59 protein-coding genes and 3 pseudogenes (2 of these 62 running past the window's edge) are annotated in these 57,671 nt (G+C 49.9%); 43 read left to right on the top strand and 19 right to left on the bottom strand.

The genetic code is table 11. The features are described from left to right. The 11 genes and pseudogenes from E3U44_RS19105 to E3U44_RS19055 form a co-directional block, all read left to right on the top strand. A protein-coding gene (locus E3U44_RS19105) for a hypothetical protein (RefSeq protein ID WP_134356093.1) crosses the window boundary here: on the top strand, positions 1-148 show its final stretch. It extends 485 nt beyond the left edge of the window; 148 of the gene's 633 nt are visible here — the last part of the coding sequence; its start codon lies off the left edge, out of view; the stop codon is at positions 146-148. A 124-nt stretch (positions 149-272) separates the two neighbouring features. Beyond that, on the top strand, positions 273-578 hold the full coding sequence (locus tag E3U44_RS19100) for a thermonuclease family protein (protein ID WP_134356092.1): 306 nt from the start codon (positions 273-275) through the stop codon (positions 576-578). Positions 579-1,422: 844 nt separating this feature from the next. Next, the gene (locus tag E3U44_RS19095; RefSeq protein WP_134356091.1) at positions 1,423-1,854 is read left to right on the top strand and encodes a metal ABC transporter ATP-binding protein; all 432 of its coding nucleotides are present in this window, start codon (positions 1,423-1,425) and stop codon (positions 1,852-1,854) included. Between the two features lie 250 nt (positions 1,855-2,104). After that, positions 2,105-4,216 (top strand): S8 family serine peptidase, encoded by a 2,112-nt coding sequence (locus E3U44_RS19090; RefSeq protein WP_134356090.1) that lies wholly within the window; start codon positions 2,105-2,107, stop codon positions 4,214-4,216. Positions 4,217-4,525: 309 nt separating this feature from the next. Further along, a pseudogene (locus E3U44_RS19085) lies at positions 4,526-4,627 on the top strand (excalibur calcium-binding domain-containing protein); the annotation flags it as partial. A gap of 79 nt (positions 4,628-4,706) precedes the next feature. Next, a complete protein-coding gene (locus E3U44_RS19080; RefSeq protein WP_134356088.1) occupies positions 4,707-5,198 on the top strand; it encodes a hypothetical protein in 492 nt (163 codons plus the stop codon). Further along, positions 5,191-5,757 (top strand): ImmA/IrrE family metallo-endopeptidase, encoded by a 567-nt coding sequence (locus E3U44_RS19075; RefSeq protein ID WP_134356087.1) that lies wholly within the window; start codon positions 5,191-5,193, stop codon positions 5,755-5,757. The genes E3U44_RS19080 and E3U44_RS19075 overlap by 8 nt, the downstream gene beginning before the upstream one ends. A 1,276-nt stretch (positions 5,758-7,033) precedes the next feature. Continuing rightward, positions 7,034-8,239 (top strand): tyrosine-type recombinase/integrase, encoded by a 1,206-nt coding sequence (locus E3U44_RS19070; protein ID WP_134356104.1) that lies wholly within the window; start codon positions 7,034-7,036, stop codon positions 8,237-8,239. 346 nt (positions 8,240-8,585) lie between these two features. Then, a complete protein-coding gene (locus tag E3U44_RS19475; RefSeq protein WP_166804972.1) occupies positions 8,586-8,816 on the top strand; it encodes a helix-turn-helix transcriptional regulator in 231 nt (76 codons plus the stop codon). 152 nt (positions 8,817-8,968) lie between these two features. After that, positions 8,969-11,386, top strand: coding sequence for a DUF3987 domain-containing protein (locus E3U44_RS19060; protein ID WP_166804971.1), 2,418 nt, complete (start codon positions 8,969-8,971; stop codon positions 11,384-11,386). Between the two features lie 589 nt (positions 11,387-11,975). After that, positions 11,976-12,389: a DUF5681 domain-containing protein gene (locus E3U44_RS19055; protein WP_134356101.1), complete on the top strand. Its 414-nt coding sequence runs from the start codon at positions 11,976-11,978 to the stop codon at positions 12,387-12,389. Positions 12,390-12,778: 389 nt separating this feature from the next. On the opposite strand, the gene E3U44_RS19050 is transcribed toward E3U44_RS19055, so the two are convergent. After that, the gene (locus E3U44_RS19050; RefSeq protein WP_134356100.1) at positions 12,779-13,648 is read right to left on the bottom strand and encodes a hypothetical protein; all 870 of its coding nucleotides are present in this window, start codon (positions 13,646-13,648) and stop codon (positions 12,779-12,781) included. Between the two features lie 18 nt (positions 13,649-13,666). Next, on the bottom strand, positions 13,667-14,884 hold the full coding sequence (locus E3U44_RS19045; protein ID WP_134356099.1) for a DNA adenine methylase: 1,218 nt from the start codon (positions 14,882-14,884) through the stop codon (positions 13,667-13,669). Positions 14,885-15,459: 575 nt separating this feature from the next. Here E3U44_RS19045 and E3U44_RS19040 point away from each other — a divergent pair. The 12 genes and pseudogenes from E3U44_RS19040 to E3U44_RS18985 all read left to right on the top strand — a co-directional run bounded on the left by E3U44_RS19040 (position 15,460) and on the right by E3U44_RS18985 (position 23,821). Then, entirely contained in the window at positions 15,460-15,708 is a 249-nt protein-coding gene (locus tag E3U44_RS19040) for a CV_2116 domain-containing protein (protein ID WP_134356098.1), read from the top strand. Positions 15,709-15,840: 132 nt separating this feature from the next. Then, positions 15,841-16,188, top strand: coding sequence for a hypothetical protein (locus tag E3U44_RS19035; RefSeq protein WP_134356097.1), 348 nt, complete (start codon positions 15,841-15,843; stop codon positions 16,186-16,188). A gap of 87 nt (positions 16,189-16,275) precedes the next feature. Next, positions 16,276-16,599: a hypothetical protein gene (locus tag E3U44_RS19030; protein WP_134356096.1), complete on the top strand. Its 324-nt coding sequence runs from the start codon at positions 16,276-16,278 to the stop codon at positions 16,597-16,599. A 172-nt stretch (positions 16,600-16,771) separates the two neighbouring features. Further along, complete coding sequence (locus E3U44_RS19025; RefSeq protein WP_134359595.1) at positions 16,772-17,011, top strand: thermonuclease family protein; 240 nt, start codon at positions 16,772-16,774, stop codon at positions 17,009-17,011. Continuing rightward, positions 16,998-17,513, top strand: coding sequence for a hypothetical protein (locus E3U44_RS19020; protein WP_134359594.1), 516 nt, complete (start codon positions 16,998-17,000; stop codon positions 17,511-17,513). Before E3U44_RS19025 ends, E3U44_RS19020 begins: the two co-directional genes overlap by 14 nt. Before the next feature lie 65 nt (positions 17,514-17,578). Further along, a complete protein-coding gene (locus tag E3U44_RS19015; RefSeq protein ID WP_134356093.1) occupies positions 17,579-18,211 on the top strand; it encodes a hypothetical protein in 633 nt (210 codons plus the stop codon). 125 nt (positions 18,212-18,336) lie between these two features. Beyond that, entirely contained in the window at positions 18,337-18,642 is a 306-nt protein-coding gene (locus tag E3U44_RS19010; RefSeq protein ID WP_134356092.1) for a thermonuclease family protein, read from the top strand. Positions 18,643-19,486: 844 nt separating this feature from the next. After that, positions 19,487-19,918 carry a metal ABC transporter ATP-binding protein gene (locus tag E3U44_RS19005; RefSeq protein WP_134356091.1) on the top strand — a complete coding sequence of 144 codons (432 nt, stop codon included), beginning with the start codon at positions 19,487-19,489 and terminating at the stop codon, positions 19,916-19,918. 250 nt (positions 19,919-20,168) lie between these two features. Further along, entirely contained in the window at positions 20,169-22,280 is a 2,112-nt protein-coding gene (locus E3U44_RS19000; protein ID WP_134356090.1) for a S8 family serine peptidase, read from the top strand. Between the two features lie 309 nt (positions 22,281-22,589). Then, positions 22,590-22,691: pseudogene (locus E3U44_RS18995) on the top strand (excalibur calcium-binding domain-containing protein); the annotation flags it as partial. A 79-nt stretch (positions 22,692-22,770) separates the two neighbouring features. Then, the gene (locus tag E3U44_RS18990; RefSeq protein ID WP_134356088.1) at positions 22,771-23,262 is read left to right on the top strand and encodes a hypothetical protein; all 492 of its coding nucleotides are present in this window, start codon (positions 22,771-22,773) and stop codon (positions 23,260-23,262) included. After that, positions 23,255-23,821 (top strand): ImmA/IrrE family metallo-endopeptidase, encoded by a 567-nt coding sequence (locus E3U44_RS18985; protein ID WP_134356087.1) that lies wholly within the window; start codon positions 23,255-23,257, stop codon positions 23,819-23,821. Before E3U44_RS18990 ends, E3U44_RS18985 begins: the two co-directional genes overlap by 8 nt. 1,141 nt (positions 23,822-24,962) lie before the next feature. Here E3U44_RS18985 and E3U44_RS18980 read toward each other — a convergent pair. Next, positions 24,963-26,609, bottom strand: a complete 1,647-nt coding sequence (locus tag E3U44_RS18980; RefSeq protein WP_134359593.1) for a fatty acid--CoA ligase — start codon at positions 26,607-26,609, stop codon at positions 24,963-24,965. A 57-nt stretch (positions 26,610-26,666) separates the two neighbouring features. Between E3U44_RS18980 and E3U44_RS20765 the strand changes: the two are divergent. The 6 genes and pseudogenes from E3U44_RS20765 to E3U44_RS18950 form a co-directional block, all read left to right on the top strand. Further along, a pseudogene (locus tag E3U44_RS20765) lies at positions 26,667-26,852 on the top strand (transposase); the annotation flags it as partial. Next, complete coding sequence (locus E3U44_RS18970; protein WP_134359592.1) at positions 26,842-27,021, top strand: hypothetical protein; 180 nt, start codon at positions 26,842-26,844, stop codon at positions 27,019-27,021. The pseudogene E3U44_RS20765 and the gene E3U44_RS18970, both read left to right, overlap by 11 nt. Positions 27,022-27,356: 335 nt before the next feature. Then, positions 27,357-28,070 (top strand): SPW repeat protein, encoded by a 714-nt coding sequence (locus E3U44_RS18965; protein ID WP_166805133.1) that lies wholly within the window; start codon positions 27,357-27,359, stop codon positions 28,068-28,070. A gap of 643 nt (positions 28,071-28,713) precedes the next feature. Then, positions 28,714-30,006 carry a (Fe-S)-binding protein gene (locus tag E3U44_RS18960; RefSeq protein WP_134359590.1) on the top strand — a complete coding sequence of 431 codons (1,293 nt, stop codon included), beginning with the start codon at positions 28,714-28,716 and terminating at the stop codon, positions 30,004-30,006. A 132-nt stretch (positions 30,007-30,138) separates the two neighbouring features. Then, entirely contained in the window at positions 30,139-30,786 is a 648-nt protein-coding gene (gene coq7 / locus E3U44_RS18955) for a 2-polyprenyl-3-methyl-6-methoxy-1,4-benzoquinone monooxygenase (RefSeq protein ID WP_134359589.1), read from the top strand. A gap of 76 nt (positions 30,787-30,862) precedes the next feature. Beyond that, entirely contained in the window at positions 30,863-31,756 is an 894-nt protein-coding gene (locus tag E3U44_RS18950) for a LysM peptidoglycan-binding domain-containing protein (protein WP_134359588.1), read from the top strand. Positions 31,757-31,848: 92 nt separating this feature from the next. On the opposite strand, the gene ccmI is transcribed toward E3U44_RS18950, so the two are convergent. The 9 genes from ccmI to ccmA form a co-directional block, all read right to left on the bottom strand. Further along, a complete protein-coding gene (gene ccmI / locus E3U44_RS18945) occupies positions 31,849-33,114 on the bottom strand; it encodes a c-type cytochrome biogenesis protein CcmI (RefSeq protein ID WP_134359587.1) in 1,266 nt (421 codons plus the stop codon). Further along, a complete protein-coding gene (locus E3U44_RS18940; RefSeq protein WP_134359586.1) occupies positions 33,111-33,569 on the bottom strand; it encodes a cytochrome c-type biogenesis protein in 459 nt (152 codons plus the stop codon). The genes ccmI and E3U44_RS18940 overlap by 4 nt, the downstream gene beginning before the upstream one ends. A gap of 1 nt (position 33,570) precedes the next feature. Next, on the bottom strand, positions 33,571-34,104 hold the full coding sequence (locus E3U44_RS18935) for a DsbE family thiol:disulfide interchange protein (protein WP_134359585.1): 534 nt from the start codon (positions 34,102-34,104) through the stop codon (positions 33,571-33,573). Next, complete coding sequence (locus E3U44_RS18930) at positions 34,104-36,089, bottom strand: heme lyase CcmF/NrfE family subunit (RefSeq protein ID WP_134359584.1); 1,986 nt, start codon at positions 36,087-36,089, stop codon at positions 34,104-34,106. Before E3U44_RS18930 ends, E3U44_RS18935 begins: the two co-directional genes overlap by 1 nt. Then, positions 36,086-36,529, bottom strand: a complete 444-nt coding sequence (gene ccmE / locus E3U44_RS18925; protein ID WP_134359583.1) for a cytochrome c maturation protein CcmE — start codon at positions 36,527-36,529, stop codon at positions 36,086-36,088. The genes E3U44_RS18930 and ccmE overlap by 4 nt, the downstream gene beginning before the upstream one ends. Beyond that, entirely contained in the window at positions 36,526-36,657 is a 132-nt protein-coding gene (gene ccmD, locus E3U44_RS18920) for a heme exporter protein CcmD (RefSeq protein ID WP_240761664.1), read from the bottom strand. The genes ccmE and ccmD overlap by 4 nt, the downstream gene beginning before the upstream one ends. Positions 36,658-36,911: 254 nt before the next feature. After that, complete coding sequence (locus tag E3U44_RS18915; protein ID WP_134359581.1) at positions 36,912-37,664, bottom strand: heme ABC transporter permease; 753 nt, start codon at positions 37,662-37,664, stop codon at positions 36,912-36,914. 9 nt (positions 37,665-37,673) lie between these two features. Next, positions 37,674-38,378 (bottom strand): heme exporter protein CcmB, encoded by a 705-nt coding sequence (gene ccmB / locus E3U44_RS18910; RefSeq protein ID WP_134359580.1) that lies wholly within the window; start codon positions 38,376-38,378, stop codon positions 37,674-37,676. A gap of 8 nt (positions 38,379-38,386) precedes the next feature. Next, positions 38,387-39,037, bottom strand: coding sequence for a cytochrome c biogenesis heme-transporting ATPase CcmA (gene ccmA, locus E3U44_RS18905; protein WP_134359579.1), 651 nt, complete (start codon positions 39,035-39,037; stop codon positions 38,387-38,389). 365 nt (positions 39,038-39,402) lie between these two features. Between ccmA and E3U44_RS18900 the strand changes: the two genes are divergently transcribed. Next, positions 39,403-40,944 carry a DUF2868 domain-containing protein gene (locus E3U44_RS18900; RefSeq protein ID WP_134359578.1) on the top strand — a complete coding sequence of 514 codons (1,542 nt, stop codon included), beginning with the start codon at positions 39,403-39,405 and terminating at the stop codon, positions 40,942-40,944. Positions 40,945-40,946: 2 nt separating this feature from the next. Next, positions 40,947-42,350 carry a DUF3482 domain-containing protein gene (locus E3U44_RS18895; protein WP_134359577.1) on the top strand — a complete coding sequence of 468 codons (1,404 nt, stop codon included), beginning with the start codon at positions 40,947-40,949 and terminating at the stop codon, positions 42,348-42,350. Between the two features lie 67 nt (positions 42,351-42,417). On the opposite strand, the gene speD is transcribed toward E3U44_RS18895, so the two are convergent. From speD to E3U44_RS18880, 3 genes are all read right to left on the bottom strand, one after another. Continuing rightward, complete coding sequence (speD, locus tag E3U44_RS18890; RefSeq protein ID WP_134359576.1) at positions 42,418-43,230, bottom strand: adenosylmethionine decarboxylase; 813 nt, start codon at positions 43,228-43,230, stop codon at positions 42,418-42,420. A gap of 81 nt (positions 43,231-43,311) precedes the next feature. Further along, entirely contained in the window at positions 43,312-43,710 is a 399-nt protein-coding gene (locus tag E3U44_RS18885) for a VOC family protein (RefSeq protein WP_134359575.1), read from the bottom strand. A 115-nt stretch (positions 43,711-43,825) separates the two neighbouring features. Next, the gene (locus E3U44_RS18880) at positions 43,826-44,245 is read right to left on the bottom strand and encodes an OsmC family protein (protein WP_134359925.1); all 420 of its coding nucleotides are present in this window, start codon (positions 44,243-44,245) and stop codon (positions 43,826-43,828) included. 115 nt (positions 44,246-44,360) lie between these two features. Between E3U44_RS18880 and crp the strand changes: the two genes are divergently transcribed. After that, positions 44,361-45,011, top strand: coding sequence for a cAMP-activated global transcriptional regulator CRP (gene crp, locus E3U44_RS18875; protein WP_134359574.1), 651 nt, complete (start codon positions 44,361-44,363; stop codon positions 45,009-45,011). A gap of 57 nt (positions 45,012-45,068) precedes the next feature. On the opposite strand, the gene E3U44_RS18870 is transcribed toward crp, so the two are convergent. Together E3U44_RS18870 and E3U44_RS18865 are read right to left on the bottom strand one after the other, a co-directional pair. Then, on the bottom strand, positions 45,069-46,838 hold the full coding sequence (locus E3U44_RS18870; protein ID WP_134359573.1) for an SLC13 family permease: 1,770 nt from the start codon (positions 46,836-46,838) through the stop codon (positions 45,069-45,071). Positions 46,839-47,035: 197 nt separating this feature from the next. Then, positions 47,036-47,224 (bottom strand): CPXCG motif-containing cysteine-rich protein, encoded by a 189-nt coding sequence (locus E3U44_RS18865; protein ID WP_134359572.1) that lies wholly within the window; start codon positions 47,222-47,224, stop codon positions 47,036-47,038. Between the two features lie 133 nt (positions 47,225-47,357). Here E3U44_RS18865 and E3U44_RS18860 point away from each other — a divergent pair, with 133 nt between their 5' ends. The 5 genes from E3U44_RS18860 to dcd all read left to right on the top strand — a co-directional run bounded on the left by E3U44_RS18860 (position 47,358) and on the right by dcd (position 50,555). Further along, positions 47,358-48,056 (top strand): TIGR04283 family arsenosugar biosynthesis glycosyltransferase, encoded by a 699-nt coding sequence (locus E3U44_RS18860; RefSeq protein ID WP_134359571.1) that lies wholly within the window; start codon positions 47,358-47,360, stop codon positions 48,054-48,056. 50 nt (positions 48,057-48,106) lie between these two features. Then, complete coding sequence (locus tag E3U44_RS18855; protein WP_134359570.1) at positions 48,107-48,745, top strand: TIGR04282 family arsenosugar biosynthesis glycosyltransferase; 639 nt, start codon at positions 48,107-48,109, stop codon at positions 48,743-48,745. A 364-nt stretch (positions 48,746-49,109) separates the two neighbouring features. After that, a complete protein-coding gene (locus E3U44_RS18850; protein ID WP_134359569.1) occupies positions 49,110-49,502 on the top strand; it encodes a hypothetical protein in 393 nt (130 codons plus the stop codon). A gap of 11 nt (positions 49,503-49,513) precedes the next feature. After that, entirely contained in the window at positions 49,514-49,849 is a 336-nt protein-coding gene (gene yajC / locus E3U44_RS18845) for a preprotein translocase subunit YajC (protein ID WP_134359568.1), read from the top strand. A gap of 139 nt (positions 49,850-49,988) precedes the next feature. Continuing rightward, positions 49,989-50,555, top strand: coding sequence for a dCTP deaminase (gene dcd, locus E3U44_RS18840; protein ID WP_134359567.1), 567 nt, complete (start codon positions 49,989-49,991; stop codon positions 50,553-50,555). Here the strand turns inward: dcd and purN are convergent. Together purN and purM are read right to left on the bottom strand one after the other, a co-directional pair. Beyond that, positions 50,536-51,168, bottom strand: a complete 633-nt coding sequence (purN, locus tag E3U44_RS18835) for a phosphoribosylglycinamide formyltransferase (protein ID WP_134359566.1) — start codon at positions 51,166-51,168, stop codon at positions 50,536-50,538. The two genes, dcd and purN, sit on opposite strands and share 20 nt — an antisense overlap. Continuing rightward, a complete protein-coding gene (gene purM / locus E3U44_RS18830) occupies positions 51,165-52,241 on the bottom strand; it encodes a phosphoribosylformylglycinamidine cyclo-ligase (protein WP_134359565.1) in 1,077 nt (358 codons plus the stop codon). The genes purN and purM overlap by 4 nt, the downstream gene beginning before the upstream one ends. 154 nt (positions 52,242-52,395) lie before the next feature. Here purM and E3U44_RS18825 point away from each other — a divergent pair, with 154 nt between their 5' ends. The 6 genes in view from E3U44_RS18825 to E3U44_RS18800 are tightly spaced (at most 51 nt apart) and all read left to right on the top strand, a layout consistent with a single transcriptional unit that may run on beyond the window. Beyond that, on the top strand, positions 52,396-53,454 hold the full coding sequence (locus E3U44_RS18825; RefSeq protein WP_134359564.1) for a DUF2066 domain-containing protein: 1,059 nt from the start codon (positions 52,396-52,398) through the stop codon (positions 53,452-53,454). A 15-nt stretch (positions 53,455-53,469) separates the two neighbouring features. Further along, a complete protein-coding gene (locus E3U44_RS18820; protein WP_134359563.1) occupies positions 53,470-54,075 on the top strand; it encodes a CDP-alcohol phosphatidyltransferase family protein in 606 nt (201 codons plus the stop codon). Positions 54,076-54,087: 12 nt separating this feature from the next. Beyond that, positions 54,088-54,795 carry a DnaA regulatory inactivator Hda gene (gene hda, locus E3U44_RS18815; protein WP_134359562.1) on the top strand — a complete coding sequence of 236 codons (708 nt, stop codon included), beginning with the start codon at positions 54,088-54,090 and terminating at the stop codon, positions 54,793-54,795. Between the two features lie 18 nt (positions 54,796-54,813). After that, positions 54,814-55,860 (top strand): hypothetical protein, encoded by a 1,047-nt coding sequence (locus E3U44_RS18810; protein ID WP_134359561.1) that lies wholly within the window; start codon positions 54,814-54,816, stop codon positions 55,858-55,860. 51 nt (positions 55,861-55,911) lie between these two features. Next, on the top strand, positions 55,912-57,642 hold the full coding sequence (gene recJ / locus E3U44_RS18805; RefSeq protein ID WP_134359560.1) for a single-stranded-DNA-specific exonuclease RecJ: 1,731 nt from the start codon (positions 55,912-55,914) through the stop codon (positions 57,640-57,642). A 5-nt stretch (positions 57,643-57,647) separates the two neighbouring features. Further along, positions 57,648-57,671: the beginning of an NAD(+) kinase gene (locus tag E3U44_RS18800; RefSeq protein ID WP_134359559.1), read on the top strand. Its footprint extends 858 nt past the window's final position; only the first 24 of its 882 coding nucleotides appear in the window; its start codon is at positions 57,648-57,650; its stop codon lies off the right edge, out of view.

Raw genomic sequence — 57,671 nt, 5'->3', positions numbered from 1 at the left:
TGTTACTTTCAGTGAGTCGACGTTCAATGGTAATCCGGTGCCTGATCTTGATTTCGAATTGTTATACCAAGCTCTTATCAATATCTTTGAAAACATCAAAAAGAGATCAATCGAAGCAAATGCATGGTATTGGGAACAGAATGCCTAAAAACGTTATGAACTCGGACATCAAAAAGCGCCGCTCGTTACTCGCTCTGTTTTTTGCTGCCAGTGATGCGCGCCATGAGGTCCCATGAAGAAAGCACTAGCCTTGTTTCTATTTCTCCTCCTTATTGCCCCCCGCCAAAGAGCAAGTTAAAGTCCGACTAGCCGAGATCGACACACCCGAGAAGGGGCAACCCTATGGCAGCCGGGCAAAGCAGGCTCTCTCTAATTTGCTATTCGGCAAACAAGCGCGGGTAGTGGTGGAGACTGTAGATCGCTATGGGCGTACCGTGGGTCATGTATTTGTCAATGGCGTGGATGTCAACCGGGAAATGGTGCGCCAGGGCGCGGCTTGGGTCTACAGGGACTATCTACGGGACCGAACCCTATTGGACATAGAGAAAGCCGCCAGGGAGGCGCACAGGGGTTTGTGAGCGCTTCCAGAGGCGAGGCATAACAAACGGGATAGGATAAAGAAAGCGGCGGCACAGTGTGGGCCTAAGCGGTATTGCAAGCAGATGGCTAGCTGTGCCGAGGCGATGAGTTATCTAGCTTGTGATGTAACAATGCTGAACGGAAATTGGGGTGCAGGGCTTTCCGCAGGGCGAGCGGGGGCGAATTTTTACAGTTTCCTTAGTCTTAGCCTGGGAATGATTCATGGTGATGCGCCCTTGCAGGGAGGCAGCCATGAAGCTGGGAGCTAAACATCCCCCCTAGGCTTATTGGCCCTTACTCTAGACCACCCCAGCACCGGTATTAGGGAAACCACCGGCACTGACGAATTCCATGCAATTACAACCGCCATAGCATAGACCTGGTGCTTGTTTCTCTCGAACTATCGGGTCTTTCCTCAACGCACTTGACCGCCTCTCTGTGTGCTCTGCCCGCTAAGAAACCCATGCTGGTAAGAATATCCCATGGCGATTGGTTTCTTTGCAGCTGCCAGAGCACCACTACTTCCTATTCTGATAGGACCAGTAGCCCATAGGAAGTCTTTCCTAAAGATTTTGCAAGCGGCGCCGTAAAACCTTATACCCGATAGCAAAATACAGGAATACCGTAAGGTGGCCTTGCCAGCGGAACCCCTCCCTTGATCTTCAACTATGCAGGCGAGCCCCTTACTATTGGCATTGAAGCTGGCACTCTCTGGGGCTCTAGCGGCAATGGTTGTAACGCGCATTGAAAGTGCAAGTAGCTGAACTTCGTCTGGCTATGACCCACTCGATCGCCACCGCTTCAGTTTCGTGAGGGACATTCATTCACCAAAAGAGGAAAAAAATGAAGAAAGTACTTCTTGGGTCTGCTCTAGCAGTAATGATTGTGGGGTGTGCCTCAAGTCCTGACAAAATCCAAACCTCTTACGTGTCACCGATGCAATACAAAAACTATGACTGTGACCAGATAGCGGGTGAGTTGGGACGTATCTCACATCGCGCCAATGAACTGCATGGCAACCTTAAGAAAACAGCAGATAACGATAAAGCCCAGATGGCACTTGGGATGGTTGTTTTTTGGCCAGCGCTGTTTTTCTTGGAGGGGGGTGATGGACCAGAGGCGGCTGAATATGGTCGGCTAAAGGGAGAGAGAGACGCCCTAGAAAAGGCCGCAATCCAGAAAAAGTGCGATGCATTCATTACTCCAAAGCCCGCAATTCCCATCAAAGAAGCAGCAGACGGCAATAAACAACAGGTATCTGGCGTTGAAGAGTAGCAGTGCGCCTAAAATCCGGTAACCGGGAACTCTCTAACCCCAGTTTCCCAACGGCCTGCATGTGGTCTTTGTCCTTCGAAATTTAAAAATGAAGAAAGCAAATGTTGCTCCAAAATTGGCAGCAGCATTTTACTGCCAATCATCACGCTTTGCTCAGCACAAAGGCGACTTTTCTCTGGGGAAGATTCAGCCCTTTTTCTAACCGCAAACTTTTAGGATAACCAATTAATAACCTTTGTAAGAGGGAGGAATGTTAGTCTCTAAAATTGGAATGTATGTATGGGCTTGGACTTTTCTCGGCCTTGTTCTATGCGCGCATAGCGTTGCTGGAGAAATTCTGGAAGAGAGGCCGGCCAAACTGAGCGCCTCGATATTGTCCCCGCTGATCGAAGGCCTATTGCTAGAGAAAACAACCCTTCCTTTCACTCTCAATCAGCGAGTTTCCACGGCAAGAGAAGCGGTGGCTAAGCAGGCTGAATACCAGTCTTCAGAATCGAATAGATTTCGTTTGGAACCCACGCCCCCGCCGGCGGTGATCGTGGAAGGAATCATCGTCCGCTTTAAATCTCCTCAAATCCAAGCACTCGCCCGGGCTAATTTGCCGCCTCCTAAAGAGGTGATTGCCGAACTGGAATCGGCTTTGGGTGAAGCACTGGTGTTCCACGGAGCGATGGTCAATGAGGCCCACGTGTTCCGCTTTTTAGCGCCCAAGGAGAGCGAGACGGTTTTCTCTCTCCTCCAGCGTGTAGAGCGATTTTCCGGTATCGAGTGGATCGAGGCGGATACACGCATGGAAGCCCAGTCGCTATCCAATGACCCCTTCTTCCACCACCAGTGGAATCTGGAAGGTGAAAAGGAAGGTTTTTTAGGCGGAATCGAGGCGATTCGTGCCTGGGAGATCACCCGCGGCTCCGCCGATACGATTGTGGCGGTGGTGGACAGTGGAATAAGACCTCACCCGGAATTCGCCGCGCGCTTGTTGCCAGGGTATGACTTTGTCTCTGAACCCGGCAGCGCGAATGATGGGGATGGTATGGATAGCGATGCCACGGACCCAGGGAACTGGCGCGTGGAGGGTGAGTGCGGGGGTCAAGCTGCAAGAGATAGCTCCTGGCACGGGACTCATGTGGCGGGGATCATTGCGGCGCGCGGTGACAATGGCTTCGGTATGGCCGGAGTGGATTGGCATACCCGAATTCTCCCCGTGCGGGTACTAGGGAGATGTGGTGGAACTGCGAGCGATATTGCCAACGGGATGGCGTGGGCGGCGGGTCTTCCAGTGCCCGGCGCTCCCCCCAATCTCCATCCCGCCCAGGTGATTAATCTCAGCCTAGGGGGAAATGGACCTTGCCCGCGATCACATCAGGAAATCATCAATAAAATCCTAGGGAAGGGCGTACTTGTGGTGGTGGCCGCCGGCAACAAGAGTGATGATATTAGATATTATTATCCCGCTAATTGCGAGGGCGTGCTTACCGTTATTGCCACGAATCATAAAGGGGAACTCGCTTCATATACCAATCTGGATTTTACTGGCGCGGGAATTGCCGCCCCCGGCGGAGATATCTCCTGGTATGGCCACTTAGAAGCTGGAATCCTCTCTACCATGGATAATGGCGCCGCCACTCCTCAGGGGTTCGACTATGCATGGAGTGAAGGCACCAGCATGGCAGCCCCCCATATCTCTGGAATCGCCTCGCTGATGCTCTCCGTGAATCCGCATTTAGTGGGAGCAGAACTCAATGCCGTGCTTCAATTTGCTAGTAAGCCTTTTCCCGCTGGGAACGCGTGCGCGACCTATGGGTTCTGTGGTATAGGAATCGCGGATGGGCATGGGTCTGTAGTCCTTGCCAATGTGCTCAATCGTTACCGCCTCGTCTATGAATTCTACAATGTCGATCTTAATCATTACTTTCTAACAGGCTCTAAAGAAGATGCGGCGATTGTCAACCAAGGCGGGGCGGGACCGGGTTGGTACGATACTCAGCGCTATTTCTATGCGTGGTCGGGACCAGAAGAAGGGGCGCTGCCCGTCTGCCGGTTTTATACCCAGGGGGCAAATTCCCACTTTTATACGGCGAACTGGGAAGACTGCGCTTATCTTCGTTCCCTCAATCCCGACAATGTGTTGGCCCCTGATCAATGGACTTATGAAGGGATTGCCTTCTATGCCAAACTGCCCACTGACGGCGTCTGCCCGGGCGACTCTGCTCCCATTTACCAAGTCTATAACAATCGCTGGATGCATAATGATTCCAACCACCGTTTTGTCAGTTCACTTCGGGAATACGGTGCCATGATCTCACGAGGTTGGGTGGGAGAGGGGATTGCCTTCTGTGCTGCTTCTGTGAGTGGAGATTAGAAAATTAGTTAGGGGTCAACGAGGTCCCCAAATAATTGATTGGGGAAAAAGGTTCTCGAAGCCGCTACTGGACTTCTAACCCCCAGTCCCCACATCACCGAGGCATGCGGGTCCATACTGAGCGGCTCACGAATCTATCTGGGTCTACAGGCAATGAATCCCTATGAAGGTGAACCAAGGAGAGCGGCCTATAGGAGCTTGTAGGCGCATTCAGAGACGCAGAGGGTGCCATGATGGGAATGGAGGCGGGATAAGCGGACCAGGGCCAAGCAGGCGGCTTCTGAATGTGGACCTAAGAGGTATTGTGGTCATATGGATAGCTGTACGGAGGCTTTGAGGTATTTGGCTTGTGGGCTGTCTAGGCTTGATGGCGATGGGGATGGAGTGCCTTGTGAGGTGCTTTGTCGGTAGTTCCTTAGGGTTTCACGGCTTACCTTTAAATTCATGGGGCTTCCTATTCGACTCCTCATCGAAGAATGGAGAACTCTAATTGTTGAAAAAAGTGTGTAAAATTATAGCGGTGCTGCTGGCTGGGTTTATCGGCGGTGCAATTGCACCTTGGTTCTTGGGATGGCTCAAAAATGCTACTGTACAAAGCCCATCCAATGCAATCGCGATTGCGAATACTTACATAGTCTTCACTACAATTATATTTGTTGGCATCACCGTAGTTCTTGCAATAGCAGGATATGTATTTATGCAGCAGTTCTCAGCTTCAAAAGAGTCTCTAGAGAAGCAAATAACTGAGGAATTACAAGAAAAAATTCAATCGGATGAGGGCTGCGGGATAAAATTAGCTAATTCCATTTTAGAGAATCCGGATGTTAAACGGCACTTAAAGATAAAGCTAATATCTAAAGTGGAGCAACTTATTCAGGAACGTATAGAGGACAATCAAGTAACAGCGACAAAAATTGATCGAACAGGTGCAGCTACTAAGCAATTAGCTAGTCAGCTAAAAGGGAAGGAAAACGATGATTAACGAGGAAAAAAGGCTTTATTCTAATGCGTCTGAGCTTTTATTTTACCTTGCCAAGGAGAAGGCCTTTGAAGTTAAAGCACCAATTGATGTTGACAGAATCGCAAAGGAGCTAGGTATTCTGGTAGAGTTAGATTTTTCCCTCGACTCAAGGAATATCGTAGGGGAGATTTTCTTTAAAGATGAGACACCTATTGTAAAAATCAATCCTCTACAGAATTCGTATTCCCCTAGAAGAAGGTTTACTTTGGCGCATGAGATTGGACACTACTGCCTTCATAGTGCTAAATCTAAACAAGGTTTTACTGATTCAAAGAAAGCAATGAGCAGAAGCGAGTCATATTGGGATTCTTATGAATCCGAGGCAAATAACTTCGCTGCACAGCTCTTAATGCCCCAAGATCTTATCCTGGAAGAGGGGGAGAAATTAATCGAATCTATAAAAAAGACCTGTGAAGAAAAAGCCCTTCTGACCACATTTGTTGAGGGTATGGCAGATAAGTTTGAAGTATCAAGCAAAGCGATGGAGTACCGCCTAAGGAAACTACGCATTATTGAGTAATTCAATATTGTATATAGCCAGAGAATCCTGTCCAGGTTTTTATTCCACCTGGCGTACAGGCCCTTCTTAGATTATCTGCCAAATAGCCAATTACCCACTACTACCTTGACTTACCAGAAATTCCTGCGAGCCATCTTGCAAGCGCAATAACAGAGCGGAGTTCCCCCTGATAGGGATATTCCTTATAGAACACCATCAAGCAGGAGATACACTCAAATATTAAGAGTTTCACTCACACCGCCGGCCACGAGGCGGAAATTTCGTGGCGCATACCAACATTCGCACTCTAGCCCGGCTCTCCCACCGGGCTATTTTTTTGTCTCATGCGCTTAAATGTGACCTATATCACACTTTGGGCAAGTGAATTTGCACATACCCAAGCAAAAGCTATTTTTAATGATAGGTGTGCGTTAAAGAGTTGTGCTCTCTTCTCATTAACCGCACCTGCTCTTAATACGGGCATAAGTAAGTAAGTGCCGGGCACGTAGCTCCTTTGCTGCGTGCCCTTTTCCTTTATGGGGCAAGCATATTACCGCCTAGTGAGATGAGCAGACAGGAAAAATCCCACGAGTAGAGAGATTACCCCCTGGCGTTTCGCGGCGATGGTGGCTAAGCAGTTAGCCCTGGGTGCGGGGGTGAATTTTCGGAGTCCCTAAAAAAGGCTCCCCTGTGTAGGTGGGGAATGAATTAAGATATAAGCGAGGCTATAAAAAGGGCAAACCGGCTAAGTTTTTGCGGCCCATCATCATACACGCGGGATTGATTACTTTTATAACTTATAAACATGGGTAATTGCTTTAGTCCGTAAAAAGGCTACAGTTTTTGGCTCCCTAAAGGGGGCTTTTGGCACTTTTGGCACTATCTCACTGTAGGTGTTTAGAAAAAATAATTTTTGGAGCCTCTAACAGGGGAATTTTGCGGTACCTATAAAAAACGGAGGCAGTGGAGGTTGTAAAAGAGCCGAAAACCGCATTGAGCCCTTGAAATGCTACCCTATTTGCTACCCAAAGCTTTTTTTGGGTGGATAAATGTATAATAAGCCTTTGATACGTAATAATTATACGATCATCATTTCCCTTGACCGGCGAACATTAGAACTTGCAAATAAAAGAAAACCTAAGCAGCAAAATGCAAGCCCAATATCCCCCAAAAATACTCATATAAGTATCTATTGTATTTGTATTTATAGCCTTTTATTTCTTTGCAACTCATTGCACCTTGTCTTTGCATTCTATTGCGGCCATAATGCTACCCTATTGAAACCCGAGGGTAGCAAATGCGCTTTACCGACTCTGCTATAAAGAAACTCAAACCCAAAGAAAGCCGCTTTGAAGTCTTTGAGGATGGGCGGCCAGGGTTCGGCTTGCGTGTGACCCCCAAGGGCAAAAAGTCATGGTTTTGGCTGTATCGCCACAATGGACGGCCCAGGCGGGTCACCTTTGGCAGCTACCCGGAAGTGGACTTGTACACGGCGCACTTAAAGCATGCCGAGGCTCAGCAATTGCTCTCCCAAGGGTTGGACCCTGGCGATTTGGAAACCGCACGCAAACAGCAAGAACGCCATGCTATTACGGTAAACACACTCGCTAAGGAATACCTGATCCGGCATGCCAAACCGAATAAGCGAAGCTGGGAAGCTGACGAACGAATGTTGAACAAGGACGTGCTACCCGCCTGGGGGAGGATTAAAGCTAAAGGCATTACCCGCCGTGATGTGGTTTTGCTGTTAGACGGGATACAGGACCGGAGTGCACCAGTGGCCGCCAATCGGACCCTATCCTTAATTAAAAGGCTGTTTAATTTTGGCGTTGAGCGGGCCATGCTGGATGTCTCCCCCGCCGCCGGGATACGTCCGCCAGCAAAGGAAACCCCAAGGGACCGGGTACTCTCCGAGGATGAAATTAAGGCGTTTTGGACGGGGCTTGAGAAAACCCATATGGCTGAACGGATTCAGTTAGCCCTCAAGTTTCAGCTACTCACCGCCCAGCGTAAAGGCGAAATACTTTCAGCAATATGGGACCAATTTGACTTTAACCAGGCAGTTTGGACTATCCCCGGTAGCATTGCCAAAAACGGACGGACCCACACCGTACATTTAAGTCCCCAAGCCCTTGAGATAGCCCAGCGGCTTCATTTCCTTGGCGGGGATTACCTGCTACCCGGTAAAAAAGGCGATAGGCCCATGACGGGGCGGAACATAGATAAGGAATTACGTCTCGCGTTGCCTACCCTGGGGACTAACCATTTTACCAGCCACGATTTAAGGCGTACGGCAGCCAGCCACATGACGGGGATAGGAATACCTAGGCTTGTCGTATCCAAAATACTCAACCACACAGACCGGGGGGACATTACCGCTATCTACGATCGCCACGACTATAACGCTGAGAAGCGGCAAGCATTGGAGGCTTGGGGGCGGAAGGTGGACCAAATTGTTTATGGTGGGGAGTGTGCCGAGGTGGTGGTGCTAAAAAAATATTAACTGTATTAATATTTTTGTTAACGAAAACAAATGCTTATTGCAAGCAATATTAAAACGTGGTACTGTATTGGATAACCCTGCGGGGTCCTATAAAGGGAAACCCCGCACCGCGCCAACGGTAACGGGGTTTTTGTTTTTTACAATCGGCCTTCAGCAAGGCATTTAAAACATGGTCGTAGTTAGTGCAAGTAACTCGACATTTTTACCCAGCCTAATTATTGGGCTAAGGGTCGTTAACTTAGGGTTAACAAGACAAAGTGTACCAGTTAGTAAAACTAACACACAACCCTTGGTTGCTACCCCGCCTTGCTGTTGGCCTCCTAAACATAGGAGTAAGAGCCAACAAATGTCTAACAAGAAATTAACTTATTGTGGTCTTGACTGCGAGATCGATCCTGCTCGTAAGGTTCTCCTTGCCCCTGAACTACGCAAAGCCATCGGCGGCATTCATGAATCAACGCTATGGCGTTGGATGAAGCAAGGCAAAGTCCCCTCCCCCATTATCCTCCCCAGCGGAAAGAAAGCTTGGCTTGTCGATGAAGTTGACGCTTGGCTGAAAAGCCTACCGCGTGGCTAAGGGGGTGCTCAATGAAATACCAAAACTTAAGCCCGGAAACGGGGCGAGAAGGTTGCGTCTCTAGAAATGGAAAAGCCCCACTGGGGGGAGGGGCTTCTGATGGGGCAAAACTGGAAAAGATTAACCCCTATTATACCCTAGCCCCCCATGACTTGAAAGCGCACGCCCTACTATATGCTGAATGGGGATGGCGGGTTTTTCCTGTCCATACTCCAATAAAAGGCGGGGGTTGTTCGTGCAGAAATCCTAAATGTGAAAACGTCGGCAAACACCCGCGCACTAGGAACGGGCTGAAAGACGCCACCACAGACCCCCAGGTTATTGAGGGCTGGTGGTGCAAATGGCCCGGTGCCAATATCGGGATTGCCACAGGGAAAGGGTCGGGGATTGTCGTTATAGACATAGACAGGAAGGAAGGCATTGATGGAGAAGAAGCTATTGGGGATAGACAACTCCCTGACACCGTGGAGCAAACCACAGGTTCCGGTGGGCGGCATTTAATTTATATCAGGCCGAAAACGGATAAGAAATACAGAACCTATACCAATATTCTCAAACCAACCCCAGGGGTAGATAGCCGGGCCGATGGGGGCTATATCGTGGCCCCTCCATCCCTGCATGAGTCATGGCGGCGCTATGAATGGGAGGCGAGTTCAGACCCTACCGAGGGAGTTTTGCCCGTAGACCCGCCAGAGTGGTTTATTGAACTCATAGAGGAAAAGCCGCACCTCCACTCAGTGGAGGACTTGCCCGAGCCTAGCGGGGAATTTCCTCTAAACATTAAAGAGATGCTTGAGGCAATACCGGCTGATAATTATGACACATGGATAGGGGTAGGCATGGCCCTCCATAGGATAGATTCTAGGAATGGATTCCGCCTCTGGGATGAATGGAGTGCCAAATCTGATAAGTATAAAGGGACAAGCGAGATCGTAGAGAAATGGACCTCTTTCAAACGCAACGGTAATGGTAGCCCGCCTGTTGATATAGGGACTGTCAGGAGGCTTGCCGAGGAGCATGGATGGGTGGACCCAGCTAGAGGGCATGGGGCAGAGGTAGCTGAGGCTTTAAAGAGTGGTACGGCTGAAGACTGGCCGGACCCTCAGCAATTAAAGATAGAGCACCCCGCCATTGAATACCCAATAGACGCGCTACCCGCCAGGGTTAAAGAAGCCGTTATCGAGGTGCAACAGTTTGTTAAGGCACCCGTCCCCATGGTGGCGTCTTCCGCCATATCGGCGCTATCTCTGGCCGCTCAAGCCCATGTTGATGTTAGGAGAGCATCAAAGCTTGATGGTCCTACCAGCCTTTTTATGCTGGTGATCGCTGATAGCGGAGAGAGAAAATCGAGTTGCGATAAATATTTCCTGGACCCTATCAAAAATTGGGAAAAGCAGAAGGAAGAGCAAGCAAAGCCTTTGCTCAGCGACTACAGGGCCGAGCAAGCGGCCTGGGAAGCCGAGTATAGCGGCGTTAAGGACAAAATCAAAAGGCTGGCAAAGGAGGGCAAGAGTACAGAGAAGGAAAGAGAAAGGCTGAAAGAGCTAGACCACAACAGGCCAGAGGAACACAGAACCCCCAGGCTGGTTTACGAAGACTTTACACCAGAGGGGTTGAAGTGGGACTTAGCCACGAAATGGCCTTCGGCTGGGATTATGTCGTCCGAGGCGGGGATTGTGCTTGGCTCTCATGGCATGGGCAAGGATTCCATCATGCGAAGCTTGGCCACACTAAACAAATTGTGGGACGGGACAGCAATGCCCATAAGCAGACGTACAAGCGAATGCTTTATCGTGAGAGGGGCAAGGGTGTCGGCTTATTTGCAGATACAAAAATCAGTTTTAGAACGGTTCTTTGAGCAATCGGGGGGGTTGGCTAGGGGGACTGGTTTTATGGCCCGTTTCTTAATTTCCTGGCCAAGGTCCACCCAGGGGACTCGTTTTTTTACGGACCCCAACGAGGATTGGCCAGCCCTTGACAGCTTCAAAGATAGGATCGCGGAAATTCTAGACGCACCCACGCTAATGGATAAAAACTGGGAGCTAACCCCTAATATGCTCGACCTATCGCCGGGGGCAAAAGATGCTTGGGTTGAATTTCACGATGAGATTGAAAGCGAGCTAAAAGCCGGGGGCCAGCTCGAAGACATTAAAGACGTGGCAAGCAAAATTGCTGAAAACGCGGCCAGGATGGCGGCCCTGTTCCATGTTTTTGATGGCGTTGGAGGCCCCATAAGCGCCCATTCTTTCGATTCGGCCAGTCGCATAACCCTGTGGCACCTGGGTGAAAGTCTCCGGTTCTTCAACGAGGTTGCCCCACCAGAGGGGAGGGAGAACGCCGAAAAAATCGAGGACTGGTTGCTTTCGTATTGCGAGCAGCATAGAACTACAAGGGCTCCTACCAAGCTTATCCAGCAGTATGCCCCCGGTAAGCTGAGAGAAAAGGCAAAGCTTGACGCGGCCATAGATGAGCTTGCAGCACTGAATAGGGTAAGAAGAGTTCAGGAAGGCAGAAAGAAGTTCATCGAGGTAAACCCCAAGCTGTTGGGGCGTGTTGTTTACAGTTCATGACCTTCTACTCCCTGCTATTCTTGCTATTTTTGCTACCGTTGGGCTCTAGCCCGTGGGGGGCGGGGCTCCGACGGTAGTAGCTCCTTGCTATTCTTCTGCTAGCGTTTGCTATTTTTCCGCTGCCGTTTCCAAAAATAGCAGAACGGTAGCAGAAGAATAGCAGACGGTAGCAAACGCCCGCTACCGCTGAAATCCCCATGGGACAAGGGCTACAGGCGTTCGGTAGCAAGAATAGCAAAAATAGTAACCCCCTAACCCTAGGAAAATGTATATGAGCCTATTTGACAAGATTCACAGCCTGCCCAAAAGAAGGCCGCTTGCTACCGTTATCCCCATAGAGGAAGGCAGGAAGAACAAGCGCCCATGGTGGGACAACCGTATTACCTGCCAGGAATGCATATACCTAGCAAAGAGTAACGGCCTATGCCTGAACGCCGAGAAAGCCGGGGCGGTGCCGAGGCGTTACTACCCGGTGCCGGATATTCCTAGGCGGTGTGAGGGGTTTAGGGGGCAGTTGTAGAACTGGCGAGCGGTTTAAACCAAGGAATTAGTTTAATGTCTACTGATATTTACAGAAGGAGATCAACTGATGAGTTTTAAGCCTGGGAAAAGCGGCAATCCAGCAGGGAGACCGAAAGGGACCAAAGACAAGCGGACTGAGTTTAGGGAGCTGTTGCGCCCCCATGCGCCGGATTTAATTAAGAAGGCGGTAGAGATGGCTTTAGAGGGGGATGCCACTGCGTTAAAGTTGTGCCTAGATAAACTAATCCCTAACCTCAGACCCCAGGCAGAGCCGGTATCCATTCAGTTTAATGGCGAGTCATTACTTGAGAAAGGCCAAGAGATTTTAAAGGCAGTCAGTAAGGGGGAGATCACGCCAGAGGAAGGGAATCACCTGCTAGCCTCCTTGGCGAACTATGGAGGGCTTGTTGGCAAGGAGCAGTCTTTAAAAAGGCATCGCGATTACCAGTCGTTTGATGCCATGTTTAAAGGAGGCATATAGATACCCTAAAAAGCCCAAATGTGGCGCGCCAGCATCGGTAGAGATTTGGTGAAACGCATTCAACTACAATGAATGGTGCTGGGGTTTATGTAAATATCCCCTGTTCTCCATCTCTAGAGGTTTCAGATTCTAGACCGGACGAGTAGCCAATTCTTTATGTCCACAAAATTTATATAAGTACCCGCCTACCCTAAATTTCTACAACTTCATGCACCAAAACCGGATGGGCAGCCATTTTTTTGCATCCGCAAAATTAAGTAGGGGGTATATCTTATACCTGTAGTCAGTTATGGGGAGGCTATGTATATGTAGCTGTTATTCCTGAGTTAAAATTCCATAGGTGCAAAGGCAGGGTAAAGTTAAGTTAGCACTAGGAGAAAATTTCTCTTCTACTGTTGATTATTTCGTTCAAATTTCCTTCTCAAATCTTCAACACTAATTAGTTTTTTTCGACTCCTGTGGATCATCCGATGGCAGTTTGAGCAGAGGGGAGAAACTTTTGTAACGGCTTCACTTAGCTTCTGTTGGAGATTTTCACCCTCAGTCATGAAAATAGGATATTTATGATGAATTTCTATGAAATTCCGACCAAGTTCACCGTATTTTTCTAAGAAATCAAACCTGCAGACTTGGCATTTAATATGTCCATTTTGCGAGTAATAATTTACGGCATAATCTCGAAGTTGTTTTGATCGTTCATAAGTGCTGCTTTCAGTGATTTTCTTTTTACCTTCCCTAATCAGGACATTTTCGTCAAATAATTTTAGATGCGAGACTTGGCTATTTTTATTTGATTTTGCTCTAGCTGTAACAGCTTGGTTAGTAATTCCAGCGCCCTCACTGCCTCTTTTATTCACTATTTTAAGTAGCCTGCGCACCTCTTCTGTAGCAAATTGCTTAAGTCCGGTGACTATATCATCCCCAGTAAAATCGTTTTCGAATAGGTAGGTAAGCAATTCCACATTATCTTTAACAATGCATTGGCCTTTGGGAGTGATGGTCCATAAGCCCGATTTACCCCCACCCATAGACTGGTAAACTGCTAACCCATCAAGTACATTGTGAGATTTCAGGTTTCTCACTTTCTGTGAAAAGTGAGTATCCTTACGATTTTTCAGTTGTCGAGCATCTTTGTCTATGGGTTTAAGGATCTCAGTAAGACTCTCAATGAGGGTTGTTGTGTCTGTTGTGTAATTTTCTGAATTAGACATGAGCCATAGGGCAGGTAGGATCAAATCCTTTTCTGAGCGATCTGGCATAGTCTATCCACACTATTATCATAGCTTGTAATTGGTTATCATTAAATGCTTTGTCTCGCGTATGTTGCGTTCTTTTATAGTCCACATATACTTTTTATCAAAGGCTTGTATATTAAGATCTTTCTTTTCATAGAGAGAAATAATAAAATCAGTTGCTTTGATAACTAACATGAAGTTTGCCTGGCAGTGATTAATTAAATAATTAGCCAAACGCTTTTGATCACTTTTATCAAAAATGTTTTTGTCATAGTCGCTGAAGTCCGTATCGTAAGGTGGATCTAGAAAAATAAAATCGCCTTTCTTAGGTCTAAATTTTTCAAGAAACTCCTCGAAATCCATGTTTTCGAAAACAGCTTTCTCTAGCTTTTCTAGAAGTGACCGCTGACGTAAACGATTTACTTTTAATTTTATATCTTTTCTGTTGTAGGAAATTCCACCATAGGGAACATTAAATTGGCCGGATTTATTAAATCTGAACATTGCAGCATAAGCGTATTCTCTTATAAAGAAGAAAATCGCTGCAAACTTTGCTTCGCTAATGTTGTGTTTGCATGGGTAATTGTATAGGTATCGCATATGCATATAAAATGCAGATTTTATTGCACCCTCTAAATTGCTCTGTAAGTCTTTTTGTGATAGTTCCCCCTGCTTTGCTTCTAGTTTTTTCATGCGCTGCATCTTATTGAAGAGGTTTGACTCAATCTCGCCAATTAGATGCTGTATGTCATAATTAAATGCATTGCTGAATATGCTGTTGAACTCTTCAGAATTCTGAATAATAAATTCAACGAGGCGATTTTTAAGGTCATGGTTATTTAAGTAGTTATGTTTATACTGAAGATAAATACGGATAAGATCACCGGAATAACATACTGTTACCTCTTCAATATTTTTCCAATAGCGATTAATCGCCTCTAGCATCGAATAAAAATCTTCGTTTGAAGTAGCCACCTGCCGGTAAAAAGCAATTAAATCAGTACAGAAATCGTTGAGATAAGCGGGAACTTTACTTGAAAGCGAAAAAAATACCGCACCCCCTCCAACAAATGGCTCGAAAAAACGACCAATTCTTTGCGGCATTCGAGGCAATATAAGGCTAAGCTCCGCCGTTTTACCCCCAGGCCACTTCAATAAGGGGGAGAATCGCTCCTTTAGAATATAATTTCCATAACTTGGGCGAGATCGAGAGTCGCCAAGGCCAAATACTTCAAATAAATCAGGCTGTCCCAATGACATGCGTGCTCTAAGCCGAGAATTTAATGAATAAGAATTCTAGTAATAGATTAGATTTTGACGTGCCCCCATGCTTTACGCAAGACTTGGAGCTGCTATTGATTTGTGGTACCTCGGTACTCACCTTGGAGACACTCTCCTCTTACTCCAGAACTTAGGTTGCTGGCCTTTAGTCTCACCCATCTAAGCACGGGAACACATGCCACCACCGGGAAAGAGGGGGAAGAGTGTCTGGCCTGGGCTTCAGCTTACGGAATAGATACGAGCCTGGTGGGTGAGGCCTGAGCTTCTACCTTAAAGCCATAAAGTTTCATTTTTTCAAAGACTTAAATGCATTTTCTGTGCCGGTATAGTGGCAGCGCTGCTCCTTTCTGCAGCGCTTAATATACAGGTTTTTGGTAAGATGCCGAAACAACTCAAAACCGAGCTATTGCCATAGTTGTTTCGTACTGGGCATGCGAAGGATATTACTGACATTTTTTCGGAATAACTGGAGGCACATAACAGCCGCCTCGATCACGGCTTACCCTGGAATGCAGCGGAATGGTAAGCCGCGGCGTTAGATTGAAGGAGGATACATGCTTGCTACCATCTACAAAGGATTTGAATTGTCTCCTTCTCCATACCAGTTGCGGGAGACGGGAGAATGGACGGTGAGAGTAATGATCACAAAGCACCACGATAGCCGCGACGAGTCACTAGTGAAGCCGTTCTCTGCCAGCAACGCATTCAAGGAAAGAAAAGATGCGGAGAGCCATGCTATCCAGTTTGGCAAGGAAATTATTGATGGAAAACATCTAAATCTTTCAGTCGATGATCTCCTCTAGGCCGAATCAATCTAACATTCGGCTCCAGCCTGATCTGCAAAATTGGGTCAGCTCTTGGTTTTTTTCTTGCGCATGGCGTGCCGCTTTTGCGGGCGGTTGAGCCGAGCAGGCATCGGAGTTGAAAGAAAATAAATGGCTTGGAATCCACATAAAGCACGCGAATGTCTGGACGGATCTGCGCTCGTATCGTTTATCGACGAGCGAGACAAGCTATCGGCATTCAGGCTTCGCTCTGGTCGCGAGATCGCTCTTCTCGAAGAGAATGAAAGGAAGGTTTCTGTGTACCTGAGCTGCATTCCGCAGCACATGCCTGATGTTGTGCCGGACGGCACATATACTCCAACGGCATCAAAAATAGGAAGGCATTCCAATCTTGAGCTAATCACAAAGACTTTGGGCTTCAATCATCACGCGTTTAAGGTAACCATACTTTCACAAGATGGTTTGGAGCGTCTTCTGGCCTGGTACCAGTATGCATAACAACGCACTCCAGCCAACGTCTATGTCGGCGCTTCGCGCCGCCAGAGCTGCGGCTGAGTTTCATCATTGAGCCTGAAGGAAAAAACTATGCAGGTAATAGCGTGGAGTAACGGAAGCCACAAAAAATCAGGCGCTGGCTATGGTGTAAAGCTGTCCATTGAGGATCGAGACCGCTATTTTGAGCGTGGCTGGCAATCAGTGAAGCTCACGCTGGAAGATGGGGCTGAAATAGAGGTAAATGTTGGCAAGAAGTCCTTTTGGAGCGGAACTTGTAGAGAGCTTATTCACAGCCAGATAGGGAAGTGGTTGTTGGAAGTTGATTTGGCCCCTTGGCCCAAAGGCAATCCACCGAAATTGGAGTTAAGGCCACTTGGAAAGGCTTACTTCAAATTGCAACGTCTCGGCTCATAGCTATGTAAGCGGGGGCATTTAACCCCTAGTCCCCACACTACCGCGACATGCGGGTCCGCACCAAGCAGTTCACGAAGCTGTCTAGGTTTACAAGCAATATTTGCGGGATAACCCTCTTTTACTATATCCGCTATGGTTTGCCCTGGCGGGGTTTTCTTTTGTCTGAGGTACCATGAAAAAAATAATAGTGTTTTTGTGTCTATTTCTCCCCCTTACCGCCCTAGCCGACTACCATGGCCGCGTGGTGGGCATATCCGATGGCGATACCCTAACCCTACTGACATCCGTAAAAGAGCAGATTAAAGTCCGATTATCTGGAGCCGACACACCAGAGGGGGGACAGCCGTACTCTCGCCTCCTCGATGGGAATTGTTTAGTCCAATCAAATGACGTGGGACATGATTACGTATGAAGATATTCGGTCCTTATCCGCGCCAGAGCGGTTCTTTACATATGCTGAGGCATATCTGGGAGCGGCCAATGCCATGTGCCAGCAGATGGTACAGGACCCTGCTTCGGGAAAATGGTCAAACGCGGCGGTGGTCTTAATGCTTGCGGCGCATGCCGTCGAACTGTTTCTAAAGGGAGCTATTCTCGCGCGGGAACCCTCAACATATCTTGGGAACCGAGGCCACAATCTTCATGAGCTTGCAGCAGACTACCGGTCACACTTTCCTGAGCCTTCGTTCAACTGGGATATTCCCTTTCAGGGGGAATTTCCCGTGGGGTTTTCTGAGGCAGAAATAGACGCCTTCAGAAAGGAAATACCAGCTCCTAGCATTCTATATCGCTATCCTGTCCAGAAGGGTGGGGATGAGTGGCAGGGCCTCTATGGGTTCGAGGCGAATTCGTTCCTCTTATTGCTAATCGAGTTGAAACATGACTTCATCCGAATCAAGACGCAACTTACCTAATAAACCGATGAAACCAACGCCGGAAAGCACTGCGGCTTATCGGTAGCGTTAGGCGGAGTTCCTACTTGGACAATAATACAAAGGCATTCATGATTCAGGCTTACTTCGATGACCTTGAGGCTCGAATAAAGTTTTTGCCTCGCCTTAGAGAGGAGGGACACCCCGATGAGGCGCTCATGCTTTGCTGTTGCTATATTGAGGCTCTCGGAAGCCGGAAACACCATCAATCGAGTCGGAAATTAAAAAATTACGCAAGAATTCTCGAAGAAGACAGCGGCAACCTATTATTTTCATTGGTGCATCCGAAGCGGCTTCGTCTCGTGATCCAGAATGCCAAACCTTTCAAGGTCGATTTATCCAAAATCGAGCCTCTGATCGATCAATTTGGAAATGAGTTGCAACCCCAGCAAGTGGTTCGTGACAAGCTTAGTGGCAATCTATCTGATAGGCAGGAATCTTGGCTACAGGAGAATCTCTTCAAAGGGACAATCGCCGCCATTTCGTACGAAAGGGTGCGAAGTGAGCTTGTGCACGACATTTCCGCTGGTACTGTTACTTTCAGTGAGTCGACGTTCAATGGTAATCCGGTGCCTGATCTTGATTTCGAATTGTTATACCAAGCTCTTATCAATATCTTTGAAAACATCAAAAAGAGATCAATCGAAGCAAATGCATGGTATTGGGAACAGAATGCCTAAAAACGTTATGAACTCGGACATCAAAAAGCGCCGCTCGTTACTCGCTCTGTTTTTTTGCTGCCAGTGATGCGCGCCATGAGGTCCCATGAAGAAAGCACTAGCCTTGTTTCTATTTCTCCTCCTTATTGCCCCCCGCCAAAGAGCAAGTTAAAGTCCGACTAGCCGAGATCGACACACCCGAGAAGGGGCAACCCTATGGCAGCCGGGCAAAGCAGGCTCTCTCTAATTTGCTATTCGGCAAACAAGCGCGGGTAGTGGTGGAGACTGTAGATCGCTATGGGCGTACCGTGGGTCATGTATTTGTCAATGGCGTGGATGTCAACCGGGAAATGGTGCGCCAGGGCGCGGCTTGGGTCTACAGGGACTATCTACGGGACCGAACCCTATTGGACATAGAGAAAGCCGCCAGGGAGGCGCACAGGGGTTTGTGAGCGCTTCCAGAGGCGAGGCATAACAAACGGGATAGGATAAAGAAAGCGGCGGCACAGTGTGGGCCTAAGCGGTATTGCAAGCAGATGGCTAGCTGTGCCGAGGCGATGAGTTATCTAGCTTGTGATGTAACAATGCTGAACGGAAATTGGGGTGCAGGGCTTTCCGCAGGGCGAGCGGGGGCGAATTTTTACAGTTTCCTTAGTCTTAGCCTGGGAATGATTCATGGTGATGCGCCCTTGCAGGGAGGCAGCCATGAAGCTGGGAGCTAAACATCCCCCCTAGGCTTATTGGCCCTTACTCTAGACCACCCCAGCACCGGTATTAGGGAAACCACCGGCACTGACGAATTCCATGCAATTACAACCGCCATAGCATAGACCTGGTGCTTGTTTCTCTCGAACTATCGGGTCTTTCCTCAACGCACTTGACCGCCTCTCTGTGTGCTCTGCCCGCTAAGAAACCCATGCTGGTAAGAATATCCCATGGCGATTGGTTTCTTTGCAGCTGCCAGAGCACCACTACTTCCTATTCTGATAGGACCAGTAGCCCATAGGAAGTCTTTCCTAAAGATTTTGCAAGCGGCGCCGTAAAACCTTATACCCGATAGCAAAATACAGGAATACCGTAAGGTGGCCTTGCCAGCGGAACCCCTCCCTTGATCTTCAACTATGCAGGCGAGCCCCTTACTATTGGCATTGAAGCTGGCACTCTCTGGGGCTCTAGCGGCAATGGTTGTAACGCGCATTGAAAGTGCAAGTAGCTGAACTTCGTCTGGCTATGACCCACTCGATCGCCACCGCTTCAGTTTCGTGAGGGACATTCATTCACCAAAAGAGGAAAAAAATGAAGAAAGTACTTCTTGGGTCTGCTCTAGCAGTAATGATTGTGGGGTGTGCCTCAAGTCCTGACAAAATCCAAACCTCTTACGTGTCACCGATGCAATACAAAAACTATGACTGTGACCAGATAGCGGGTGAGTTGGGACGTATCTCACATCGCGCCAATGAACTGCATGGCAACCTTAAGAAAACAGCAGATAACGATAAAGCCCAGATGGCACTTGGGATGGTTGTTTTTTGGCCAGCGCTGTTTTTCTTGGAGGGGGGTGATGGACCAGAGGCGGCTGAATATGGTCGGCTAAAGGGAGAGAGAGACGCCCTAGAAAAGGCCGCAATCCAGAAAAAGTGCGATGCATTCATTACTCCAAAGCCCGCAATTCCCATCAAAGAAGCAGCAGACGGCAATAAACAACAGGTATCTGGCGTTGAAGAGTAGCAGTGCGCCTAAAATCCGGTAACCGGGAACTCTCTAACCCCAGTTTCCCAACGGCCTGCATGTGGTCTTTGTCCTTCGAAATTTAAAAATGAAGAAAGCAAATGTTGCTCCAAAATTGGCAGCAGCATTTTACTGCCAATCATCACGCTTTGCTCAGCACAAAGGCGACTTTTCTCTGGGGAAGATTCAGCCCTTTTTCTAACCGCAAACTTTTAGGATAACCAATTAATAACCTTTGTAAGAGGGAGGAATGTTAGTCTCTAAAATTGGAATGTATGTATGGGCTTGGACTTTTCTCGGCCTTGTTCTATGCGCGCATAGCGTTGCTGGAGAAATTCTGGAAGAGAGGCCGGCCAAACTGAGCGCCTCGATATTGTCCCCGCTGATCGAAGGCCTATTGCTAGAGAAAACAACCCTTCCTTTCACTCTCAATCAGCGAGTTTCCACGGCAAGAGAAGCGGTGGCTAAGCAGGCTGAATACCAGTCTTCAGAATCGAATAGATTTCGTTTGGAACCCACGCCCCCGCCGGCGGTGATCGTGGAAGGAATCATCGTCCGCTTTAAATCTCCTCAAATCCAAGCACTCGCCCGGGCTAATTTGCCGCCTCCTAAAGAGGTGATTGCCGAACTGGAATCGGCTTTGGGTGAAGCACTGGTGTTCCACGGAGCGATGGTCAATGAGGCCCACGTGTTCCGCTTTTTAGCGCCCAAGGAGAGCGAGACGGTTTTCTCTCTCCTCCAGCGTGTAGAGCGATTTTCCGGTATCGAGTGGATCGAGGCGGATACACGCATGGAAGCCCAGTCGCTATCCAATGACCCCTTCTTCCACCACCAGTGGAATCTGGAAGGTGAAAAGGAAGGTTTTTTAGGCGGAATCGAGGCGATTCGTGCCTGGGAGATCACCCGCGGCTCCGCCGATACGATTGTGGCGGTGGTGGACAGTGGAATAAGACCTCACCCGGAATTCGCCGCGCGCTTGTTGCCAGGGTATGACTTTGTCTCTGAACCCGGCAGCGCGAATGATGGGGATGGTATGGATAGCGATGCCACGGACCCAGGGAACTGGCGCGTGGAGGGTGAGTGCGGGGGTCAAGCTGCAAGAGATAGCTCCTGGCACGGGACTCATGTGGCGGGGATCATTGCGGCGCGCGGTGACAATGGCTTCGGTATGGCCGGAGTGGATTGGCATACCCGAATTCTCCCCGTGCGGGTACTAGGGAGATGTGGTGGAACTGCGAGCGATATTGCCAACGGGATGGCGTGGGCGGCGGGTCTTCCAGTGCCCGGCGCTCCCCCCAATCTCCATCCCGCCCAGGTGATTAATCTCAGCCTAGGGGGAAATGGACCTTGCCCGCGATCACATCAGGAAATCATCAATAAAATCCTAGGGAAGGGCGTACTTGTGGTGGTGGCCGCCGGCAACAAGAGTGATGATATTAGATATTATTATCCCGCTAATTGCGAGGGCGTGCTTACCGTTATTGCCACGAATCATAAAGGGGAACTCGCTTCATATACCAATCTGGATTTTACTGGCGCGGGAATTGCCGCCCCCGGCGGAGATATCTCCTGGTATGGCCACTTAGAAGCTGGAATCCTCTCTACCATGGATAATGGCGCCGCCACTCCTCAGGGGTTCGACTATGCATGGAGTGAAGGCACCAGCATGGCAGCCCCCCATATCTCTGGAATCGCCTCGCTGATGCTCTCCGTGAATCCGCATTTAGTGGGAGCAGAACTCAATGCCGTGCTTCAATTTGCTAGTAAGCCTTTTCCCGCTGGGAACGCGTGCGCGACCTATGGGTTCTGTGGTATAGGAATCGCGGATGGGCATGGGTCTGTAGTCCTTGCCAATGTGCTCAATCGTTACCGCCTCGTCTATGAATTCTACAATGTCGATCTTAATCATTACTTTCTAACAGGCTCTAAAGAAGATGCGGCGATTGTCAACCAAGGCGGGGCGGGACCGGGTTGGTACGATACTCAGCGCTATTTCTATGCGTGGTCGGGACCAGAAGAAGGGGCGCTGCCCGTCTGCCGGTTTTATACCCAGGGGGCAAATTCCCACTTTTATACGGCGAACTGGGAAGACTGCGCTTATCTTCGTTCCCTCAATCCCGACAATGTGTTGGCCCCTGATCAATGGACTTATGAAGGGATTGCCTTCTATGCCAAACTGCCCACTGACGGCGTCTGCCCGGGCGACTCTGCTCCCATTTACCAAGTCTATAACAATCGCTGGATGCATAATGATTCCAACCACCGTTTTGTCAGTTCACTTCGGGAATACGGTGCCATGATCTCACGAGGTTGGGTGGGAGAGGGGATTGCCTTCTGTGCTGCTTCTGTGAGTGGAGATTAGAAAATTAGTTAGGGGTCAACGAGGTCCCCAAATAATTGATTGGGGAAAAAGGTTCTCGAAGCCGCTACTGGACTTCTAACCCCCAGTCCCCACATCACCGAGGCATGCGGGTCCATACTGAGCGGCTCACGAATCTATCTGGGTCTACAGGCAATGAATCCCTATGAAGGTGAACCAAGGAGAGCGGCCTATAGGAGCTTGTAGGCGCATTCAGAGACGCAGAGGGTGCCATGATGGGAATGGAGGCGGGATAAGCGGACCAGGGCCAAGCAGGCGGCTTCTGAATGTGGACCTAAGAGGTATTGTGGTCATATGGATAGCTGTACGGAGGCTTTGAGGTATTTGGCTTGTGGGCTGTCTAGGCTTGATGGCGATGGGGATGGAGTGCCTTGTGAGGTGCTTTGTCGGTAGTTCCTTAGGGTTTCACGGCTTACCTTTAAATTCATGGGGCTTCCTATTCGACTCCTCATCGAAGAATGGAGAACTCTAATTGTTGAAAAAAGTGTGTAAAATTATAGCGGTGCTGCTGGCTGGGTTTATCGGCGGTGCAATTGCACCTTGGTTCTTGGGATGGCTCAAAAATGCTACTGTACAAAGCCCATCCAATGCAATCGCGATTGCGAATACTTACATAGTCTTCACTACAATTATATTTGTTGGCATCACCGTAGTTCTTGCAATAGCAGGATATGTATTTATGCAGCAGTTCTCAGCTTCAAAAGAGTCTCTAGAGAAGCAAATAACTGAGGAATTACAAGAAAAAATTCAATCGGATGAGGGCTGCGGGATAAAATTAGCTAATTCCATTTTAGAGAATCCGGATGTTAAACGGCACTTAAAGATAAAGCTAATATCTAAAGTGGAGCAACTTATTCAGGAACGTATAGAGGACAATCAAGTAACAGCGACAAAAATTGATCGAACAGGTGCAGCTACTAAGCAATTAGCTAGTCAGCTAAAAGGGAAGGAAAACGATGATTAACGAGGAAAAAAGGCTTTATTCTAATGCGTCTGAGCTTTTATTTTACCTTGCCAAGGAGAAGGCCTTTGAAGTTAAAGCACCAATTGATGTTGACAGAATCGCAAAGGAGCTAGGTATTCTGGTAGAGTTAGATTTTTCCCTCGACTCAAGGAATATCGTAGGGGAGATTTTCTTTAAAGATGAGACACCTATTGTAAAAATCAATCCTCTACAGAATTCGTATTCCCCTAGAAGAAGGTTTACTTTGGCGCATGAGATTGGACACTACTGCCTTCATAGTGCTAAATCTAAACAAGGTTTTACTGATTCAAAGAAAGCAATGAGCAGAAGCGAGTCATATTGGGATTCTTATGAATCCGAGGCAAATAACTTCGCTGCACAGCTCTTAATGCCCCAAGATCTTATCCTGGAAGAGGGGGAGAAATTAATCGAATCTATAAAAAAGACCTGTGAAGAAAAAGCCCTTCTGACCACATTTGTTGAGGGTATGGCAGATAAGTTTGAAGTATCAAGCAAAGCGATGGAGTACCGCCTAAGGAAACTACGCATTATTGAGTAATTCAATATTGTATATAGCCAGAGAATCCTGTCCAGGTTTTTATTCCACCTGGCGTACAGGCCCTTCTTAGATTATCTGCCAAATAGCCAATTACCCACTACTACCTTGACTTACCAGAAATTCCTGCGAGCCATCTTGCAAGCGCAATAACAGAGCGGAGTTCCCCCTGATAGGGATATTCCTTATAGAACACCATCAAGCAGGAGATACACTCAAATATTAAGAGTTTCACTCACACCGCCGGCCACGAGGCGGAAATTTCGTGGCGCATACCAACATTCGCACTCTAGCCCGGCTCTCCCACCGGGCTATTTTTTTGTCTCATGCGCTTAAATGTGACCTATATCACACTTTGGGCAAGTGAATTTGCACATACCCAAGCAAAAGCTATTTTTAATGATAGGTGTGCGTTAAAGAGTTGTGCTCTCTTCTCATTAACCGCACCTGCTCTTAATACGGGCATAAGTAAGTAAGTGCCGGGCACGTAGCTCCTTTGCTGCGTGCCCTTTTCCTTTATGGGGCAAGCATATTACCGCCTAGTGAGATGAGCAGACAGGAAAAATCCCACGAGTAGAGAGATTACCCCCTGGCGTTTCGCGGCGATGGTGGCTAAGCAGTTAGCCCTGGGTGCGGGGGTGAATTTTCGGAGTCCCTAAAAAAGGCTCCCCTGTGTAGGTGGGGAATGAATTAAGATATAAGCGAGGCTATAAAAAGGGCAAACCGGCTAAGTTTTTGCGGCCCATCATCATACACGCGGGATTGATTACTTTTATAACTTATAAACATGGGTAATTGCTTTAGTCCGTAAAAAGGCTACAGTTTTTGGCTCCCTAAAGGGGGCTTTTGGCACTTTTGGCACTATCTCACTGTAGGTGTTTAGAAAAAATAATTTTTGGAGCCTCTAACAGGGGAATTTTGCGGTACCTATAAAAAACGGAGGCAGTGGAGGTTGTAAAAGAGCCGAAAACCGCATTGAGCCCTTGAAATGCTACCCTATTTGCTACCCAAAGCTTTTTTTGGGTGGATAAATGTATAATAAGCCTTTGATACGTAATAATTATACGATCATCATTTCCCTTGACCGGCGAACATTAGAAGCTAGGTAAAAATTAAAATAGTTTAAAAAGAAAGGCGCCAGATCTCAAGATTTGTATTGCTGGCGCAATAATTTCTTATCGAGTTTGCCCACACTCGTTTTGGGGAGGCTCTCAACGAGCAAGATCCGATCTGGAACAGCATACTGAGAAATGAGGCCTTGGTTGGCATATTGGTTTAATAGCGCTTTGATGTCGGCGGCATTTACTTGGCCATTTTGATCCGGTTTGACCACCACCAGGGCCAGGGGCCGTTCCCCCCAATTAGGATCGGTGACCCCAATGACGGCGGCTTCAGCGAGTGCTGGATGAGTGAGTATTAAATTCTCTAAGTCCAAGGAAGAAATCCACTCACCACCGCTCTTGATGACATCCTTGAGGCGGTCGGTAATGTTCAAGTGGCCTTCGGCATCCAGAGTGCCTATATCGCCGGTATGCAACCAGCCTCCACGCCACAACGCTTCGGAGCCCTCCGGGTCTTTCAGGTAGCCGGGGGTCAACCAGGGCGCACGCACCACCACTTCTCCTTGGGACTGGCCATCGTGGGGCTGGTCCTTCATATGCTCGTCCACAATCCGTAATTTGACCAGGGGAAAAGGATGGCCCGCCTGACAACGGACGGCTAGCTGCCGTTCTCTATCCCCTGTTCGCATCTCAGGTTTAAGCTGGGATAAGGTTAAAATGGGACAGGTCTCCGAGAGGCCATAACCGGCAAAAATGTCGATCCCCACATCCAGGGCTTGGCTGGCCAGAGATCGGGGAAGAGCGGCACCGCCAATAACGATCTTACAGCGGGACAGAACCACCGTCTTCCGTTTGGGATGGGAGAGGAGCATCCGCAGCAAGGTGGGCACACAATGGGAAAACGTCACCCCTTCTTGCTGGATCAATCCTAACAGGGTCTCGGGTTGATAGCGCCCGGGATAGACTTGCTTGGTTCCCAGCAGCGTGGCCAAATAGGGGCAGCCCCAGGCGTGGACATGAAACATGGGCGTCATGGGCATGTAGACATCATCCCCATTGAATAGCCCCTGGCCTATGCCTGCAAGGGCGCTCCGGGCAGCGAAGGTATGCAGCACCAATTGCCGATGAGTAAAGGACACGCCCTTGGGTAAGCCAGTGGTGCCACTGGTGTAGAACAGGGTGGCCCAGGTCTCCTCGGAGAAGTCTGAAAACACATGGTGAGGATCTCCTGTTTTGAGGAGCGCTTCATATTCTGTGGTCAATGCCAGCGGCGTATGGAGAGGCTGATCGTTATCCTCTAACAAAACGAAAGTCTTGACGGTTTCGAGCCGCTCGCGGATAGCCTCCAGGAGGGGCAGGAATTCCCGGTTGACCAGGAGGATCTCGGCTTCGGCGTGATTAAGGGTGTAGAGGATCTGTTCGGGAGATAGACGCACATTGACCATGTGGAGCACCGCTCCCAGCATGGGAATGGCGAAAAAGCACTCCAGGTAGCGATGGCTGTCCCAATCCATGACGGCCACCCGGCTGCCGGGCTTGACCCCTAAATGAGTCAGACCGGAGGCGAGACGGTGAACTCGCTCCTGCAATTGTTGATAGGTCAGGCGATAATCATTTCCGTAGACGATCTCTTGGGTCGGCACCTGCGCCACGCCGGCAGTCAGTAAATCGCCGATCAAGAGGGGGTAGGTATAGGCCGAGGAGGTGTGCTCTTGTGTATTTTGTGTCATCTCTTCCATTGACTTTAAGCTTAGGCTAATTTTCTCATTCGTTATAACAATTATCAGACCAATGCGATGTTGGAGGAGGTGCGGGTCTGGCAAAACCGTCCCCTGTCGGCCGTCTATCCCATCCCGCTGTTTGTGAAATCGCGCCAGGAGGGCATGGTGAAAACCGAGGCAGTGTACCTGGCCCCCGCGGTCAATCTAGAGGGGGAGAAAGAGCGGTTAGGAATGTGGATGGGTGAAAACGAATGCATTTATTGCCGGTGGCGGTCCTGCGCCAGCAGGCACGGGGGCGGAACCCCATACCACCCCACCACGGGCGCCCCGCGGGGGCAAATTAAAAGAGCGTGTTTCGGAAGCAGAACGATCAGCGGACCTCCCTCCAGACAGTCTAGCAGCGACTCAAGGAGTGGAGTGAACTACCGGAAGAGAATCTCCCGCCTCTGAAGAAAAGGAAGATGGGGAGGAGAAATCGTAAGTGAATGCGCCATTTCGGAAGACGGTCATCATCTTCTCTATGGTGCGTCTATAATTAGAAATCCCTTTCCTGTTTTTACAGTAGAAGAGGGTAACGCAATCGGTTAAATGGCTCCATCTCAGCCAATGGCTGAAAGGAGGTACGCTATGGCACAGCATACCGCCACGAACGTGGACACCCATCAACTCTTTAATGCCCCCGTCTACGATCGTAGCGGCGAAGAATTCGCTAGGATTGCCAACGTCTGGGTGGACGACAACAAGCACCCGTACTTTTTGGGCATCCTGACGCACGGCAACACCAATCACGTCATTCCCGCCCAGGGCGCCAAGCTGAGTTCGCGGGACAACTCGGTTCGCCTAGCCTACGATAAGGCCACGGTGGAGGCCTCGCCCATCTGCGATCCCAAGGAGGATCTAGGTGATGAGGACGAGCGCAAGGTCCACGCCTTCTTCCAGGGCAAAGGTCCGGATCTGACCGCTCTCCCTGCGCCCATGGCGCGGTCCGACGTCAGCCGGGCTAAGGCTCGGGGACATAAGACCATGGCTGACAAAAGCTACGCAGAGGAAGCCCGAAAGGAGGTCCACTGGTCTAGTGGCATCAATATTATTGCCGGTGTTTGGCTGATTATTGCGCCGTTTGCCTGGGGCTACCATCATCTCACCGATGCTTTGTGGAACGATATTATCCTGGGCACCGCCGTGTTTATTCTGGCCGTCGTTCGAACAAGTGCCCCCTTACAGTATGAATCGGTAGGCTGGACGAACATCGTTTTTGGATTATGGCTGATCATCGCGCCGTTCGTGCTGGACTATACCGGAGTCAATGCGATAGCCGCTATGTGGAACGATATCTTTGTTGGCAGCATCATTGCCATCCTCGCCGCAATAAGTGTCTACGCGACACATCGTGTGACTCGTAGGGGTGGCCCCTATGGGGCTACTTCGACCCGCCCAAGATCCGCAGAAGAAGTACGCCGAACGAGGTAAATGGGAAATTTCCAGTTGAACTGAAGGTCCTATGGCGCTGCGGCAATCACCGCATCCCACCCGCCGATCTCTTGATAGGCAAGATAAGCGATGAACTGACAAAACTGGACAAGGCGATATTTGCCCCGCCAAGGGTAGATCGTGAGTCTGGTATAATCTTAAAAACGGCAGTTGACCGCTGAGTATCTCAGTAAAAGTTTTGAAGTATTCCTGGAGCGAGCCGGTGGCGTGGAGCCAGGGGACAGGGAAGTCCCCGCACCGGTTCGCCGGGAGCGAATCGGGACATCCGGAGGATGTCCCTCAGGGGGGCGCGCATCAAACCCTTTTTTTAGGGAGGAAAAACGGGGTTGCGGAACACCACCAGCTCGCTCCTAAAACACCTTATTCATAAGTACTTAGAAGCACTGATAGGCGCTATGAATCCCGATTTTCTGGCCGCTGACCTGCTTCACCATTAAGTAGCATTACTACGCACCTGATGGCACGATTGGCGGTATTGCTCCTCCTTCTGGGAGGCGGCTTCAGGACCTCCTTGCGCCTTGCCATCTTGCCCGCTAGCCGTGCACTTGAGCACGTCTAGCTACCGTTTCTAAGATGATTATTTCCGCGATTACCTATCTTTTTTAAACCATTTATAATCATTATGCCCTATTTCAAGCAGGACTCCTGTTTACCCCCTAAAACCCCAAAAATAGCATTTCTGGAACAAGGGTCAGATCGTTGTGTGATGTGTGGGTTGTGTCTGCCCCATTGTCCTACTTACCGTCTGACAGGCGATGAAAGCGAGTCTCCCCGGGGTAGGATTGCCCTAATGGGGGCATTGGCAAAAGATCAGCTTACCCCCACCCCACGCTTACTCGGTCATTTGGATCGGTGTCTAACTTGCCGCGCCTGCGAGGCGGTCTGCCCCTCTCTTGTTCCCTATGGCCGCTTAATTGACACTGCCCGTGCCCAGGTTTGGGGGGAGCGATCCCGTTGGCAGCGTTTAAAAAAACATTTCCTCTACCAATGGATAATGCCTCGTCCAGCGATACTCCAGGGCCTTGGAAGATTAGTGAGACTGGCCCAACTCACTGGGGTCGTTGGGTTAGCCCGACGCAGTGGGCTGTTGAGAGCTTTAGGATGGGCTTCGTTGGAGTCTCTTGTGCCTAAATTACCTCCTCAGCGAAGCTGGCAGTCCTTTTATCCTGCCCAGGGCGAAGAGCGAGGTGAGGTTGCTTTATTTACCGGTTGCGTGGCCAATATAGTTGAACAGCCTTTGTTGATGGCGACAGTGCAATTACTCAATTGGTTGGGTTACGGGGTTCATATTCCAAAAAAACAAGTTTGCTGTGGTGCTTTAGCGAGACACGAAGGTCAGCCAAAGCAGGCCTTGGCGCTAGCATTTCAAAATGTTAAAGCCTTCGCGAAAGTGGAAGCGGTGATTTGCACCGCAAGTGGCTGCACTGCAAACCTGATAGATTACCCCCAGTGGGCGCAAGAGGAGGGAGTTGAAGTCGCTGCTATCCGCACCTTTACCAGTAAGATTCGAGAGGTTAATCAATTCTTACTGCACACGGCTTGGCCGGCGGAAGGGACTTTGAAGCCTTTAGACAAACGGGTTGTCGTGCAGGAACCCTGCAGCTTACGCTATGTTTTGCAACAGCACAAGGCGGTATATGCTTTACTGCGCCGAATCCCGAAGGCGGATATCTTACCACTCCCCGACAACGAGCAATGTTGCGGCGCGGCTGGAAATTATATGCTTACCCAGCCAATATTTGCCCAATCTCTGCGTGCCGAGAAAATAGACACTTTACAAAAAATTCAGCCTGATATTTTGGTGACATCCAACATCGGCTGTTCTCTGCATTTGGCAGCCGGAATAAGAGAGGCGGGCTTTCCTATCGAAGTCTTGCACCCGGTACAATTGTTAGTCCGGCAGCTTGATTTTTAATAATAATATATACTTAATCTTTTTTTGTTTCTGCATAGGGGGAAAGGTAAGCTCTTTTTGTTACATAAGAAATAGGAGAAGATTATCCTTCGATTAATTATTCACCAATAGTAGCAGAGTGCGGAGTAGGAAATGGAAGGGAGAAGGTTGTCGCGGCTTGACTACGCCATCACCAATTTTGATAGTGCTTTACGCACGGTTTTCGGGGAGCCCCAAGTGACCGAGCGGGCTAATCCTGCCGCTGGTATTGTGGAGGAGGGGCCAATGAGCGAGGAAGACCAGAGGCTTTCGGGATGTTTGATGCGGGTCAATCATGCAGGTGAGATAGCCGCCCAGGCTTTATACCAAGGACAAGCGTTGACTGCACACCTTGCGGAGGTTCGTAAGGCGATGGAGGGGGCAGCCCGCGAAGAGAATGATCACCTTGCTTGGTGCAAGCAGCGAGTAAAAGAGTTAGGTACTCATACCAGCTATTTAAACCCTTTCTGGTATACCGGTTCCTTTGCTATTGGCACCCTGGCGGGCGTAGCGGGGGACAAATGGAGCCTGGGCTTTGTTGCTGAGACGGAACGCCAAGTAGTCAAGCACCTCGAACGGCATTTAGAGCGTCTTCCTGATCAGGATGCCCCAAGCCGAGTTATCTTGGGGCAAATGAGAAAGGATGAGGCTCGGCACGCGACAGTAGCCTTGGAATCCGGTGGTGTAGAGCTACCGACTCCCATCAGGGCCTTGATGGGAGTCGTGTCGAAAGTGATGACTCGAACTGCTTATTGGATATAGCCTTTCTCACAAATGCAGGAGAAAGTTTAGTCACTAACGGATGTTCAAGTTATTAATATTTATATAGGAGCAAGCCATGGCCGGTATTAAACGTAGCGATTCTAACTACGTCCGGTCCGCCTATAGGCGGTCTGGTTCTGGACGACCCGATTATGGGCAGTCCAAAAATCGAGGACAGATTTGGTCCATTATTATTGTACTTTTATTAATTGTAGTGCTGGCGGGAGGTGCAGTGTGGATGTATCTCAGTCGTACTGGCGGAGAAGAAGCTGTAGTTAGTGAGGAAATCGAAACCGTTAGCCCGGAAGTTGCTGCGCCCAGTCCTACCGAGCCAGTTCCGGAGGCGGAGCCTCCTCAGCCTAGTGTGGAAGAAGAAGTTGCCGCTGCGGCCCCTAGCGAGGAAGAAGACGAATTTGCTTCGATTTTGGAGGAACTCGGGGGTACCGAAGAATCCACTGAAGAAGAGGCTCCCAGCCCGGAAATGGCGGAGCCACAAACCCCAGCTGCTGAGGGTGAGGCGGCGATGGGAGCTGTGCCTGAAGAAGCGCCGATCTCCCCCGAGGATGAAGCTCAACTCTCTGCTGAGGAATTAGCCGTATTGGAAAAGGAAGCAGAAAAAGCGGTTGAAGAGAAAGCGGAGCAACTGACTGAAGAACTCAGTGAGGCTGAGCAGTTATTAGAGGAAGCTCGAGAGGCGAAGGAATCCTTTAAGGATATTCAAGAAGCGCAGGAGGAAGAGCTTGCTGCGATAACTCCACCATCGAGAAAAGCTCCGCCCACGCCCACAGCTCAGGAAGGATTTCCCAAAACGGTGACTGTTCAGTCTGGCGATTCTCTGTCTCTTATTGCTAAGCGTGTTTACGGTGATGTAAATAAGTGGCGCTTGATTTATGAGGCTAATCAGGATCGTCTGGAAAATCCCAACCAATTGCTGGTAGGGATGGAGTTGACAGTTCCTGCCCCAAAATAGGTGAATAACTGTCAAAAAATAAGGGCGAATCGCAAGCGATTCGCCCTTATGTTATAAAATGGATTTTGTCGTGGAAGCGGTTCGATATTCATTTAGGGAACGCGCTGGTTGATTGTTACCGATACGGGACCGGAAGGGGCTGCCGGAATAGTACCTTCGGCAAATCCTTGGAAATCGCCACTCTGGGGTATGGGATTACCTGACCAAGAAATTCGAGCCCCGACTTTAAACTCGCTAAAGTTGGACATCTTCATGCTAGGCATCATTGCCTGGGAGTCATCAAGTACTACTGTGAGAGGCAAATCTTTTACTTGGTGGCGGGCAGCCGCTAAGGGCATAGGCGGACCTTGGGCGGCACGGGCGAAAACGAATACCGTAGAAGTTTCTGAAACCTCATCCTTCAGGGTTGGATCAAGCGCTACTTTTACCTCAATGCGAGGGGCTTGGGTACTGCCTTTATCGGTGTTGGCACTCGCTGTTGCTGGAGCACGAGTTTCTGTGGCTCCATTCCCTCTGGCTGCCATTTCTGGTGACAATTGCGCTAGGTGAGTACGCACCATGCGTTCTTCCTCACTGCCTGGCGGGAGTTGAGAAGCAAGCCGTTCCAGATAGGTTTTAGCCTCCTCATTTTGATTGGTTTGAAGCGCATTTACCGCGGCTAGCCATAAAGCTTTGGGATGTTGAGGGGCAATCTCAAGGGCGCGATGTACCAACTTCAAAGGGGCTCCTTGTAGGCGCCGACCTTGGCTTGTAGCAAGCGACTCCGCATAATCCAGGATGACATCGGGATTTTGATCATCCAGAGCATAGGCACGACCTAATGCTTCTGCTGCTTTCGCAAACTCATTAGTGGCAAGATAGGTTCGGCCTAGTAATTGCCAACCTCGGATATCCTCAGGATTCTCTGCAAGGCGTGCCTTGAGCCCTTCCATGGCATGACGCATGCTGTCCATTTCTTGCTGAGATTCCTTTTCCATGGCCAGGAACTGCGCAACTTCATCACTTGCCCCAAGTTGCTGGTAAGTTACAAAAGCCAGTGAGGGGGTGAATACCACTAAAATAAGAGCTGTGACCCAGTGCCGTTTTGTTTTGAGTTCAACAGAGGAGCCCGTGGCAAGATCGGCAGCCATGGCCTCTTCTAGCTCGCGTCGGGCTTGGGAGAATTGCTCTTCAGTTAGGGTACCGCTGCGCAGTTCGGCGCGCAGTTCCCGCAACCGTTCGCGGTAGACTGCAATTTCTGCGGTAGTTTCGTCGAGTGTTTGCTGATCACGGCGACGCAATAAGGGAAGGAGCAAAAAGCTAAGCGCAAAGAGTACCATTACCCCTGCAGCTATCCAAAATGTCGACAAGGAGGTCATAAGTCCTCTTCCTCCAGTAATTTGGCCATACGGCGGTGTTCAGCTTCAGAAAGGGTAGGAGTCAAACTTTGGTTACGTCTTCGCATCGAGACAATGAACACGCCGAATCCTAGTACTAAGAGTAATGCCGGCCCAAACCAAAGTAGATAAGTGGTGGGCCGCACAGGGGGGCGGTAAAGCACGAAATCTCCGTAACGCTGCACCAAAAAATCAACGATTTCCTCATTGGTGGCGCCCTGTTGCATCTTTTGATGAATCTCACGCCGCAAATCGCCGGCGAGGTCAGCATGGGAGTCGGCCAGAGACTGGTTTTGACAGACCAAGCAGCGCAATTCTTCAGCCAGTTGTTGAAATCTGGCTGCTTGGGTTGGGTCGTCAAACTCAAAGATAGCGGGATCGGCGGCAAAGGCCTGGGTTCCCATTAAAGCAATGACCAGAAGCAACATCCGTATCATTTCAACCTCCTTGGGTCTCGAATGACTGAATTAAAGGGAGTAGCTCCTCTTCAACGACCTTCCAGGTTAAGGGTCCGATTTGCTTATAACGGATAACACCTTGGGGATCGAGGAGAAAGGACTCGGGAACCCCGTAAACGCCCCACTCGATACCCACTCGGCCGTCGGCATCCACAGCAATGGTCGTATAAGGATCGCCTAGGTTAGCTAGCCACTGGAGTGCTGCCTCCCGTTTGTCTTTGTAATTGAGCCCAATGATGGGTAGTTGGGTTTCTCTTGCTAGCCGGAGCAGAACCTCATGCTCTGCGCGGCAGGCGACGCACCAACTGGCCCACACATTGACTAGGGCCGGCTTGCCAAGCAGATCACTGCGGTAGATTTCTTGGTCAGGCGTTTTTAGCCGAGGTACCCCGAGTTCTGGAGCCGGTTTGTCAATGAACGGCGACGGGACCTGTCGAGGATCCCGTTGCAGTCCATCGGCAAAAAATAGCACTAAGCCTATAAAAATGATTAAGGGAATGGTATAGCGCAACATTAGACTTCAGCTGTAGCCTCAGGTTGAGAAGTTTTGAGCTGCTTAAAACGCATTTTCTGCATGCTCACCCGATAACGCCGATCGCTGACTGCAATGGTACCACCTAGGGCCATTAACAATCCTCCCAGCCAGATCCAGCGAACAAAAGGTTTAAATTGAATGCGCAGACTCCAAGTATTGTCTCCCAGTGAGTCTCCTAAGGCGACAAACAAGTCTCGGAACAGGCCTGCATCAATACCGGCTTCTGTCATGGGGGAGGTTTGGACCCGGTAGATACGTTTCTGGGTTTGGAGCGTAGTAATCAATTCTCCACCCTTGAGAACGGATACGGTTCCTTCGAGGGCCCGGTAGTTGGGGCCATTTACCTCACGAATGTCATCTAACCGGAACTCATAGGCGCCTAATTCTGCTGCCTCGCCGATGGCAACACCCACATCCCGATCCTGTCCATACATCGTTGTTAAGGTGACCCCTACGATGGAGACGGCAAAGCCCAAATGGGCTAGCGACATTCCCATAAAGCTTCGTGATAAGGAACCTACCCCCGCAATTCCACCCCGGTTTCTAAGTCGATTCCAGAGCCCGAGGAGGGTGCTTAAGGCGATCCATATAGCAACCGTAAGTCCGGCAGCTACGCTAAAGAATTCTCCTTTATCAACAGCATAAGGCACCAAGATCCCGATGGTTAGGCTAATGGCAAAAATAAAACCTAGTCTTTTGATGAGTTCACCCAGGCTTTGTTGCTTCCAGCGTGCTATGGGACCTGCTCCTAACAGAAAGGCCAAGATAACCATCAAAGGCACAAACACGGTGTCAAAATAGGGCGGGCCCACTGAGATTTTACCTAGCCCTAAACCCTCGAGAACCAGGGGATAGAGGGTACCCAACAATACACTGCCGGCCGCTACTATGAGCACTACATTGTTGGCCAAAAGAAAGCCTTCCCGGGAAAGGAGATGAAAACGGCCGGTGTCTTTTACCAACGGTGCCCGCATGGCATAGAGCAGCAGGGATCCGCCGACGGCGATTCCCAACAAGATGAGGATAAAAACGCCGCGGGTAGGATCGGTTGCAAAGGCGTGTACGGAAGTGAGTACCCCAGAACGGACCAGGAAAGTTCCTAGCAGACTGAGGGAAAAGGCAAAGATAGCGAGTAATACTGTCCAGCGTTTGAAGGCATCGCGTTTTTCAGTCACCGCCAGGGAGTGAATGAGAGCGGTGCCGACTAGCCACGGCATAAAGGAGGCATTTTCCACCGGATCCCAAAACCACCAGCCGCCCCAGCCGAGCTCGTAGTAGGCCCACCAGCTCCCTAAGGTAATGCCGATGGATAAAAATAACCAGGCGACCACGGTCCATGGTCTAGACCACCGAGCCCAGGCTGCATCTAGGCGCTTGCCAATAAGCGCTGCGATGGCAAAGCTAAAGGCTACGGAAAAGCCGACGTAACCCATATAGAGCATGGGAGGATGCATGACCAGACCCGGGTCTTGCAGCAACGGATTGAGATCTTGTCCGTCTAGGGGGGCGGGAAAGTGGCGTAAAAACGGATTGGAGGTCAGAATCATGAACAGCAAAAAGCCGACATTAATCATGCCCATTACTGCCAATACGCGTGCGATATAAGCCAGGGGGATACTGCGGCTAAACAAAGCGACTGCAACCATCCATAAGCCTAGAATGAAACTCCATAGCAGCAACGAGCCTTCGTGGGAACCCCAGATGGCGGCGAAGCGATAAGCTACCGGTAACGCGGAATTGGAATTATTGACTACGTAGGCTACGGAGAAATCATTATTGATAAAGCTGATGGCAAGGCAGATGAAAGCCACAGCTAAAAAGACACACTGCCCGTAGGCCGCAGTCCGCGCCACGTTCATCCAGCCAATGACTCCACGCTGTGCTCCAATGAGCGGCAATATTGATTGGGCGAGGGCTAGGGTGAGTGCAAGAATCAGTGCAAGATGGCCAAGTTCTGGAATCATAGCTTGTCCTCGGTGCTGGTTTTGGTTTTGGCTAGCGCGTCGGCAACTTCAGGCGGCATGTATTCTTCATCGTGTTTAGCCAAAACTTCACTGGCTTCGAATACATTATTGGGTCCGAGTTTGCCCATGGCAACGATTCCCTGTCCTTCGCGGAACAGATCAGGGAGGATGCCGCTATAAACCACGGTCATCGTCTCCGCCATATCGGTAAGCGCAAACTGCACATCTAGGCTACCGCTTTCTCGTTTCACGCTACCATCAACCACCACCCCTCCGACTCGGATGTTAGTGTCAGAGGGGACTTCTCCAGCCATGATTTGGGTTGGGTTGTAAAAGAAGAGAATATTCTTTTGAAAGGCTTTTAGTCCCAGGCCGGTGGCAATGGATACTCCTACAACCACCAGCATTACCATCGCAAACCGTCTTTGGCGCACAGTCATGACTTATCCTCCTGCTGTATCTGACGGGTTATTCGGCGTTGCCGGATTTGGGCTTGGACAATGTTGCCCACCAATACGATGGCAGCAATCCCGTAGGCCGTCCACACGTAAAGGGCATATCCGCCCATATGGAAAAATTCCTGCAATATATTCATAACTCAGGAGCAAATTTCGAGGTAGTGATTGAAAATATATTTTAGGTACTATCGTAATCAAAGGCCGGTTAGTGGTTTCTCCGGCTATAACAATGCCCTAGCTGCTAGGGCATTTAAACCTGTCCAGCGATATCATTGAGAAAGTCTGCCCGTGAAATGGACCCTAGAAAGGGTATGGTAGTTCATCGTTATTCGCAAAACTTAAACCAGTCGAGGAAATAAAGAAGCTATGAAGAACCGAGTACTTGTTTGACCCAGTTGTTATTGCGTTCCCGCTCAAGGAGCTCCGAACGAGTCCGATGCAGGAGTAGAGCTCCATAGTAAGTCATGAATGCGGTCGCCATGATGAGCAAGGGGACCAGCATACTCCAGTGAATGGAAGGAGCGTCGAATTTAGTGACCGTCGGCCCTTGATGCAGGGTATTCCACCATTCTACCGAGTAATGGATAATGGGCAAATCCACTACCCCGACCAAGGCGAGGATAGCAGTCGCCCGGGCGGCTTGCCGGGGATCCTCGATGGCTGACTGCAGGGCCATGTAACCTAAATAGAGGAATAACAGGACTAACTCCGAGGTCAGGCGCGCATCCCATACCCACCAGGTTCCCCACATGGGCTTGCCCCACAGTGATCCTGTAATCAGCGCCAACAAAGTAAAGGAAGCGCCCAATGGAGCGCTGGCACTACCAATGGCTTCCGCAACCTTGACCCGCCAGATTAAGGCGATGGCGCCTGCTGAGGCCATAACCATGTAAATGAACAGAGACATCCAGGCGCTCGGGACGTGGATGAATATAATTCGGTAGCTATCACCCTGCTGGTAATCCACGGGGGCTATCACCAGTCCCCAGTAGAGGCCGACAATTATCAAGAGCGCAGTTATGCTTGCCAGCCATGGAATCAGGCGGCTAGACCAAATGTAAAAGTGCTTGGGTGATGCCAAATGCTGGTATCGATGATGGAAGGGTAGGTAGTGCATCGGTTTTGCTCAACTCATTCGGATACATAAAGCGGCCGAGGTGGCTATGGGCGCCAGGGTTGCGGCCAGTATTAATAGGGCGCTAAGAAGATAAAGCTGCCCATCGGCAGGTAAGCCTTGGGCTGCAGTTTCTACAGCACCAGCACTGAAGATTAATATGGGGACATATAATGGGAGCAGTAACAAGGCAAGCAATAGCCCACCCCGTCTTAATCCTACAGTCAGGGCAACACCCACTGCCCCCACCAAACTCAGAGCCGGTGTGCCTACCAAGAGAGTAATTAATAAGACAGCCAGAGGCCAACCCGAAATGCCAAATATTAACCCTAAAAGGGGCGCTAGCAGGAGCAGTGGCAGGCCTGTAGCTAGCCAATGAGCAAAAGTTTTTGCAAGCACCAATAGGGGCAAGGGATGAGGACTTAGAATCAGCTGTTCTAGGCTGCCGTCATCAAAATCCGAGCGGAACATTGCTTCTAGAGAAAGCAAAGTGGCAAGTAAAGCTGCAATCCAGATGATACCCGGTGCAATTTGCCGTAAAATCTCAGTTTCTGGTCCGATGCCAAGTGGAAAAATACTGGCTACCATCATAAAAAAAAGGAGTGGATTGGCCGCATCGCTGCGATGTCTGAGTACCAAGAGAAGATCCCGCTTGGCGAGCCACCAGCAAGCTTGGGAGAGGGTAGAGCCGTTCATCGGTAAGGCTAAACTAGTCATAGGGAAGTCTAGGCAGAAATTTCTAAGGTTCGAGCGTGGGCGATATTGATGGCGTGATGGCTGGTAAAAACCGCCATTCCTCCTGCCGCAGCATGCTCCTCCAGTAAGGTAGCGATGGTCCGGATGGCCACCTTATCCAAAGCTGTAAAGGGTTCGTCCAGAAGCCATAGCCGTGCCCGATTTACTAAGAGTCGCGCGAGCGCCAAACGACGGCGTTGTCCTGCCGACAGGAAACGGCCAGGGAGTTCCCGGATTCTGGATAAATCTACCCGTTCTAGGGCCTGTTCTGGGTCTATGCCTCCCCCATTGAGTGCCCCCGCTATTATGAGATTCTCGCGGGCAGTCAAATCTCCCTTGATGGCATCGGTATGGCCGACATAGGCAAGTTCGCTGTGATACAGCGGCTTTATCTTATTAATAGGTTGTCCACGCCACAGGAGCGTGCCTTTCTCGGGTATCAATAAGCCACACAGTAGCCGTAGTAAGCTGGTCTTGCCTGAGCCGTTGTGACCGGAGACCTCAAGGACGTCTCCCGCCTTAACGGTAAAGCTCATATTTTCAAACAGTAATCGCTCACCACGACGGCAAGTCAGCTCTTCCACTTGGAGCTGTGGTTGCCCTGGATCCGGTACCGTCTGTTTACCGTTGTTTTCGCCCATGATTAGGCTTTCCTTTCCCCCTGTGTACTCAAATTGACAGAATATAATAGCATGATTGAAGATTTTACCATTTTACCACCACTAGCCGAGAGATTTATGAAGGGGAAAGCCGCCAGGGGCTGCCAGGGCCCTGAAATATGCTACACTAGCTAGGTTATACCCGAAATTAGACTAACAGTTCAAATGTAGTTTCACACTCCCCCTATTGGCTCAATATTTTAGTTAGTTAGCCTGTCGTTATGATGGGTGTAAATACCACAAACCATCATGCCCTAGTAATTCGTTAGAGGCGGGTAGCCGGTGTTTAAATATCATGTCCTGTCTTGAAGGGCCTCGTCACCTTTTGAATTAGAAACAGTGGCTTTATGGAGCATGCATCACATCGTTCGATTCTCGCCGACTTAGTAGACCTCAGCATGCAAATGGATTTGGATGCAGCCATGGATCCTGGAGAGTTGCGCCACCGTGACCGTCATATTGGGCGGGAACTGAGGCACCTTGAAAATAAACCCCGGAGTCAGCTTCGTCACTGGTTATGGCGAGTCACGGAGGGTAAAAGGGAGCTTCCTGGCGATAATGCCGCCAGAATCCTTCGTTTAATTACGCTGACATTGTTTTTTTTGGGGGTGATTGCCGGCTGGGTAACTGTTTTAGGGGTGTTCGCCTATGATGGTACGCAACCGGTCAATGTGGTCAGCGTATTAGCAGTATTTGTGGGGCTTCAACTCTTGCTTTTGTTGATGTCCGCTATAATTGCGCTGCCCCGGAATTTACTCCGATTTATCCCTGGAGCACGGTTGCTGCAGGATCTCTTTGGTGTGTTGAGCCCAGGGCGATTAGCCCCTGTCATTGTACGCTTTTTATCACCAGACTATCGCTTAGCCCTTGAGGCTGCCTTAGGCCACCAAAAGGCGCGCCACATCACCTACGGTCAACTGAGAAAATGGTTGATATTACAGCTTTCCCAGGTGTTCGCCGTGGCTTTTAATTTGGGCGCATTAATGAGTTGCCTTTATCTAGTCACCATTTCTGATCTGGCTTTTGGGTGGAGTACTACCCTGGAGTTCCAAACTGAAAGGTTCCAGTGGCTTATGCAGCAACTGGCTTGGCCCTGGCGTGATTGGTTAGGGGGGGCGGTTCCTTCTGTCGAACTCATTGAAGTGACCCGGTTTTATCGATTAAATGGGGGAATGTTGCCCAACGGAGTGAAGTTGGTAACTAAGGATTTGGTGGCACTTGGGCAGTGGTGGGAATTTCTGTTCATGTGCATCATCTTTTATGGGCTATTGCCAAGGCTTTTCACATTAGCTTTCGCCCATTGGCGTTTTAATGCTGCGCTAAATAGCGCTTTAATCCATGCACCAGGGGCTACCCAGGTTCTTGATCGCATGAATCATGCGGTGGTTGAAACAGCGGCGGTAGAGCCTGAAGCAAGGGTAGTACCCGTTCTAGAGGCAATACAACCTTTTCATAGTGAGAGTTTTGCCGGAGCTAAAGGATATCTGGTTAACTGGGCCAGGATTAATATGGATGAACGCCGCCTGGAAGATGCGTTGCGGTTGGCTATGGCGGTAAACATCAGTCATGTACTCCATGCGGGGGGTAAAAATCCCATCGAGCAGGACCAGCGTATCATTGAGGAATTGCGTACGGTGGGAGGTGAAGTCGCTATTATCATTACTGTCAAGTCATGGGAACCTCCTCTTTTGGATTTCTTGGATTTTTTAGAAGCGCTTCGGACTGCTTTGGGACCGCAACGGCTGATTACAGTAATCCCACTGGCGCTCAACTATGAGCGCGATCTTGTTGCTGCCGAGCCCAATGACTTAGAGATTTGGCGGAAAAAACTGCAAGGCCTGGGGGACCCACAGCTTGATTTCCGGCCATTAAATTTCGAGGCAAGCTAATAATGTCGGCTCCCGTCTTTGCCGTAGTGGGTCATCCTAACAAGGGCAAATCAAGTATTGTAGCCACGCTTGCCCAAGATGAATCGGTCCAAATTTCATCGATACCGGGTACTACCGCCAAATGTCGTCACTTCCCCATGAAGGTGGATGGCGAGGTTCAATATATCTTAATAGATACGCCCGGGTTTCAGCGGGCGCGGCAGGTACTGGCATGGATGAAAGCGCGAGCGGCAACGGCAGCAGAACGGGCCGCCGTCGTCCGCCAATTTGTGAAGACTCATCGCAATACAGGTAAGTTTGTGGATGAATGTGAACTGCTTGATCCCCTGATGAGGGGGGCCGGTATTTTGTATGTCATTGATGGTTCCCGCCCCTATGGTGAGGAGTATGAAGCTGAGATGGAAATCCTGCGGTGGACAGGGCAACCTAGCATTGCGCTTATTAATATGATTGGCCACGACAATTATATTGAAGAATGGCGCGCGGCATTAAGCCAATATTTTAGGATTGTCCGGGTATTTAACGCCGTTACGGCAGAGTTTCACAAGCGTCTTGAATTACTCAAGGCCTTTGGTCAACTGCGAGAGGAATGGCAGTCGCCACTGAGCCGAGCAGTGAAAATTCTAGAAGAAGATCGTTGTGCTCGGCGTCAACGCAGTGCTTTGCGCATTGCTGAGATGTTAGCGGATATGATTACGCTTAGCGTGACCAAGCGGGTCTCTTCTGAGGAGGATCCCCGCGCCTATGAATTGCCGTTGGCTAAAAAATATAAAGCAAAGTTACGTAGCTTTGAGCAAAAAGGCCGCCGCGCTATTGAAGATATTTATGATTACCATGAATTGAAAAGTCAAGAAAAAGAAATTGAAATACTCGATGAGGATCTCTTTTCTCTAGACAGTTGGAATATTTGGGGACTAAAACGGCGTCAACTGCTTGCAACCGGGGCCGCAAGCGGGGCACTCGTCGGATCGGGGGTGGATTTAGCCGTAGGAGGAACTTCTTTTTTGCTGGGGGCTGCCGTTGGCTCTATGGTGGTGGGAGCTTCAGCCTGGTTCTCTTATAATCGTATCTCGGACGTCAAAATGCTAGGGTTGCCATTGGGTGGAACAGAATTGCGAGTTGGCCCAGCACGCAATATCAATTTCCCCTATGTTGTGCTGGGGCGAGCACTCTATCATCATGCTGCCGTAACACGTCGGACTCACGCCCAACGGGATATTCTCAGCCTTGATAATGCCACTGAAACTGCGAGCGCCCGCTCTATCCCAGAGCATCAGCGGAAAAAATTAGAAAAGCTATTTACCCCACTTCGAAACACTGATGACGGCAGCTTCGATCCGGTCTTGGTAGACCACCTTGCCGGGATTATTGAGGGGGTCATGGAAGAGACGGATCGAATCATCTAGGCCCTTGTGTTAAGGGACAGTAATTTCCTGTTTTTTTTCACTTTAACTTTTAAAATCATTTCCAAAGTTATTCAATATGAGGCATATTCTTGCCATAGAAAATCTCTAGCATCTCGGTTTTAACTCGGTTGGCAATTTTTTGCTGCTCCCTAGGTGCGAGATCAGAGGCATTTCCTCCAAATAGGTAATCATCAAGATCAAAATTCTTAAGCATCATCTTGGTGTGAAAGATGTTTTCCTGATAGATATTGACATCGATCATGTGGTACCGTTCCTTGGTATCTTCAGCGATGAAGTTTTGAATGGAGTTTATAGCATGATCAATAAAATGCTTACCTCCATCTACACTGCGGGTAAAACCCCGGACTCGATAATCCATCGTCACGATATCTGATTCTAAGCTATGGATGAGATAGTTGAGTGCTCGCAAGGGTGAGACCCGACCACAGGTAGAAACATCAATATCAGCACGAAATGTACTAATCCCATTTTCCGGGTGGCTTTCCGGATAAGTGTGGACGGTAAGATGACTCTTGTCTAAGTGGCAGACAAGGCTTTCTGGCAGAGGACCTGGCTCTTCTGTGCTGGTGAATTGTTCCCTCTCCTTAGTATCATCCTCAGCAATCAACATGGTGACGCTGGCCCCCTGGGGCTCATAATCTTGCCGGGCAACGTTGAGGATATTGGCACCGATAATTTCAGCCACCTCGGTCAGGATATGGGTCAATCGTTCAGCGTTGTACTCTTCGTCGATATACTCAATATATTCCCGACGCTGCTGAGGTGTTTGCGCATAGCAAATGTCATAGATGTTAAAGCTCAACGTTTTGGTTAAATTATTGAAGCCATGTAGCTTGATCTTATTAAAGAGAGGTGTCATTGTTTGTGTCTCTTTCCTCCTCGCTGACTAATGACAACCCTAGGAGATATTGCCCGCCCTCATGGGCGGCGCATTATCTCACTATTTTTCGGCAAGAGAAGAGTGGTAAATGAGTTGTAGCGTTGTGCCTGCAGGATCAGTGCAGTAGAAGCTACGGGTGCCATCACGGTGGGTGCGTGGCGTTGCCTTTATAGGCACATGGTGAGCCTTGAGATACTCATACCAGGTATCTACTGCCTCAGGGGTAGGAATGATAAAGCCAATATGATCCAATCTCTGTGGCCCTATCGGGGATTGATCCGGAGGCGTTCGATGGAGTGCCAGGTTGTCATGACCTGAGGTAAGATACACATTATCTGCATCTGGACGCCATTCGACTCGCATCCCCAGAAGGGCTACATAGAAATTCTCACAGGCCTCAAGATCACTCACGAATAAGGCGACATGGCGCAGGCCGGCCGTTGCTGGAGGCTTATCCAATGATTACTGCCCTCTCAATTGATCCCAAATCTAAATTTTAGTTCTACCATTACCATAAGTTCTAATACAAGTCCGTTGTCTCTAATTGGGCGCGGACTAGGCTTCCTCTCCTAAATTAGCCGAGGTCAATGATCTCATAGCTGTGACTAATAGCAGCAGTTTGTCCTAACATGATAGAGGCCGAGCAGTACTTTTCGCTAGAAAGCTCAATAGCTCGTTTAACATGGTGCGCTTTAAGTCCGTGGCCGGAGACTTTAAAGTGGACATGAATATGGGTAAATATTTTAGGTATGGTTTCTGCTCGCTCGGCCGAAATCTCTACTTCGCAATCGGTAATCGGTTGTCGGCTTTTCTGTAGGATTTGGACGACATCGAAGGCAGTGCAGCCGCCCATTCCCAACAGGAGCATTTCCATAGGACGAATGCCCAAATTGCGCCCGCCACTCTCTGGAGGACCCTCCATCACTACGGTGTGGCCGCTTCCTGATTGGCCGGCGAAACTGCTTCCCTCAATCCATTTAATACGTGCCTTCATCGGCGATAACTCCCGTGTCATTAAAGATGCTCTTATCGCTGCCAATATTACTATATGAATTGACTTAGGATGAGGGCTCCACACTATGACTGAACCTCTGTTAGGAAGGACGACAATGCTACGGAATTTGCGCTCAGAGGGGGAACCTTCCATTGAGCATTTTCTTGAGTACTGCCATATTAAGAATTTTCCTGCCAAGGCACCTATTGTGCATCCTGGAGACCCGGCAGATACCCTTTATTACATCCGCAAAGGTTCAGCAACCGTCTATATGGAAGATGAGGAGGGGAATCAACTCATCTTAGCGTACCTTAACAAGGGGGATTTCATCGGTGAGATGGGGGTATTTACCGAACTCCAAAATCGGAGCGTGTTAGTACGGGCTCGAACCCCCTGCCAATTAGCGGAAATCACCTATGAACGATTGCGGCTTTTAGTTCAAGGTCCGCTTGCTGAGCATTATCATCGGATCCTCCTCGCTCTTGGGCGTCAGCTCACTCGACGCCTACTAGAGACTAACCGCAAAGTGGGCCATCTCGCCTTTATGGATGTCGCCGGCAGGATTGCGCGGACATTGCTCGATCTGTGCCAGCAGCCTGATGCCATGACTCACCCCGATGGTATGCAAATCCGTATTACCCGGCAGGAGATAAGTCGGATTGTGGGTTGTTCTCGGGAGATGGCAGGAAGGGTGCTTAAAGAGCTACAGCAACAGGGCTTGATTTGGGTTAAAGGCAAGACTATTGTGGTCTATGGTACTCGCTAGTCCAAATATATTACCGGATTTTCCAAGAAATTAATACCCAGTATCTTCAATAGATATTTAAAATGGCCATATTCTGGGGGCAATAAAAACAGTCATTCCCCATACCAAGAGGTTAAGTGGAAGTCCGATTCGGAGATAGTCCATAAAATGATAGCCGCCAGGACCATACACCATTAAGTTCGTTTGGTAGCCTATTGGAGTGGCGAAGCTGGCCGATGCGGCGACCATGATGGAAATGGCAAAGGGTATGAAGTTAACCCCAAGGTTATCGGCGGTCGCCAAGGCGATAGGGAACATGAGGACGGCGGCGGCATTATTGGTGATGACTTCGGTCATCAGTACAGTGAGCAAGTGCACGACAGCCAGGGCTATCCAGGGGTCATCGCCTACGAAGCTCAGTACCATGTGGGCGATATTTATAGCAGCACCGGTATGTTGCAGCGCCTGGCCAAGAGCCAAAGAGGCCGCGATGACGATAAGTATCTGCCAGTCCACGCTGCGGCGTGCAGCTGCGGTGTGAATGCATCGAGTCATAATCATGAGCCCGGCAGCAACGAGGGCGGCTTCTAACAAGCTGAGCCATTGTAAAGTCACAGTACTCACCATGGCCACTAAGATGGTAAGGGCTATCCAAGCCCGGTCATGGCGAGGAGGATTGGAGTCGGCCACTTCGCTGACCAGAAAAAAATCCCGTGAGTTGCGCTGTTGTTCTAAAAAGGAAGGACGAGTTTCTAAAAGAAGGGTATCTCCAGGCTGGAGGATAATATCGCCAATCTTCCCGCCGACTCTTTCCCCATTACGTGCCACTGCAATGACGACTGCATTATAGACACTGCGGAATTGGCCTCCGCGGATTGTGGTCCCCACCAGCGGGCAGGTATTAGAGACGACTGCTTCAATCAGGCAGCGCTCGGAGCGGGGTGAATCGAGCTTAAACACCTGGTTAGTGGCAGGCATTAGCCCGCGAATCTTCTGCAGGTCCTTGACAGTATCGATTACCCCCACAAAGATCAGCCGATCGTTGGCCTGGAGCCTCTCATTGGGCCGCACTGCGGGGATAACTTGATCCTGGCGGTTGATTTCAACCAGATACATGCCTGGCAGATTGCGTAAGCCTGCATCTTCAATGGTGCGCCCTAGCAGGGGGCTACTGGATTGAACCAGCATCTCCATCGTATATTCCCGAGGATCGTCCCAGCTGCTGAAAACGGGTTTCCGATCCGGAAGTAACCAACGTCCGAATAGGAGTATATAAATAATCCCCAATACTGCGATAGGCACTCCCACCCAGGCGATTTCAAACAAGCCTAGGTCGGTATATTTAGCTTGCGTGATTAGCAGACCATTAACGACAAGATTGGTACTGGTGCCGATGAGGGTGCAAGTTCCTCCTAAAATGGCCGCGTAGCTTAGGGGAATCATGAGCTTTGAGGTGGACAGACTGTGCCGGCGAGCAAAATCAGTGATTACAGGGATAAGCATGGCCACCACGGGGGTGTTATTCATAAAAGCGCTCACGGTGACAGTGGGGACCATAATCCGGGCTTGGAGCCAGACTAGCGAGCGGTCATTGCCCAGCAGATGATGGGCCAGCCAGTCAATGCCGCCGGTTTCGCGCAGGCCTGCAGCGACGATAAATAGCACGCCGACTGTCGCCATTGCCGGGTTAGATAAACCCGCTAAGGCCTCTGTAGGGGTGAGTACGTCAGCAAGTAGCAATAAGGTTACTCCGCCGACCACGATAACATCGGGGGGTTTGCGGGTGAACATTAATAATCCCAGGATGAGGACGATAACACCTAGGGTCAGCCATGCCTCAAAGCTCATTATTTTTGCTGCCTGATAGAAGGAATTATTTTGGTCGTTTGCCGGCCCATTGTCCCTAAACTTTCTTATAGTCCAAAAAACAAAAAAATTAATTTATTATTCAATTATATTATAAAGATAACAGTGTCCTGAGGAATAATGGTTTGTGGTAGGCTCTTTTTGCAAGAGGATCATGCCAGATAGGCATTTTCTATGCTTTATTCATCTTCCCGTAGGGCTTCTAGGCGCAATAATCTCCCATTCTCGTCAACTCGAAGATGGAAGAGAATGGGGTGGCAGCACAGTGTACAATCCTCATAGTAAGTTTGGTTCCCGGCTGAGCAGTCTGCCAGGGTTTCAAACTGTGTTCCACAGTAAGGACAAATGACGGTTACCAGCTCGGTCATAGGGATGTGGGTGTCTCTATCTGATTAAAGAAAAAGCTCAGGATTCGAAATAAATGACGATTTGGTGCGTCTATAGAGAAGCTTGTTAATAAACTCTCATTTTGCACAGTATTTTTAATATAGTGGCTAAACAATGCGAATATCCATTATTATTCCTACCCTCAACGAAGCGGTTGGGATTTGTGAGGCCCTCCAACGATTACAGCCACTGCGGGTAAAGGGACATGAGATTATTGTCGTTGATGGTGGGAGCTCCGATCAGACTGCCTTTCTAGCCCAACCTCTAGCCGATTGTTTCTTAGTCGCCCAACGGGGCCGTGGTATACAAATGAATGTTGGAGCTAGGGTAGCCGGAGGTGAGATATTGCTTTTTCTCCACGCCGATACTCGCTTGCCGGGAGATGCTGAGAACGCAATCATAGCTGGACTTTCAAGGAGTCACTATAAGTGGGGGCGTTTTAATGTGCGTCTCTCAGGTCGATCAACTTGGTTCCGGGTCATTGAATGGAGCATGAATTGGCGTTCTCGATTAACTGGAATTGCCACCGGGGATCAGGCCCTGTTTGTTGAGAGGGAAGCTTTTGAGGCGGTTGAAGGATTTCCTGAGATACCATTGATGGAAGATGTTGTGTTGAGCCGGCGCTTAAAGCGTTTGAGTTGGCCCTTGTGTTTGAGTTCTACTGTGATGGCTTCTAGCCGTTATTGGGAAGCGCGAGGCGTTCTCCGCACGATATTGTTGATGTGGTCTTTACGGCTGGCCTATTTTTTGGGTGTGAGCCCTGAACGTTTAGTGCAGATCTACTACCGGAGTGAATATAAGGAATATGGCTAGCGGGTATTAGGTTAGGGCGTTGTTTCTGAAACTAGGCGTTCATTAAGTTAATGGAATTCCCTGACGCTCGATTATTGGTTTTCGCCAAAGCCCCTGTTCCAGGCCGGGCTAAGACACGCCTGATTCCAGCCCTGGGAGCCTATCATGCGGCGGCGTTGCAACGCCAATTTGGTGAATACACCCTGACACGGGCGACTGAAGCTAAGCTTTGCCCTGTTGAGTTGTGGTGCAATCCGGATACCCGCCATCCTTTTTTTGCCCACTGCCGCCGTAAATTTGGGGTACCCTTACAAGCTCAGCAGGGTGCGGATCTTGGGAGGCGGATGCAGGGAGCTTTGGCGATCGCTTTACGGCAGGCGAAGTTTGCAGTGCTTATTGGCACAGATTGTCCTGGATTAACGGCCGAGGATTTGTATGGCGCACTTGCTGCTCTGGCAGCAGGTGCGGATGTGGTTTTAGGCCCTGCTGAGGATGGGGGGTATGTCCTCATTGGCGTACGCCGCTGTAGCCGCCGGTTGTTCTCCGGAATATCCTGGGGCAGCCATCACGTGTTGGAACAGACCCGAGCCCGTTTGCAGATGCTTAATTGGCGAGGGAAGGAATTAGCCCCCCGATGGGATGTGGACCGTCCTTGCGACCTAAGAAGAATGGAGCAGGACTATCCGGGCACCCTGACCCGATTTCTATGACCCTAATTGATTCGCCTTTTTTCTATTCCCAGGTTAGGATAGTCTAGTTTTGTCCGTCATCCCTATGCCTAGGCGCATAGTTGTCGAGTACTCTAGCAGGATAGGGCGAGAGCAGAGGGGATCCCATACCCCAAAGCTTTTGCCGAAGTATTTAAAGACGAAGAGTTGGTATTACTTTGCCTCTTTATAAAATCGTGGCCTGGTTGTGGCAATAGATGTGGCCGCTTTTTCCCCCTTGCTAGGGGAGATCCTTTCTCTGCCTAATTCTAGTGTAGGGCATTATATGGTATTGGGTTTATTCGTTGAGACGAAAGGATGTCGTTTCTCTAAACATAAAATGACGAGTGATTTGAGGGAGAACGTTATGAGTTCCAGAAGTATTCTTGGTCTTACTTTTCTTTTTCTTAGCTACATTTTCGTAGGTGCCACGGTTTATGCTCAGGCTGTTGTTAAAGAGCCCTCAGATATTGTAGGGACCTGGGAAATGGAGAAGACGGCGCAGAGGCAAGATGGGAGCAATAGCAATAAAGAATTTGCCATGTGGGATTTTCATTCCGATGGGGCAGTGGAGATTTCTGGCTACAACAAGTTTCTTAAGCAAAAGACCACCTTCAACAAAACTTACAAAATTGTTGAAGAATCCGTGATTAAGGTCAAGGATGATTTAGGCACGACTACGTATAAAGTCGTCGAAAAAAGCAATGGTAGAATGATCCTGAAGGGGCCTTACGGATACCATTTCTTCAAGAGGAAATAAGGGCAACAAAAATGAATTTTTTTATTGCAGAGGCTTGGGCTCAAAATGGCCCGTCGCCAGAGGCCACTGGATCATTCTGGGTACCTTTGCTCATATTCAGCACCATTTTTCTCGTTTATTATTTACTTGCGATACGCCCCCGATTAAAGCGCCATAAAGAGCGCCTCCGTATGCTCGCTTCCGTAAGCAAGGGTGATGAAATTGTAACCAATGGAGGATTATGGGGACGAGTTCTCCAAGTGGGCGATAATTTTCTACTCTTAGAATTGACGGAAGGAATAGAAGTTAAAGTTGAAAAGGGCGCGGTATCTCGGGTATTGCCCAAAGGAACGGGAAAAAGCTTATAACAAATGACAAGAAAAAGGCCCGTCAGGGAATGGCGGGCCCGCTCACCGCTCAACTTGTTCTTATTAATTTTTTTGAGCTGTGCTCTGGTGTCGCCCGAACTTCCTCACCTCCCTGGCAAATCCATTCTCCATTCGTCAAATGAGCATTAAATCCGATAAATGGATTCGTCACATGGCGCGAGAGCACGGTATGATAGAGCCTTTCGAGCCACGTCAAATCCGGGAATCCAATAACGTACGCATTATCTCTTATGGCACCTCAAGCTATGGTTATGATATCCGGTGTTCTAATGAATTTAAGATTTTCACCAACATTAATTCCGCCATTGTTGACCCTAAGAATTTTGATGCCAACAGCTTTGTAGATGTGCGATCCGATGTTTGTATCATTCCTCCCAATTCCTTTGCTTTAGCGCGAACCGTGGAATATTTCCGGATTCCCCGTAGCGTGCTCACCATTTGTTTGGGAAAATCCACTTATGCCCGCTGTGGGATCATTGTCAATGTTACCCCCTTGGAACCCGAGTGGGAGGGGTATGTGACATTGGAGTTTTCAAACACGACACCTCTGCCGGCTAAAATCTATGCCAACGAAGGCGTCGCTCAGGTAATATTTTTGGGATCTGATGAGCCTTGCGAGACTTCGTACCGGGATCGTAGTGGCAAATACCAGGGCCAAACCGGCGTTACGCTTCCAAAGGCTTAAGCCAGAGAACCTGTTCCCCTTCAAGGCGTATTCTGCCCTCGGCGAAGGCCCGGATCGCTTCAGGATAAATACGGTGTTCCTCCTGTAATACCCGCGCCGCTAGAGTGTCGGGGGTATCATCAGGGTAGACCGGCACCCGGGCTTGCAGGATAATGGGTCCCCCATCGACTTTATTGGTGACAAAGTGCACGCTGGCGCCGTGCTCCCTCAGTCCTGCCTGAAGTGCTCGTCGGTGAGTATCTAGGCCCGGGAAATGTGGCAACAGGGAAGGGTGAATGTTCATCAGACGCCCTTGGTAATGGTGGACAAATCCAGCGGTCAAGATACGCATAAAACCCGCAAGTACCACGAGTTCAGGAGCGTAACGGTCAATCACTTCCATCAAAGCCAGGTCAAAAGCTTCTCGGTTAGGGTACAGGCGATGGTCAAGGACTCGGGTTTCGATCCCCGCGAGGCGGGCCCGTTCAAGCCCCTGTGCTTGGGGACGATTACTGATTACCGCCCGAATCTCCACCGGTAATTGCCCAGTGCGAGATTGATCGAGAATGGCTTGAAGATTACTCCCTCGGCCAGAGATGAGGATAACCAGGGGTAAGCGTTGGCTATTAGTCACGATTGGCTTCCTGAGTTAAGGATGACCCCTGGTCTTTCGTTTCCCTTCGGCACCACTTGACCTATCAGCCAGGCGGTCTCGCCAAGATTGCTTAAAAGTTCCAGAGTCTGTTCGGCATCTGTTTGGTCTACACAGACCACCATGCCAATTCCACAATTAAAAGTAAGGTAGAGTTCTTTCTCAGGGAGATGTCCCTGCTGTTGCAGCCAGTTAAAAATGGGTGGGCGTGGCCAGCGGGAAGTCTCAATCTCAGCACTTAGCCCTGGAGGTAGCACCCGCGGCAAGTTCTCTGGCAGCCCCCCTCCGGTGATGTGGGCGAGAGCATGGACCTCAATCGTTTCCAGCAGTTGTAATAGCGGTTTGACATAGATGCGGGTGGGCGTTAGCAGGGCGTCGCCCAGTGTCTGCTCCCCGAAGGGGCTGTCCAGCGAATAGGAACTATGTTCAAGAACCTTACGGATCAAGGAATAGCCGTTGGCGTGAGGTCCAGAAGAGGCGATTCCGATAAGGCTGTCGCCAGCTTGTACCCGACTCCCATCAATAAGGCGCTCCTTTTCCACCACGCCGACACCAAAGCCAGCTAGATCATAGTCACCGGCTTGGTAAATCCCCGGCATTTCCGCTGTTTCTCCACCGACTAAAGCTGCCCCAGCCAATTCACAGCCATGGGCAATGCCCTCAATAATTTCGGCGGCGACATCAACCTCTAGTTGGCCCGTGGCATAGTAGTCTAGAAAAAAGAGCGGCTCGGCCCCTTGAACGACGATATCATTGACGCACATAGCCACGAGATCAATTCCGATGCTCTGGTGACGATTCAATTGAATGGCCAGTTTGAGTTTTGTGCCTACACCATCGGTGCCCGCTACCAATATGGGATGTCGGTAGCGGTTAACCGGGAGCTCGAACAAGCTACCAAAACCCCCTAAGCCGCTTAATACGCCGGGGCGGGCTGTCCGAGCTGCAGCAGGTTTAATCCGCTGTACGAGGCGATTGCCCGCCTCGATATCAACACCGGCAGCGCGGTAGCTTAAAGAGAAGTCGGGAGAAGGAGACTGTTTTTGTTTGCTCATAGGGTGATTTGTCTTTACCCCGCATGTTGTGCTAGACGGAAGAAGATAGTTTCTGTTTAATTTAACCTAAGTATTAGGGTAACAAATTGAGAAGTGTTCTGGTTCTTTCTTTAGGTTAGCGCTGTTGGGACCCTATGCATGATAGACTAGAATTATGAAGCAAATTGTCTTAGCAATAGTGATATTGGGGATAATGCCGTTGCCGGTTCAAGCCATCGGTGCAGTGGAGCTTTATGAAGCCCAGGTGGTGGTCAGTAGCCAATCTCCGGAAGAACAAGCAGAGGCGGTGAAAGAAGCTTTCCAGAAGGTCTTGTTAAAGGTGACGGGGAATCGCCACGCCTTGGCCGAAGCCCCCCTTGCCTCCCTACTTGAGGAAGCCTCCAATCTGGTACAACAATTTCGTTACAACACTCCGGAAGAGGAAAAGGAGGCAACTACCTTTTGGGTTCGTTTTGATCCCCGGGGTGTGAGGCAATTATTGCGGCAAAGAGGGTTGCCCATGTGGGGTCGAGCGCGCCCTACCCTGCTATTATGGGTGGCGATTGAAGATGGCAGCCAGCGTTATTTATTGGATGCAAGTATCGCCTCGCCTATTGTCGAAACCCTAAAAGCTCAGGCAGAAAGCCGGGGGATAGCTGTGCTTTTTCCGCTTTGGGACTTAGAAGATCAATCGCAGCTGTCTTTTACCGATGTTTGGGGTAACTTTCCTGAACCCATATTGGCGGCTTCAAACCGTTATCCCACCTCGGTACAGCTAGTGGGGCGTTTGCTGCGCCAAGGGGTTGATGATTGGCAGGCTCGTTGGACTCTTTACGGCGGCGCTGAGCCAGGGCGAAGCTGGCACATTGAGGGCGAGCTTGAGCCGGCATTACGCGCCGGTATTGATGAAGCAGTCGATGTGATCGCTGCTCGGGTAGCACCTGTTACCGGAAATAATTCCCAATCCTCAGTACAGGTCAGGGTGACCGAGGTGACCTCGTTTATGGATTATGCCCGCCTCTCTTCTTATCTCAGTGGCCTTAGCCAAGTGATTGCCATACAACCGGTACAACTATCCCGGACGGAAGCCAAGTTTAGACTCAAGCTGCAAGGGGGAGCCGAGGCTTTGGCCACCTCTATCCAGTTTGGGAGGATCTTGGCACAGGCAACAGAAGGTGAGGCTACCGAACCGGGTGGGACGAATACGGAACTCAATTATCGACTATTGCCGTGATGTTATAGCAACACAATGCAGGTGAGAAATATTCCCAACCTTCTTACGGTAATACGCATCTTGTTGGTGGCACCGCTCATCTATGTGTTGCTCCAAGAAGACTATTTTTTTGCTTTGTGGATTATCCTGGTGGCAGGTGCCTCCGACGGTTTAGATGGATTTCTTGCTAAGCATTACCGCTGGCAGAGTCGCCTGGGCTCTATCCTTGATCCGTTGGCTGATAAGCTGTTACTCATCTCAAGCTTTATTGTGCTGGCTTGGTTAGGACATCTTCCCTATTGGTTGGTGCTGTTAGCTCTCGGCAGGGATCTGGCCATTGTGCTGGGTGGTTTTGCTTACCACTTTTTGGTTGGTCCTTTTGAGATGGAGCCAGTTCCACTCAGTAAGCTTAATACTTTATGCCAAATCTTATTGGTCGTCGCCATTATGATTAGTCAGTTGCCAGAATTGGATATTCCGCAATTGACGGGTTGGCTTATCTATTTGGTGGCGCTCACCACCCTTTTAAGCGGTATACAATATATTTGGCATTGGGGGGGACAAGCTTGGCGGGCGAGCAGAACCCGAAAGGCACATCCTGAATCCCGTCGGCAACGACCAGAAACCACCAATCACGGGTGAAGGATTTCGCTTTTGGTTACTCAGCAACTTCCTCTGCCCATTGGCGAGTACGGCGCTCCTAGTTTTGAAAATTATTACCTCGCTGATACCAATCGCGAGCCGGTTGCAGCGGTAGAACGTTGTGGGCGAGGGGAGGGGGAGCGTTTCCTCTACCTTTGGGGACCTGCTGGAGTGGGGAAAACCCACTTACTTCTGGCGGCTTGCCAGGCAGCAGCACAAAGAGGCGAGCGGGTAGCCTATGTGCCCTTAAAGCGGGCAGATACCCTGGCCCCTGAAATTCTACGCGGGCTGGAGGCGGCTGCCCTCGTTGCCATCGATGATATTGATCGGATTGCCGGCTGTCGCTACTGGGAAGAATCCTTGCTTCATCTTTATAACCTCTCGCGGGAGGGCCCCAGCCAACTCCTATTGGCTTCTGCCAAAAAACCCAGTGGGCTTTGTTTGCTTCTACCTGATCTCCGCTCCCGTCTAGGGTGGGGGCTTGTGTATCAACTCCAGCCATTGGATGATCACCAAAAGCATGCTGCCTTAAAACTTCAGGCTGCCAAAAGAGGCATGGAGTTGCCGGATGAGGTGGCGGCCTTCTTATTGCGCCATAGTGACCGGGATATGCATTCCCTAAGCGATTTGCTGGCACAATTGGAGCGTGCCTCCATGGCGGCTCAGCGGCGGCTGACCATCCCTTTTGTACGGCAAGTGTTAGGCATACAACTTCGTTAATTACCGCAGGTCCCCACTTTGTTGCTTCGAACTTCACCTTTACATCTGACTCTGGTCGTTCCGGGCCTTATTCCAGCACTGGAAGCAGAGGCCACAGTGGGGTTTCGGCTGCCGTTTCTGGAACGTATAGTGGCACAGGCGAGCTCCGAGGTGGTGGCTCCATCCCTATATGAGATTTTACTATTCCATTTGTTTGGTCTCCCCCAATCAGGACCGATGGATCTCCCCTTAGCTCCGCTGATGTATTCCTGGGATAAGGGAGGGCTTCCCCTTGAACCGGGCTGGTGGTTACGGGCTGATCCCGTGTGTTTGCAGCCTGATCGGGATCGCTTGGTGTTATTTGGACCCCGCTCTCTGGAGCTCAATCAAGCTGAGTCCCAGTCTCTGGCCAGGACTGTGGCCCCCTTATTTACGGAGTATGGTTGGCAGCTTGAGGCACTGCAGCCGGATCGCTGGTATCTCCGATTGCCTCAGCCAGAAAAGGTCACTTTTACTGCCTTGGCTGCGATCGAGGGGAGACATATTGAGCCTGGGCTTCCCGTGGGTCCTGAGGCTTCCCGTTGGCGAGCCTTGCTCAATGAAATCCAGATGCTTCTCCATGATTGTCCCCTCAACCGTGAGCGAGAAGAACGAGGCCTATCGCCGGTCAATAGTTTATGGTTCTGGGGGGCCGGGGAAGCCCCCTCCTGTCCAGCTGCGTCCTTATGGCAACAGGTGAGTTGGGGCAAGGAGCCGCTGCTTCAAGCCTTGGCTGCCTATTGCAAAATTCCGGGCAAACCTATACCGGCAGGGGCTAGCACTTGGCTAGCACAGAACTCGGCGCCGGGTAACTATTTAATGGGATTGGATTCCCTGTTGCAAGGGACGGATCCTTTGCATTACCGTGAGATTTTGTTGGCGTTGGAAGAAAACTGGTTTAGGGTGTTACATGCTGCACTGCGGGATAGAAGGTTAGCCAGCTTAACCTTCTATCCGCTAAATGGGCATGGCTATCGTTTAACCGGATTGCAGAGTTGGTACTTGTGGCGGCGTCCGCGCCCCCTCATAAAAAGTCCTGGAGCTTGAGCCTGTGATGATAAATACCATAAAAATAATTAGAAAATCGAGCTGTTGTTAATGGTGGGCAAGCTTCTCAAGCGACGCCCCCTTGATAACCCTGAATTGCCAGAGACGATCCATCCGGTATTGCGCCGAGTGTATCGAGCGCGGGGGGTTAAGGCTCCGGATGAGCTTGACTATGCCCTAGAACAGCTGCCTTCTCCTTGGTTGCTAAGTAATATCAAAACTGCAGTGACTTTGTTGGCGGAGGCCTTGGCGCAGGGCTGGCGGATATTGGTGGTTGCCGATTTTGATGCCGATGGCGCCACCAGTTGCGCCCTGGCGGTGCGGGCGCTCCGCCTGATGGGGGCAAGGGAAGTGGATTATCTGGTACCGAACCGGTTTATCCATGGCTACGGGCTGACTCCCGCCATCGTGGCGGAGGCTATAGCCCGGGGTCGGCCAGATCTAATCATTACTGTGGATAATGGAATCTCCAGCATTGATGGTGTGCAAACGGCGCGAGAGGCTAATATCCGCGTGTTGATTACGGATCACCACTTGCCAGGGGTGACCCTGCCGGCTGCGGATGCCATTGTCAATCCTAATTTGCCCGATGATCCTTTCCCTAGTTCTTGTTTAGCAGGGGTAGGGGTCATCTTTTACGTAATGCTGGCTTTACGGGCTCACTTAAGAGAACAGGGATGGTTTGCCCGATCAGGTAAGAGGGAACCCAGCCTTGCGCCTTTGCTGGATTTGGTGACTCTGGGGACGGTGGCTGATGTGGTACCTTTAGATCAGGTCAACCGAACCCTTATTGCCCAGGGACTGGCCCGGATTCGGCGGCGCCGTTGTTGTGTCGGCATTCAGGCGCTTGCCGCCTGCGCACGGCGTTCCCTTGAAAATTTTACCACCAGCGATCTGGGCTTTGGGGTGGGGCCTCGGTTAAATGCCGCTGGACGTTTAGAGGACATGAGTCTGGGGATTGCTTGTCTGCTGACTGATTCCCCGGAGGTGGCTCAACAGCAGGCCAACGAACTTGATGCACTCAATCGAGAGCGGCGAGAGATCGAAGCAGCCATGCAGAATCAAGCGGCGATTCACTTGGAAAATCTAGTTTTTCCAGGAGAGGAGAAGGGGCCGCTGGGCTATTGCTTATTTGATGAATCGTGGCATCAGGGGGTGATTGGTTTGCTTGCTTCCCGAATCCGGGAGCAAGTCTACCGTCCAGTGATTGCCTTTGCCCCCCACGATAACGAGGAATTGAAGGGTTCAGCCCGCTCTATCCCCGGCCTCCACATTCGTGATGCCTTAGATAGGGTGGCAACCCGGTACCCGAATCTGCTAACCAAATTTGGTGGTCATGCCATGGCCGCCGGTTTAAGTTTGCAACGGATCCATTTGGACCCCTTTCGGGCTGCTTTTTTGGAAGTGTTGGAGGCCCAACTTGATGAGGAAACCTTGGAAGATATTATTCTCAGCGATGGGGAATTAGATCGTTGGGACCTGGGACTGGCAGAAACCCTGCGGGACGGGGGGCCCTGGGGCCAAGGATTCCCGGAACCGTTGTTCGATGGCGTATTTTGGGTAGAAGGATTTCGTCTTGTCGGTGAGGTGCACCTTAAGTTGGCCTTGACGACTCTCGATAGCCGCCAGCGATTGGAGGGGATTGCTTTTCGTTGTCTTCCCCCGGATTGGCTTGAGGTTGGCATGAAAATAAAGCTTGCTTACCGGCTGGATGTCAATATATATCGGGATTTGCGCACCGTGCAATTGGTGGTGGAATATCTAGAGCCGGTTGAACGGTAAGAGTAATGGCAAAGCCTTTTAAAACGATA

This window comes from Nitrosococcus wardiae (genome assembly GCF_004421105.1).
GTDB classification, from domain to species: domain Bacteria; phylum Pseudomonadota; class Gammaproteobacteria; order Nitrosococcales; family Nitrosococcaceae; genus Nitrosococcus; species Nitrosococcus wardiae.
This window is presented reverse-complemented; position numbering and strand designations above follow the sequence as displayed.

Coding starts and splice junctions, on each gene's coding strand:
- E3U44_RS19095 (WP_134356091.1), top strand. CDS start 1,423: ATGAAGAAAGTACTTCTTGGGTCTGCTCTAGCAGTAATGATTGTGGGG.
- E3U44_RS19090 (WP_134356090.1), top strand. CDS start 2,105: ATGTTAGTCTCTAAAATTGGAATGTATGTATGGGCTTGGACTTTTCTC.
- E3U44_RS19075 (WP_134356087.1), top strand. CDS start 5,191: ATGATTAACGAGGAAAAAAGGCTTTATTCTAATGCGTCTGAGCTTTTA.
- E3U44_RS19070 (WP_134356104.1), top strand. CDS start 7,034: ATGCGCTTTACCGACTCTGCTATAAAGAAACTCAAACCCAAAGAAAGC.
- E3U44_RS19475 (WP_166804972.1), top strand. CDS start 8,586: ATGTCTAACAAGAAATTAACTTATTGTGGTCTTGACTGCGAGATCGAT.
- E3U44_RS19055 (WP_134356101.1), top strand. CDS start 11,976: ATGAGTTTTAAGCCTGGGAAAAGCGGCAATCCAGCAGGGAGACCGAAA.
- E3U44_RS19050 (WP_134356100.1), bottom strand. CDS start 13,648: ATGCCAGATCGCTCAGAAAAGGATTTGATCCTACCTGCCCTATGGCTC.
- E3U44_RS19045 (WP_134356099.1), bottom strand. CDS start 14,884: ATGTCATTGGGACAGCCTGATTTATTTGAAGTATTTGGCCTTGGCGAC.
- E3U44_RS19040 (WP_134356098.1), top strand. CDS start 15,460: ATGCTTGCTACCATCTACAAAGGATTTGAATTGTCTCCTTCTCCATAC.
- E3U44_RS19035 (WP_134356097.1), top strand. CDS start 15,841: ATGGCTTGGAATCCACATAAAGCACGCGAATGTCTGGACGGATCTGCG.
- E3U44_RS19030 (WP_134356096.1), top strand. CDS start 16,276: ATGCAGGTAATAGCGTGGAGTAACGGAAGCCACAAAAAATCAGGCGCT.
- E3U44_RS19025 (WP_134359595.1), top strand. CDS start 16,772: ATGAAAAAAATAATAGTGTTTTTGTGTCTATTTCTCCCCCTTACCGCC.
- E3U44_RS19020 (WP_134359594.1), top strand. CDS start 16,998: ATGATTACGTATGAAGATATTCGGTCCTTATCCGCGCCAGAGCGGTTC.
- E3U44_RS19005 (WP_134356091.1), top strand. CDS start 19,487: ATGAAGAAAGTACTTCTTGGGTCTGCTCTAGCAGTAATGATTGTGGGG.
- E3U44_RS19000 (WP_134356090.1), top strand. CDS start 20,169: ATGTTAGTCTCTAAAATTGGAATGTATGTATGGGCTTGGACTTTTCTC.
- E3U44_RS18985 (WP_134356087.1), top strand. CDS start 23,255: ATGATTAACGAGGAAAAAAGGCTTTATTCTAATGCGTCTGAGCTTTTA.
- E3U44_RS18980 (WP_134359593.1), bottom strand. CDS start 26,609: ATGACACAAAATACACAAGAGCACACCTCCTCGGCCTATACCTACCCC.
- E3U44_RS18960 (WP_134359590.1), top strand. CDS start 28,714: ATGCCCTATTTCAAGCAGGACTCCTGTTTACCCCCTAAAACCCCAAAA.
- coq7 (WP_134359589.1), top strand. CDS start 30,139: ATGGAAGGGAGAAGGTTGTCGCGGCTTGACTACGCCATCACCAATTTT.
- E3U44_RS18950 (WP_134359588.1), top strand. CDS start 30,863: ATGGCCGGTATTAAACGTAGCGATTCTAACTACGTCCGGTCCGCCTAT.
- ccmI (WP_134359587.1), bottom strand. CDS start 33,114: ATGACCTCCTTGTCGACATTTTGGATAGCTGCAGGGGTAATGGTACTC.
- E3U44_RS18940 (WP_134359586.1), bottom strand. CDS start 33,569: ATGATACGGATGTTGCTTCTGGTCATTGCTTTAATGGGAACCCAGGCC.
- E3U44_RS18935 (WP_134359585.1), bottom strand. CDS start 34,104: ATGTTGCGCTATACCATTCCCTTAATCATTTTTATAGGCTTAGTGCTA.
- E3U44_RS18930 (WP_134359584.1), bottom strand. CDS start 36,089: ATGATTCCAGAACTTGGCCATCTTGCACTGATTCTTGCACTCACCCTA.
- ccmE (WP_134359583.1), bottom strand. CDS start 36,529: ATGACTGTGCGCCAAAGACGGTTTGCGATGGTAATGCTGGTGGTTGTA.
- ccmD (WP_240761664.1), bottom strand. CDS start 36,657: ATGGGCGGATATGCCCTTTACGTGTGGACGGCCTACGGGATTGCTGCC.
- E3U44_RS18915 (WP_134359581.1), bottom strand. CDS start 37,664: ATGCACTACCTACCCTTCCATCATCGATACCAGCATTTGGCATCACCC.
- ccmB (WP_134359580.1), bottom strand. CDS start 38,378: ATGACTAGTTTAGCCTTACCGATGAACGGCTCTACCCTCTCCCAAGCT.
- ccmA (WP_134359579.1), bottom strand. CDS start 39,037: ATGGGCGAAAACAACGGTAAACAGACGGTACCGGATCCAGGGCAACCA.
- E3U44_RS18900 (WP_134359578.1), top strand. CDS start 39,403: ATGGAGCATGCATCACATCGTTCGATTCTCGCCGACTTAGTAGACCTC.
- E3U44_RS18895 (WP_134359577.1), top strand. CDS start 40,947: ATGTCGGCTCCCGTCTTTGCCGTAGTGGGTCATCCTAACAAGGGCAAA.
- speD (WP_134359576.1), bottom strand. CDS start 43,230: ATGACACCTCTCTTTAATAAGATCAAGCTACATGGCTTCAATAATTTA.
- E3U44_RS18880 (WP_134359925.1), bottom strand. CDS start 44,245: ATGAAGGCACGTATTAAATGGATTGAGGGAAGCAGTTTCGCCGGCCAA.
- crp (WP_134359574.1), top strand. CDS start 44,361: ATGCTACGGAATTTGCGCTCAGAGGGGGAACCTTCCATTGAGCATTTT.
- E3U44_RS18870 (WP_134359573.1), bottom strand. CDS start 46,838: ATGAGCTTTGAGGCATGGCTGACCCTAGGTGTTATCGTCCTCATCCTG.
- E3U44_RS18865 (WP_134359572.1), bottom strand. CDS start 47,224: ATGACCGAGCTGGTAACCGTCATTTGTCCTTACTGTGGAACACAGTTT.
- E3U44_RS18860 (WP_134359571.1), top strand. CDS start 47,358: ATGCGAATATCCATTATTATTCCTACCCTCAACGAAGCGGTTGGGATT.
- E3U44_RS18855 (WP_134359570.1), top strand. CDS start 48,107: ATGGAATTCCCTGACGCTCGATTATTGGTTTTCGCCAAAGCCCCTGTT.
- E3U44_RS18850 (WP_134359569.1), top strand. CDS start 49,110: ATGAGTTCCAGAAGTATTCTTGGTCTTACTTTTCTTTTTCTTAGCTAC.
- yajC (WP_134359568.1), top strand. CDS start 49,514: ATGAATTTTTTTATTGCAGAGGCTTGGGCTCAAAATGGCCCGTCGCCA.
- dcd (WP_134359567.1), top strand. CDS start 49,989: ATGAGCATTAAATCCGATAAATGGATTCGTCACATGGCGCGAGAGCAC.
- purM (WP_134359565.1), bottom strand. CDS start 52,241: ATGAGCAAACAAAAACAGTCTCCTTCTCCCGACTTCTCTTTAAGCTAC.
- E3U44_RS18825 (WP_134359564.1), top strand. CDS start 52,396: ATGAAGCAAATTGTCTTAGCAATAGTGATATTGGGGATAATGCCGTTG.
- E3U44_RS18820 (WP_134359563.1), top strand. CDS start 53,470: ATGCAGGTGAGAAATATTCCCAACCTTCTTACGGTAATACGCATCTTG.
- recJ (WP_134359560.1), top strand. CDS start 55,912: ATGGTGGGCAAGCTTCTCAAGCGACGCCCCCTTGATAACCCTGAATTG.